A 45,137-nucleotide genomic window follows, 5' to 3' on the forward strand; every position below is an offset into this window, starting at 1 on the left:
TATTCGCTGGACGGCGAGGCCTGCCGGGGGATCAGCGGGGCGCCGTACGGCTCCGCGAGCCGGTCACCGGATCCGCCATCCGCCCCATAGCCGTCTTCCGGCCCGGTCTCGTATCCGCTTCCCGCCGCCGTCCCGGACCCGCTTTCCGAGCCCGTCCCGTATCCGTCCTGCGTGCCGGAGCCCGGGACTTTCGCGCCACCGCCTGAGCCCGCCGGCCCCGGTGCCGGGTCGGGGCCGGGCGAGGCCGCCGCGCGGCGGCAGGCCCCGGACGGCGGCGTCTCCTCGAAGAGGTCGGCCATCTGGTCGTACGGATCGCAGGGGTCATAGGGGTCGGGGACATCGTGCGGATCATCAGGGCCATGAGCATCGCGGGGGACGTGGCAGGCCCGGACGAGCGGCTCACCCGGAGCCGCGGCGATCCCGTAGGAGGCGGCGTACCCGGCCTCCTGGGTCAGCGACTCCACGGCCATGGCGTCGCGCACCGCCGCGAGCTCCTCCCTGCGGGCGGCGCGCCTGCGGGCCTTCACCGTCTGCCGCACCCGCTTCATCTGCGGGCCGTTGACGTACCGGAACAGGTCCAGGACGGCTATCCCCGCGCCCAGCAGCACGTACGCCATCCGTCCCGTGACCGTGTACTGCCCGTAGGCCAGGCCCGCCGCGCAGCAGACCACGCGGATGCGGTCGCCCACGTAGTCCAGCCACAGTCCGAACGGGGTTCCGGTGCCCTTCAGCCGCGCGATCTTGCCGTCCACGCAGTCGATCATGAAGCTCAGGTAGAACAGCCCCGCGCCGAGCACGAGGTGGTTGGCCGCGAAACAGGCCGCGGAGACCATGCCGAGGACCAGCGAGCAGCGCGTCAGCGCGTTCGGGGTGATCTCAGTGCGATTCGCTACGAACAGTGCCACCCGGCAGGCCACCGGGTCGACCATGAACACCGTCCACCATGAGTCTCTGCGTTTGCGCGTCGCGAGGACGTCATCGAGCGAATAGGACCTCATGGCTGCCAGCATGGTCACGTCGGGCCAGCGAAAACTCACCCTCTGTAACTAACATGAGATCTCTGGATGCTTTCTTGACCGCTATGCGCGACTGCCCCCGGCGCCTTGACCCGGCCGCGCGGGAAGCCGTATCGCGTCTCGCCCGCCGCCTTTCCCGGAGCGCGGCACTTCGCCCACCCCATACCGATATTGCACGGCTTATCCGGTTATTAGTGGGGCTGGTATATGGTGTCGCGGCGCCGAGATGAGGAGAAGAACGGTGGGACGAGCGGTTCAGAAGTGGATCCCGGTGGTCATCGCGGGCGCCGTGGCGCTGGCGGCCACGCCGAGCGCGACGGCGGCCACCGCGGGCCAGGCCACCGGCACCGCCGGGCGCGAGCACGCGGCACCCGCCGCGTCCATCCCCTCCGCCGCGCAGCGGTCCGCGTCCGCCGGGAAGGTGAACTGCGCGAAGGTGAAGTGCATCGCGCTGACCTTCGACGACGGCCCCGGCCCGTACACCGGCAAGCTGCTCGACCTGCTGCGCCGGCACCGGACGAAGGTCACGTTCTTCCTGATGGGCGAGCGGGTCGCCACGTCACCCTCCGTCGTCCGCAGGATGGCACGCGACGGACACGAGATCGGCGACCACACCTACGACCACCCGCACCTGCCCTCGCTCCCGGACGACGACATCCGGGACCAGCTGACCCGCACGCAGGACGTCATCCGCAAGGTCACCGGCAGGGAGCCCGGCCTCATGCGCCCGCCGTACGGCGACACCGACGAGCGGGTGAGCGGCATCGCGGCCGAGCTGGGCCTGTCGCAGATCGTGTGGAACGGCACCAGCCGCGACTGGGAGCTGCGCGACACCGCCGCCATCACCAAGAAGGTCCTCGGCCTGGCCAAGCGCGACCGCGTCGTCCTCATGCACGACATCTGGCCCCAGACGGTCAAGGCGATGCCGAAGATCTTGACGACGCTGGAGAAGAAGGGCTACCACGTCGTCCCGGTCACCTCCCTGCTCCGCGGCCGCTCCCTCGCCGCCGGCGAGATCTACCCGGTGGGCGGCTGGAACTGACCCTGCGCACCGGGCCGCGGCGGCGTCGCGAGACACGCGGCAACCAGGCCGGCGTCGCGGGTTCGACGGACACACGCTGCCGCGAGTGCCGGACAGGGCCGCGCGATGGACCGTTCTAGCCCGCGCCGCAAGGGGTCCCCAGCAGGGGGGCACTGGGGCACCCCTGCCTGCCGCCGAAGGCCGGTCCTCCCGCACTGACGGCTGCTAACGTTTCCCGCGTTGTCCTTACCCATGCCCGATGGAGGCTCCGCGGAGATGAGTGACGCGCACGAGAAGGCCGAGCTGTACGCGATGGACATCTCGGACGTGAGCTGGCTCAGCGCACCCGGCAGCACGTCCGACGACCGGATCGAGATCGCCTACCTTTCCGGTGGCGCCGTCGCGCTCCGCAACCCCGGAGACCCCAACGGCACCGTCCTGCGATTCACTCCGGCCGAGTGGAACGCCTTCGTCCTCGGCGTCCGCGACGGCGAGTTCGACGACTGACCGCGCCCCTGCCTCACCGGCCGCGCGGCGTGGATCGGTCCGATCCGGCCGCCGCCCGGCCCGGTCAGCGGGGGACCACGTTCACCACGGCCGCGTTGCCCTGGTCGTCGATCTTGAGTACCGCCGCCGCGCGGTTCGCCCTGAGCTCGCGCTCGACCTGCCGTGCCCGGTCCTCCGGGAGGAACAGGCTGTCGATGCCGCAGCTCAGCGTCCCGTAACCGCTCGTCCAGCAGGCGAGGTAGGGCGGTGCCGCCGGGCGGCGCGGCTCGATGGAGGCGCCCTTCCACAGTGCGCCGTCCCGGACGAGCGGCACGAAGACCTCCCCCGGCGGCAGGTCCTTCGCCGTGGGCAACCCTGGGTAGCCGAGCATGACGTACGCGCCCCGGAACGGGTCGACCGGGTCCACGGGCGCGGTGGCGAGCCGGTAGTCCGCGCCGCCGATGCGGGCCGACAGTTGCGGGCGCAGCACGATGGCGAGCAGCGCCAGTTGCACGAGCACCGCGGCCGCGACCAGAAGCAGGGCACGGCGGGCAGGTGACCGGCGGCCCCGTCCGGACGCCGCTGGGGTGGGCGGTTCGGTCATCTGCGCACCCCCAGGAGGCGGCGGCGTCCGTACTCGGCCAGCGCGCCGGTGACGATGAAGATCACGCCGAGGGCCAGGAACAGCGCGGCGCCCGACAGCAGTGGCTGGAACACCGCGAAACTCTGCGCCGTGACGAAGACCACCAGCGCGGCCGTGGCGATGGCGACCAGGGAGGAGACGTCCCGGCGGGCACCGGACGCGGCGAACCAGCTCGCCGCGAGGATGTAGATCAAGGTGCCGGTCAGCGCCCGGGCCGTCTGTGCGCCGGTGAGCCCGGCCTCGGGGCCATGGAGATCACCGGGCGACCACGAGACCAGGCCGGCCGTGGCGATGATCAGAACGAGCGCCACGAGCACCTCGCGGCGGGCGCCCGGGTCACCGAGCGACAGCGCGGCGCCGGCGGCCACGATCGCGGCGGCGACGCCCGTCCAGATGGCGGGCGAGCCGGACAGGTCGGCGCGTCCGACGCCGGGGAAGGCCGCGACGAACAGCCCGCTCAGGGCGAGCAGGAATCCGGCGCACCGCCACACGGCGGCGAACCGTCCGGACCACCCCGCCCGCGCTATGGGCCCCCCACCCCACCAGGCCGTTCGCCCGCCCCCACCGCGCCCCGTCCCACCGGCCGCCGCACCGCCGGCCTCAGCAGCACCGCCTCCTCCCCCACCGGCCGCCGCGACGGCGACCCCGGCACCGTCTCCCGCCCCACCGGCCGTACCAGCGGTCGCCGCGTCTCCGGCGTCAGCGGTCGCCGGTCTGCCCTCGTGGACGATGGCCAGGCAGACCGCGGCAGCCGCGGCGGCGACCAGGGACAGCGCGACGCCGGCGGCGCCCGCCTGGTCGCCCGCCCACCAGCCGTACCAGAACGATCCGATCGCGAGCGCCGCGACCAGCGGCCCCGCGGCGCGGGTCGCGTACGCGTACGCCAGCGCGCCACCGGCCCAGACGCCCAGCAGGCCGGAGGAGTACGCCGGGACGTGCAGGCTCTGCGCCGCCTGGAAGATCACACCGCCGGCGGCCAGGACCGCGACCAGCCGGGCCGCCGACCTGGCCGCCGGCCCGGTGAGGATCTCACCGAGGACGACGGCGGCCAGCCACACCAGCGTGATCCCCGCGAACCGGGTCACCGGCGACAGCCGGTCCAGGTTGGCCGCGACGATCCAGATGAGCCCCACACCGAGGAAACCGCCGCCGAGCAGCAGGACGAGGCGTTCCAGGCCCAGCCGCCGTCCGGCCGCGTACCGGTCGGCGATCCGCCGTGCCGCGTCCGCGTCGAGCAGGTCCTCCGCCTGCCAGCGGACCAGCTCGCCGTGTAACCAGGCCAGTCGCCGGGCCGGAACCCGCACCTTCACCCGCGTCGGCTCCACCATGCCTAGCCCTTTCCCCCCCATCACCCGGCACCCCAGCGCACCGCCGGACCGGCACCCCGCCGGACCGGCACTCCGGAGGATCGGCACCCGCCCGACCGGTGGCCCTGGCGGACCGATGGCCGCGGCGCGCCGGCCACAGACCGGGTCGCGCGGCCGGTCTCGATCAGATCGAGCCGCCCTGATCGCCGCGGTCCCGCTCAGCATGCCGGGAAACCCGCACCGATGAAAAGGGCCTCGTGACTCCTCCGCTCCCTGAAGGGAGCGGCTTCTCGCTAAGCCGCTCCCGCAGCGTCGCGAAGGGCAAGCCCTGCCCTATGGCACCCTGTCCATCGCCGCGGTCGCCCACTCCCGGCATGCCCGTGCGCCGGGGTCGAGGTCAGGGCTTCACCGGGGCCGGGGAGGTCACTCCCACTCGATGGTGCCCGGCGGCTTGCTGGTGACGTCCAGGACGACGCGGTTGACCTCGCGGACCTCGTTGGTGATGCGGGTGGAGATGCGGGCCAGCACGTCGTACGGGACGCGGGACCAGTCGGCGGTCATGGCGTCCTCGCTGGTCACCGGGCGCAGCACGACGGGATGCCCGTAGGTGCGGCCGTCGCCCTGGACGCCGACCGAGCGGACGTCGGCGAGCAGCACGACCGGGCACTGCCAGATCTCACGGTCGAGACCGGCGCGCGACAGCTCTTCGCGGGCGATGGAGTCGGCCTCGCGCAGGATCGTCAGGCGATCGTGGGTGACCTCGCCGACGATGCGGATGCCGAGGCCGGGGCCGGGGAACGGCTGGCGCCAGACCATGGCGGACGGCAGCCCGAGCTCCTCGCCCGCGCGGCGGACCTCGTCCTTGAAGAGGGTGCGCAGCGGCTCGACCAGCGTGAACCGCAGATCGTCGGGCAGCCCGCCCACGTTGTGGTGGGACTTGATGTTCGCCGTCCCGGTGCCGCCGCCCGACTCGACCACGTCGGGGTAGAGCGTGCCCTGGACGAGGAAGTCGACCGGCCCGTCGGCCAGGATGGCGCGCTGCTCGTCCTCGAAGACCCGGATGAACTCCCGGCCGATGATCTTGCGCTTCTCCTCGGGGTCGGACACCCCGGACAGGGCCTTGAGGAAGCGCTCGGCGGCGTCCACCACCCGGAGCTTCACCCCGGTCGCGGCGACGAAGTCACGCTCGACCTGCTCGGCCTCGCCCTTGCGCAGCAGCCCGTGGTCGACGAACACACAGGTCAGCCGGTCACCGATGGCCCGCTGGACGATCGCGGCGGCCACGGCGGAGTCGACGCCGCCCGACAACCCGCAGATCGCCCGCCCCTCGGGCCCGACCTGCGCGCGGACGGCCTCGATCGCGTCCTCGACGATGTTGAGCATGGTCCAGGTCGGGCGGCAGCCCGCGGCGTCCAGGAAGTGCTTCATCACCGTCTGGCCGTGCTCGGAGTGCAGCACCTCGGGGTGGAACTGCACGCCGTACAGGCCGCGCGAGGGGTCCTCCATGGCGGCGACCGGCGTGTCGGGCGTCCAGGCCGTGACCTGGAAGCCGTCGGGGGCGGCGGCGACGCTGTCGCCGTGCGACATCCACACCGACTGGACGGCGGGCAGCCCGGCGAACAGCACGCCCTCGCTGCCCACGGTCAGCGGTGTGCCGCCGTACTCGGCGGTGCCGGTGCGCGCGACGTCACCGCCGAGGACCCTGGCCATCTCCTGGAAGCCGTAGCAGATGCCCAAGGTGGGCACTCCGGTCTCGAACAGACCCTCCGGGGCGGCCGGCGCGCCCTCGGCGTACACCGAGGCCGGGCCGCCGGACAGGATGATCGCCTTGGGGTTCTTGGCGAGCATCTCGCTCACCGGCATGGTCGAGGGCACGATCTCGGAGTACACATGGCACTCACGGACCCTGCGCGCGATCAGCTGCGCGTACTGTGCGCCGAAGTCGACGACCAGGACCGTGTCGAACTCAGACAACGGAAAGACCCCCAAGGAGAGAAGCGGCGGTGACCACAGTCTATCGATGCCGTCCTCCGCAGGTACGCCCCAGCCGCCCCGGCCTGTGGACGACACGCCCGGCCACCGGCCGGCCTGTGGACAACCGCTCCACGGACCCCGGACCGGTCGCCTTGGCCCGTTCCTGAACCGCGCCTCGCCGCGATGCGTCGTACGGGCATGAAGACTTCGATCGGCACGGCCGCGGCCGTCGCGCTCGCCACCGGGCTCCTGGCGGCGGCGTGCACGGGAGGCGGCCGAGCGGCTCTCCCGGCGGCGGCGCCGGTGCCGCTGGGCGAGATCAAGCTGGTCGCCTACAGCGGATGTGACGACCTGCTGAGCGGTCTGCGCGATGCGACGGCCAGGAACGTCACCCCCTGGGGACTGGACGGCACGATGCTGTTCACCGCGGTCGACCGGGCCGACGCGAGCGGCCGGGCCGCCGCCGACGCGAGCACCGCCGCACCGAGCCACTCCACGACCAACGTCCACGAGGCGGGCGTCGACGAGCCGGACCTGATCAAGACCGATGGCAGGCGCATCGTCACCTACGCCCGTGGCGTGCTGCGCGTGGTGGACGCGGAGACCAAGAAGGAGACCGGCAGCCTGCGACTCGTCCCGGCCGGACAGGGCTGGGCGGGCGCGGACCTGCTGATCCACGGCGACCGCGCGCTCGTGCTGGCCGCCCAGGGCGGGATGGTGCCGTTCGGCGGCCGGGCCGTACGGGCCTCGGCCATCACCGGGCCGCAGTACAAGCTCGTCGACCTGAAGGAGATGAAGCTCCTCGGCTCGCTGACCGTCGACGGGTCGCACGTGGACGCCCGCATGGTGGGCTCCACCGTCCGCATCGTGGTCCGGTCGCAGCCGCGGATCACCTTCCCGGTGCAGGGCCCGGAGCAGAAGGAGGACGAACTGCTGCGGCGCAACCGGGAGATCGTGCGGGCCGCCCCGGCCGACGCCTGGCTGCCCGCGTACGAGATCGCCGGGCCGGACGGCGAGGGCCGACAGCGCAAGGTGGCCTGCGAGCGGGTCAGCCATCCCCGCGACTACACCGGGACCTCGATGCTCACCGTGCACACCGTCGACCTCGCGGCCGGGCTGGACGGGGACGAGACGATCAGCGTCGCCGCCGACGGCGACACCGTGTACGCCACCCCCACCAGCCTGTACGTCACCAGCAACCCGCGCTGGTGGTTCCGGCGCGGCATGATCGACGACACGGTCCGGCCCAGGACGGACCCGGCGCCCGGCGCGGCCGAGGCGACCGTCGCGCCCAGGGACCCGGCGAGCACGCCGCCCGCCGAGAAGGTCGAGCCGACGGGCGACCCATCCATGCCCTCGCTACTGCCCAAGCCGACCGGGACGGTGACGCCGCCCGCGTCCTCCCCCGTCGCGACGCCGAGTGACGGCCCGGAGGCGAGCACGTCCCCCTCTCCTGACCCGACCACGTCCCAGGAGCCGCCCGAGCAGACCGAGATCCACCGGTTCGACATCAGCGGGCCGGGCGCCCCCGGCTACACCGCCTCCGGCGCGGTGCCCGGACGGCTGCTGAACCAGTACTCGCTGTCGGAGTACGAGGGGAACCTGCGGGTCGCCACGACCTCGTCCGGAACGGGCGGCTCGGACTCCGCCGGCGGTTCGAGCGGCGTCTACGTCCTGGACGCGGGCACGCTGGTCAAGAAGGGCGAGGTCACCGGCCTGGGCCGTGGCGAGCGGATCTACTCGGTGCGCTTCATCGGCCCGGTCGGCTACGTGGTGACCTTCCGCCAGGTGGACCCGCTGTACACCCTGGACCTGCGCGACCCGGCCGCCCCGAAGGTCACCGGCGAGCTGAAGATCACCGGGTTCTCGGCCTACCTGCATCCGGCCGGCGACGGGCGGCTGCTCGGCATCGGGCAGGAGGCGAGCGAGGAGGGCAGGACGCAGGGCACCCAGATCTCCCTGTTCGACGTGAGCGACCCGGGTAAGCCCGCGCGGCTGGCGCGGTACCACCAGAAGAACTCCGGCTCCGCGGCCGAGTGGGACCCGCACGCGTTCCTGTACTGGCCCGCGACCGGGCTCGCCGTGGTGCCGCTGAGCAGCTGGGGCGGCAGGACCGACGACTTCCAGACCTCCGCCCTGGTGCTGCGGGTGGGCACCGACTCGATCGGAACCCGCGGGACGATCACCCATCCGAAGGCGAAGGGCCGGGAGGGCTTCGCGCCGGACACCCCGACGATCCAGCGGTGCCTGGTCATCGGGGACACCCTGTGGACGCTGTCCGACGCGGGACTCAAGGCCAGCGACGCCACGACCTTGACCGACCAGGGCTGGATCCCGTTCGAGAAGTGACCAACCCGAGCCGGAGGCCCTGGGCAGCGATCACCCGGGTTCCGGCCACCGGGGGAACAGGCTTCCGGGCCGCACCGCGCAGTGCGGCCCGGAAGACGGGCCGCGCGGCCACGGCAGGCGGGAGCCGGGCCGCGCGGCCCCCACGAACCCGGCCCCATCACACCAGGGCGGGCGAATGACGGCCGAGACGAGGGGTCAGACGGGTTTGGTGTCGGGCTCGGCTACGGGGACGATGTCGGGGGCGCCCAGGCGGATCGCGTCGGCCTCCTGGTCGGTGTCCTGTTCCTGCGAGGCACGCTCGGCCTCAACGCGCTTGGCGTAGTACTCGACCTCGCGCTTGACCTGCTCGGTGTCCCAGCCCAGCGGCCCGGCCAGCAGTTCGGCGGCCTCCTGGGCGACGGCGGTGCCCCGGTGGAAGGTCTCGATCGAGATGCGCGTGCGGCGGGCGAGCACGTCGTTCAGGTGGCGCGCACCCTCGTGGGTGGCCGCGTACACCACCTCGGCCCGCAGGTAGTCGTCGGCGCCGGCCAGCGGGCGCCCCAGCGACGGGTCGGCCTCGATCAGCGCGAGCAGCTCGTCGATCATGGACCCGTGCCGCTGCAGCAGGTGCTCGATGCGCGCGACGTGCAGCCCCGAGGACCGCGCGAGCCGGTGGCGCTGGTTCCACAGCGCCTGGTAGCCGACGGCCCCCACCAGCGGGACCCGGTCGGTGCAGGACGGCGGCACCCGGTGGTCGAGGGCGTGCGCGACCGCGTCCACCGCGTCCTTGGCCATCACGCGGTACGTGGTGTACTTCCCGCCCGCGATCATCAGCAGGCCGGGGACCGGGTGGGTCACGACGTGCTCGCGCGACAGCTTGGAGGTCTCCTCCGACTCCCCGGCGAGCAGCGGGCGCAGGCCCGCGTACACCCCTTCGACGTCGTCGCGGGTCAGCGGCACCGACAGCACCTCGTTGACGTGGTCGAGCACGTAGTCGATGTCCTGGCGCGAGGCCGCCGGGTGGGCCTTGTCCAGCGACCAGTGGGTGTCGGTCGTGCCGACGATCCAGTGCCGTCCCCAGGGGATCACGAACAGCACCGACTTCTCGGTGCGCAGGATGATGCCGGTCAGCGAGTGGATGCGGTCGCGCGGAACGACCAGGTGGATGCCCTTGGACGCCCGCACGTGGATCTGGCCGCGCCCGCCCACCATCTCCTGGATCTCGTCGGTCCACACGCCGGTCGCGTTGACCACCTGCCGCGCCCGGATGTTCAGCTCGGCGCCGCCCTCCAGGTCGCGCACCCGCACCCCGGTGACCCGCTCCCCCTCGCGCAGGAAACCGATCACCGCGGTACGGGAGGCCACCTGCGCCCCGTAGGAGACGGCGGTGCGCAGCAGCGACGTGACGTACCGCGCGTCGTCCACCTGGGCGTCCCAATATTGCACCGCGCCGGTGAGCGAGGTCTTGCGCAGGGCCGGGGCCAGCCTGAGCGCGCGGCGCCGCGACAGGTGCCGGTGGCCGGGGATGCCGCGGTTCAGGCCGCTGGAGAAGCCCAGCGTGTCGTACAGGGTCAGGCCGGCGCCGACGTAGGGCCGCTCCCACACGTGGTGGGTCAGCGGGAACAGGAACGGCACGGGACGCACCAGGTGCGGGGCGATGCGCTGCAGGAGCAGCCCTCGTTCCTGCAGCGCCTCGCGCACGAGGTCGAAGTTCAGCTGCTCCAGGTAGCGCACGCCGCCGTGGATCAGCTTGGAGGAGCGGGAGGAGGTGCCGGAGGCGAAGTCGCGCGCCTCGACCAGGCCGACGGTGAGCCCGCGGGTCGCGGCGTCCAGCGCGACGCCCGCGCCGACCACGCCGCCGCCGACGACGAACACGTCCAGCTCGTGCCCGGGATCGGACATCCAGGCCAGCGCCGCCGCGCGTTCGGCCGGGCCCATGCGCGCCGAGTGCATCCCCCCGACGCCGAACGGCCCTGCGCTCGCATCCTTGACCGCCTCGGCCCGGCCCGCTGTCTGCGCTGTCATCTGCGACCCCCTGGGGTACGGCTCGTCGCGTCGTGTCCCATATCTACCCGTGAGTAGATACCAGCATGCGATCGCCGGACCGCACCGGGGTCGGCGTAACCGGCCCGGCGGCCCGGCTCACCGGTCCACCTGCCGCTCAGGGATCACTTCCGCCCCAACCGGTACCACGTAGATTTTTTCGCCGGTGCCCGCCCGCCAGGCCCGCTCGTCAAGTCCCTCACCCGTCATCGGCCTGCCTCCCCGATGACGGTCCGGGCGCCCGGTTCTCGGTTTCGGTGGCTCGCCGAGACCGGCGCCGTCGCTTCGAACGGCCGACTCAGGGCGTGCCGCACCGCCGTCAGACGCGCAGCACCTGCAGACCGGCGTTCATGAAGCCCTCGGCATCGGCGTCGGGGAGGCTCGCGTCGGTGATGAGCGTGTCGATGCGGTCGATGTCGCAGATCTTGGCGAACACCCGGCGGCCGATCTTCGAGGCGTCGGCGACGGCCACCACGCGGGCGGCCCGGCCGATCAGCAGGTTGTTGACGCTCGCCTCACCCTCGTGGTGCGCGGAGGCGCCCGCCGCGACGTCGATCCCGTCGACGCCGAGGAAGGCGATGTCCAGGGTGACCTGCTGCAGCACCCCGGAGGAGAGCGGGCCGATCAGCTCGTACGACTGGGGACGGGCCACCCCGCCGGTGAGGACGATCTTGATGTTCTGGCGGACGGTCAGCTCGGCGGCGATGTTGAGCGCGTTGGTGACCACGGTGATCCGCGCGCTCTGCGGGGTCCGCGCGGCGATGGTGCGCGCGACCTCCGAGGTGGTCGTCCCGCCGTTCATGCCGACCACGGCACCGGGCTGGACCAGGGCGGCCGCCGCCTGGGCGATGCGCTGCTTCTCCCCGGCGCGCCTGGCCGTCTTGTACCGCAGCGGCAGGTCGTAGCTGACGCTCTGGGCCACGGCGCCGCCGCGCGTGCGCATGAGCATCTGCTGCTGGGACAGCTCGTCGAAGTCACGCCGGATCGTCGCGGTGGACACCTGGAGGGTGCCGGCGGCCTCCTCGACCGTCAGGCGTCCGTGCCGGGCGAGCAGCTCCAGCAGGGCGTTCCAGCGTTCGTACCGGCTCATGGCCCCACAGCGTGGCACACCGGGCGGCCACAATCATCTCACTCGCCCGTCTTAACTGCGTGATCCTGCATGATCGTGCGATACAACGTGCAGAAGGGAGCAAAACCGAGGAGTGGCCCGTGACAACGCACACCGAGACCGAGATCGCCTCGCAGCCCGAGTGCTGGCGCCGGGGCATCGCGATGGCCGCCGGCGCTCCGCTCCCCCGGCCCGGCGAGCGGGTGGCGGTGGTCGGCTGCGGCACCTCCTGGTACATCGCCCAGGCGTACGCGGTGCTGCGTGAGCGGGCCGGGCACGGCGAGACCGACGCCTTCCCCGCCTCCGAGGCCCCGATCTTCGCCTCTTCCACCACCCGGGAGCCCGCTCACGGGCCCCTTCCCGCCGAGCCCACGGAGTCCGGCACCCGTACCGCGTCACCGGCCGCGCCCGCCGCCTCGTCCGGGCCGCCGCCGACCGACCGCCCGTCCCCAGTTCGGGGACGGGCCTATGACCGGGTGCTCGCGCTGACCAGGTCCGGGACGACCACCGAGGTCCTCACCCTGCTGCGCCACCTCGACGGCACCCCGGTCACCGTCATCACCGCCGACCCCGACGCGCCGGTCATCGGCCTCGCCGACGAGGCCGTCGTGCTGGACTTCGCCGACGAGCGGTCCGTCGTCCAGACGCGCTTCGCCACCACGCAGCTCGCCCTGCTCCGCGCCCACCTCGGCGAAGATCTCTCCCGGGCCCTGGACGACGCCGGCCGCGCGATCCGCGAGCCGGTCGAGGCGACCCTGCGGGCCGCCGAGCAGTTCACCTTCCTCGGCCGGGGGTGGACCTGCGGGCTCGCGCACGAGGCCGCGCTGAAGATGCGCGAGGCGTCCCGCGCCTGGACCGAGGCCTACCCCGCCATGGAGTACCGCCACGGCCCGATCAGCATCGCCGGTCCGAGGAGGGTCACGTGGATGCTGGGCGCCGCCCCGAAAGGGCTGGCCGCGGAGGTGCGCGCGACGGGCGGCGCCTTCGTCGGCGGGGACGACGACCCGATGGCCGAGCTGGTGCGCGTCCAGCGGGTCGCGGTCGCCCGGGCGCTGGCGCTCGGACTGGACCCCGACCGGCCGCTCCACCTGACCCGGTCTGTGATCCTGTCGGCATGAGCATCACACTCGCCGACGCCCGCGTCGTCACCCCCGCCGGCGTCCACGACGGCTGGATCACCATCGAGGACGGGCGCATCACCCATGTCGGCCGCGGCCAGGCCCCGCGCGGGGACGGGCACGGCCTGGGCGGGCGGTACGTCGTCCCCGGGTTCGTCGACATCCACACGCATGGCGGGGCCGGCGGGTCCTTCCCGTCCGGGGACCAGGAGGAGGCCCGGCGGGTCGCCGGCTTCCACGCCGCACACGGCACGACGACGATCGTGGCCAGCCTGGTCACCGCCGCACCACCCGACCTCGCGCGCGCCACGGCGGCACTGGCCGAGCTGTGCGACGACGGGGTGCTGGCCGGAATCCACTTCGAGGGGCCGTACATCGCCCGGTCGCGCTGCGGGGCCCACGACCCGGCGCTGCTGCGCGACCCGTCCCCCAGAGAGCTGGCCGAGCTGCTCAAGGCCGGGCACGGGCACGTCCGCATGGTCACCATAGCCCCCGAGCTGCCCGGCGGCCTGGACACGGTGCGGGCCGCGGTCTCCGAGGGCGTCATCGCGGCCCTCGGGCACAGCGACGCGAGCTATGAGCAGGCCATCGCGGGCATCGAGGCCGGCTGCACCGTGGCCACCCACCTGTTCAACGCCCTGCCGTCGCTGCACCACCGGGAGCCGGGCCCGGTGGCCGCGCTGCTGGAGGACGAGCGGGTGACCGTGGAGCTGATCAACGATGGCCTGCACGTGCACCCGGCGATGCTCCGGCTGGCGGCGCGCGCGGCCGGCACCGGACGCGCGGTGCTGATCACCGACGCGATGGCGGCCGCCGGCATGGGGGACGGCGCCTACCGGCTCGGCTCGATGGAGGTCGAGGTGTCCGGCGGCGCGGCCCGGCTGGTCGAGGGCGGCGCCATCGCCGGCAGCACGCTGACGATGGACCTCGCCTTCCGCCGCACCGTCCAGGAGGTCGGGCTGACGGTGGCCGAGGCCGCCGTGCTGGCCTCGCTCACCCCGGCCCGCGTGCTCGGCGTGGACGACCGCGTCGGGTCGATCGCCGTCGGCAAGGACGCCGACCTCGTCGTCCTCGACGACGACCTGACGGTGCACCGCGTGATGCGCCACGGCGCCTGGCTCAGCACCACCTGACGTTCCGCCGCGACCGACACGGTCCCGCGCGCGACACCACGCGGGACCGGGTGGCGGACGACAGGGTCAGGGGCTGTGCGGGGCGACGACGACCTCGACGCGCTGGAACTCCTTCAGGTCGGAGTAGCCCGCGGTGGCCATCGTGCGGCGCAGGGCGCCCATGAGGTTCATCGAGCCGTCGGCGACGGAGGACGGCCCGTGCAGGATCTGCTCCAGCGTGCCGATGGTGCCGACCTCGACGCGGGCGCCGCGCGGCAGCTCACCGTGGTGCGCCTCCGAGCCCCAGTGGTGGCCCCGGCCGGGAGCCTCGCTGGCGCGGGCCAAGGGCGAGCCGACCATGACGGCGTCGGAGCCGCAGGCGATGGCCTTGGCGATGTCACCGGAGCTGGTCATGCCACCGTCGGCGATCACGTGGACGTACCGGCCGCCCGACTCGTCGAGGTAGTCGCGGCGCGCGGCGGCGACGTCGCCGATCGCGGTGGCCATGGGCACCGCCACGCCGAGCACCGTGCGGGTGGTGTGCCCGGAGCCGCCGCCGAACCCGACGAGCACCCCGGCCGCGCCGGTGCGCATCAGGTGGAGGGCAGCGGTGTAGGTGGCACAGCCGCCGACGATCACCGGCACGTCGAGCTCGTAGATGAACTGCTTGAGGTTGAGCGGCTCGGCGCGGCCGGAGACGTGCTCGGCCGAGACGGTGGTGCCGCGGATGACGAAGATGTCGACCCCGGCGTCGATGACCGCCTTGTAGTGCTGGGCGGTGCGCTGCGGCGACAGCCGCGCGGCGGTGGTCACGCCCGCGGACCGGATCTCCTCGATGCGGCGGCCGATGAGCTCGTCGCTGATCGGCGCCGAGTAGATCTCCTGGAGCCGCCGGGTCGCGGCCTCGCCGCGCAGCTCGGCGACCTCCGACAGCAGCGGGGCGGGGTCCTCGTAGCGGGTCCACAGGCCTTCGAGGTCGAGGACGGCGAGCCCGCCGAGGTGCCCGATCTGGATGGCGGTCTGCGGCGAGACGACGCTGTCCATCGGGCTGACCACGATGGGCAGGTCGAAACGGTAGGCGTCGATCTGCCAGGCGATGGAAACCTCTTCGGGGTCACGGGTGCGCCGCGACGGCACGATGCCGATCTCGTCCAGCGCGTACGCGCGGCGCCCGCTCTTGCCACGCCCGATCTCTACCTGAGTCATGATCTCGCCGTTCCCGTCCTTCGAAGAAGCCGCTGTGCTCGTTGGTCAATACCCTGGCCCACCGCATTATCCGCAATCACCGGGCGCGGCCGGCCCCCCACCCCACGCCCGGAGCCTCCGCCCGGCCGGACGACGCCCTCGGCCGCCGGACCGATCGGGGGGCGCCGCCCCGGACGCGCCTCCCGGCGGTGCGGTGGCACGACGCCGCACGCCTCTGATGGGGCGCCGTGCGGAGCCACAGGGCCGGCTCAGCGGCCGTGGTAGTTGGGGGCCTCGACGGTCATCTGGATGTCGTGCGGGTGGCTCTCGGTGAGGCCGGCCGCGGTGATCGGCATCAGCATGGCCTTCTCGTGCAGGTCGGCGATGGTGCGCGCCCCGGTGTACCACATGCCCTGGCGCAGGCCGCCGACCAGCTGGTGGGCCACCGCCGCCACGGGGCCACGGTAGGGCACCTGGCCCTCGATGCCCTCGGGGATGAACTTGTCCTCGCTGGCGACGCTCTCCTGGGAGTAGCGGTCCTTGCTGTAGGAGCCGCCGCGCTCGCGGTTGCGGACGGCGCCCAGCGACCCCATGCCGCGGTAGGACTTGAACTGCTTGCCGTTGATGAAGATCAGCTCGCCCGGCGACTCTTCGCAGCCGGCGAGCAGGGAGCCCAGCATGACGGTGTTGGCGCCGGCGGCGAGGGCCTTGGCGATGTCGCCGGAGTACTGCAGGCCGCCGTCGCCGATCACCGGCACCCCGGCGGGCCCGCAGGCGAGCGACGCCTCGTGGATGGCGGTCACCTGCGGCGCGCCCACGCCGGCCACGACGCGGGTGGTGCAGATGGAGCCGGGGCCGACCCCGACCTTGACCGCGTCGGCGCCGGCGTCGATGAGCGCCTGGGCGCCGGCCCGGGTCGCGACGTTGCCGCCGACGACGTCCACCCGGCCGTTCGCCTTGATCTTGGCGACCATGTCGCACACGCCTCGGGAGTGACCGTGGGCGGTGTCCACGATGATCACGTCCACCCCGGCGTCGATGAGCGCCATCGCGCGCTGCTCGGCGTCACCGGCGACGCCCACGGCCGCGCCCACGACCAGCCGGCCGTCGGCGTCCTTGGTCGCGAGAGGATATTGCTCGCTCTTGGTGAAGTCTTTGACCGTGATGAGGCCGCGCAGCCGGCCGTCGGGGTCGACGAGGGGGAGCTTCTCCACCTTGTTCTGCCGCAGGAGGCGGAACGCCTCGTCGCGGGACACGCCGACCGGCGCGGTGACCAGCGGCATGGGGGTCATGACCTGGCGCACCGGGCGGCTGTGGTCGGTCTCGAACCGCATGTCGCGGTTGGTGACGATGCCGACCAGGACGCCGTGCTCGTCGGTGACCGGCAGGCCGGAGATGCGGTAGGTGGCGCACAGCCGCTCGACGTCGGCCAGGGTGTCCTCGGGCGAACAGGTCACGGGGTTGGTGACCATGCCGGCCTCGGAGCGCTTGACCAGGTCGGCCTGCTGGGCCTGCTCCTCGATCGACAGGTTGCGGTGCAGGATGCCGATGCCGCCCTGACGGGCCATCGCCACGGCCATGCGCGCCTCGGTGACGGTGTCCATGGCGGCGGAGACCAGGGGGATGCGCAAGGTGATCGAGCGCGACAGGAGCGTGGTGGTATCGGCCTCGCCCGGCTGCAGATCGGAATACGCGGGGACCAGCAGCACGTCGTCGAACGTGAGCCCGGTCTCGGTGAACTTGGCCATCTGCAATCCTCCTGCCATGGCGCTCTCAAGATGGGGAAAGGCGCCGGCCCCCTGCGGTCAGTTTAGTGGTCCGGTCATCACCGGTTCCGCGCTCCTGTGGACAACCGGGCCCACGGCCCGCCGCCCTGTGGACGACGTGCTGTGGACTCCGCCAGAACCCCGAGCCCTTCGGCCCCCCGCGGACACCGGCGCGAAACGACGGCCGCCCGAGCGGATCATCCGGACCGGGCCCTGGTGGCCGGTGACAGGCGTACCTGTGCGGTGATGTGCACAACGCGGCACCCGCCGCCGGGCTTCCCTGCGGCGGGAAAGCACTCGACGCGCCGCGACCGGGGACGATCGTGGACCGGTCCCGCTTCACGTGGCTCATGGGACTCAACTGCATATCAGTGACAGATGGGACGCGGGTGCATCCCCGCCACTTGCCCTCATCAGGGTAGGTGAGGGTCATAAGGTGGAATGCGTGCTGGAAGAAGTCCCCCGCGACCCCTTCGCGGAAGACCCCGACGACCCTGCCGCGGTGCTCGGCCACCTCGACGACTCCGAGCCGCTGACCATGGCCGAACGCGATGAAGCGCTCACCGACCTCGCCGATGTGGAGGTGTTCCGCTCGCTCCTGGAGCCCCAGGGAGTCCTCGGGCTCGTCCTCGACTGTCCCGAGTGCAGCGAACGCCACTACTTCGACTGGGATCTGCTGCGCGGCAACCTGCGGCAGATGATCGACCACGGCCGCCCGCAGATCCATGAGCCGGCCTTCGCCCCCGACCCGTCCGACTACGTGACGTGGGAGTACGCCCGGGGCTACGTGGACGGTGTGATCGACACCGAGGAGAGCCGCTGATCGACGTCGGCCGTGAGCGCCTGCAGCAGGCGCACCGCCGGGTCGTCGTGCTCATCGCCCACCGGCCGCCGGGCCGCGAGCGCGTCGATGAGCGCATCCGTCCTGAGCACGTCCGGGTCGGCGTCCGGCCCCCGTTTTCGGATCGAACGCGCGGGGTGGACCGCGGTCAAGCGATCGACTCCATGTCGGCCATCTGCCGGAGCCTGGCCAGCGCCCGATGCTGGGCGACACGAACCGCACCTGGTGACATACCCAGTACGTTACCGGTCTCCTCCGCCGACAGTCCCGACACCACCCGCAGGATGATCAGCTCTCGCTGGTTGTCCGGCAGGCGCGACAGCAGCGCGCGGGCGTGCTCGGCCTCGATGTAGCGCACCACGGTCTCCTCCGGGCCCGGCCCCTGGTCAGGGCCGTCCGGCAGGTCCTGCGTCGGCACGGCGGAGCGCACCGAACTGCGCAGCGCGTCCGCGACCTTGTGCGAGGCGATGCCGAACACAAATGAGGCGAACGGCCGCCCCATGTCGCGATAGCGCGGCAGCGCGGCCAGCACCGCGATGCACACTTCCTGGGCCACGTCGTCGGCTATGTGGTAGTGGCCGGACACCCGGCCCAGACGAGCACGGCAATAACGGACCACCATCGGGCGCAGTTGCCCGAGCAGTGATTCGATCGCGGTGCGATCCCCCTGTACGGCAAGGCTCGTCAGATCCCTGAGGTCGGACTCGTCCGATCTCGTCGCAAGCCGTACCCCAGTCTTGGCGTCGGCGACGCATCCCTCGGTCACGTTACGCATGATGCCCGCCACGATCCCGCATGTCGTCATGGTGAACGGATACGGATTGGTCACATTGACGCGACGATAACCGAGAGTAATCAAGCGAACACAGTAGTGTTTGCTTATTTCACTCCCGAACCGAATTCGCGGGATTTTCAGCAAGATGTCACACCAGTTCGCAGGGCGCGCGCAGCGGGGTGTCCGACGCGTCGCGGCACCGGTTGGTTTACCGTGGCGGTCAAATCCGGGACCCTTTGAAACGATTCGATGCGAAAAAAAGCACGGCCCCCGCCGCCTGGCGGGAGCCGTGCCGTCGCCGAATGCCCGGCGGGTGCTCGGTCAGTGGCCGTGACCGTGGCCGTGACCCTGGCCCGCGGCGGCCGGAGCCTCCTCCTCGGGCTTGTCGACCACGAGGGCCTCGGTCGTGAGCAGCATGCCGGCGATGGACGCGGCGTTCTGCACGGCCGAGCGGGTGACCTTGACCGGGTCGATGACGCCCTGGGCGATCAGGTCGCCGTACTCGCCGGTCGCGGCGTTGAGGCCGTGGCCGACCGGCAGCTCGCCCACCTTGGCCGTGACGACGTAGCCCTCAAGGCCGGCGTTCTCGGCGATCCAGCGGGCCGGCTCGACGAGCGCGCGGCGGACGATGGAGACACCGGTCGCCTCGTCGCCGGGCAGACCGAGGTCGTCGAGCTCCTTGGCGATGTGCACGAGCGCGGAGCCACCGCCGGAGACGATGCCCTCCTCGATCGCGGCGCGGGTCGCGGAGATGGCGTCCTCAAGGCGGTGCTTCTTCTCCTTGAGCTCCACCTCGGTGGCCGCGCCGACGCGCAGGATGCAGATGCCGCCCGACAGCTTGGCCAGACGCTCCTGGAGCTTCTCGCGGTCCCAGTCGGAGTCGGTCTGCTCGATCGCGTGCTGGATCTCGCGGACGCGGTCCTGGATGGCCTGCGGGTCGCCGGCACCGTCGACGATGGTCGCGGTGTCCTTGGTGACGACGATGCGGCGGGCGGTGCCGAGCACCTCGACGCCGGCGTTGTCGAGCTTGAGACCGATCTCCTCGGAGACCAGCTGGCCCCCGGTGAGGATCGCCATGTCCTGCAGCATCGCCTTGCGGCGGTCACCGAAGCCGGGCGCCTTGACCGCGACCGAGGTGAAGGTGCCGCGGATCTTGTTGGTGACCAGGACGGCCAGGGCCTCGCCCTCGACGTCCTCGGCGACCACGAACAGCGGCTTCTTGGTCTGGGCGACCTTCTCGAGCAGCGGCAGGAACTCCGCGATCGAGGAGACCTTGCCCTGGGTGAGCAGAACGTAGGCGTCCTCGAGGACCGCCTCCATGCGCTCGGGGTCGGTCACCATGTAGGGCGAAAGGTAACCCTTGTCGAACTGGAGACCCTCGGTGAACTCGAGCTCCAGGCCCATGGTGTTGGACTCTTCGACGGTGATGACACCGTCCTTGCCGACCTTGTCGAACGCCTCGGCGATCAGCTCGCCGATCTTGGCGTCCTGCGCGGAGATCGTCGCGACGTTCGCGATCTCCTTCTTGTCCTCGACGTGACGGGCGCTCTCGAGCAGGCGGTCGCTGACCGCGCGCGCGGCCAGGTCGATGCCGCGCTTGAGCGACAGCGGCGAGGCGCCGGCGGCGACGTTGCGCAGGCCCTCGCGGACCATCGCCTGGGCGAGCACGGTGGCGGTGGTGGTGCCGTCACCCGCGATGTCGTTGGTCTTGGTCGCCACTTCCTTGGCGAGCTGAGCGCCGAGGTTCTCGTACGGCTTCTCGAGCTCGACCTCACGGGCGATGGTGACGCCGTCGTTGGTGATGGTCGGCGCACCGAACTTCTTGTCGATGACGACGTTGCGGCCGCGCGGCCCGAGGGTCACCTTGACGGCGTCCGCGAGGGCGTTCACGCCACGCTCAAGAGCGCGCCGCGCGTCCTCCTCGAACTCCAAGATCTTGGGCATTTAAAGGTCCTCCCAGCATCAAGGCCCCGGGCCGCCGTGAAGCGCCCGGGGCTTGACACACTTTTCGTAAGGCTCCGTACAGGATGTCGCTTGCGCGTCCGGGGCTTTACTTCTCGATGATCGCGAGAACGTCGCGGGCGGAGAGCACGAGGTACTCCTCGCCGCCGTACTTGACCTCGGTACCGCCGTACTTGCTGTAGAGGACGACGTCCCCTTCCTTGACGTCGAGCGGGATGCGCTTCTCGCCGTCCTCGTCCCAGTTGCCGGGGCCCACCGCGAGGACCTTGCCCTCTTGCGGCTTCTCCTTGGCGGTGTCCGGGATGACCAGACCGGAAGCGGTCGTCTGCTCGGCCTCAAGCGGCTGGACCACGATGCGGTCGCCGAGCGGCTTAACGGGAACCTTGGTGGCGGTCGTCACGATCGGACCTCCCCTTCAGATTGTGGTGATGAGCTGAAGAGGCGACCAGCGGCCTGCCGTCGCGGGTGTCAGACCTGCCTCGTCGCATTTAATGGCTGGCACTCTCACTAGCCGAGTGCCAACACTGAACAGTATGCAAGGCCGCCGACACAGTCAACACGGACAGGCCGCCCCAGGTCAGTGCACCCATCGCGCGTCGCGCGACTCGCCCTGATTTGTCCGCCTATGCGGGTCGGATCGGCCCGGGTACCCGGCGCCGCGCGATAGCGTCGGGAGACGTGGACCTCGACGCCTTCCGCGCGCTGCTGACCCCGCACGGGCGAAAGGCCCTCGCCGAGGCCGTGGACGTCGTGGCCGGCGGCGCCGACCCGCTCGCGGCCGCCGGACGGCTGCGCAAGACCTACGACGCCTCGCTCACCGCCGCCGCGCTCACCCAGGCGCGACTGCGGGCGCGGGCCGTCGCGAAGTTCGGCGAGGACGCCGCGCGCATGTACTTCACCCCGGACGGGCTGGAGCAGGCGACCCGCACCGAGGTGGCCGCGCACCGCGCCCGCAGGTTCGCCGACGGCACACGGGTCGCCGACGCGTGCTGCGGCATCGGCGGCGACCTGGTCGCCCTGGCCCGGGCCGGTTGCGAGGTCGACGCGGTGGACCTCGACCCGCTCACCGCCGAGGTCGCGCGGGCGAACGCCGAGGCGCTCGGCCTGACCGGCCGCGTCACCGTACGCGCCGCCGACGCCGCCGACCTGGATCCGGGAGCCTACGACGCGCTGTTCGCCGACCCCGCCAGGCGCTCCACCGGCAGGCGGGTCTTCGACCCGATGGCCTACTCACCGCCGTGGCCGGCCGTCCTCGGCATGGTGGACCGGGCACGCGCCACCTGCCTGAAGGTCGCGCCGGGCATCCCGTACGAGTTCATCCCGCCGGGCGCCGAGACCGAGTGGGTCTCCTACAAGGGCGAGGTCAAGGAGGCCGTCCTGTGGACCGGCGCCCTGGCCCGCGGCGTGCACCCCGCCGGCGAGGGGGCGGCGCCGCGCAGGGCCACGCTGCTGCCGTCCGGGGACACCCTGACCGCCGATCCGGCCCTCGGCGACCCCGAGCACGGGCCGGTGGGGCGCTATCTGTACGAACCGGACGGCGCGGCGATCAGGGCGCACCTGGTCGCCGAGGTCGCCGCCCAGGTCGCGGGCCGGCTGATCGACCCGCGCATCGCCTACATCACCGCCGACGCGCCCGCCGCCACGCCGTGGGCGTCGAGGTACGAGGTCCTGGAAGTGCTGCCGTTCTCGGTGAAACGCCTGCGAGCGGCGCTGAGAGAGCGCCGGGTCGGCACCGTGACGCTCAAGAAACGGGGCTCCGCGCTCGATCTGGAGCAGCTGCGCCGCGATTTGCGGCTTTCCGGGGATAATTCGTGCGTGGTGGCACTTACCCGGATCGGCGCACGTCCTTTCGCACTCATCTGCGACCCATCCTGACCTGCGCCGATGCCGCAATAACCAGCAAATCCGGGCAATACAGCGACAATCACGATCTTTTAAAGTCGGCCCCGAAATTCTGCCGCCGAAGCACTACAGTTGGCCAGCGCGTGGGATTTCCGCCTGATCGATGGTCACCCGCCCTGATCTCCGCGCGAAACGACCGACCCCACCGCCGAGCGGCCGACCGCCCGCGAGTGAAGGAGCTTTCGGTGGACCACTCCAACCACACCCTCCTCCAGGCTGGCAGCCAGACCGCCATCTCCGACCGCATGCGCGAGCTGCTCGCCCGGGCGGCGCAGGATCACGTCTACGAGCAGCGCACCCAGGGCGCCGTCCTGGACGAGATCCGGCAACGCCTGGAAGGCATGGAGTGGCTGCTGCGCGAGGTCCGCGAGCGCGAGCTCGGCGGGTTGAGCGGCGTGCTGGACGGGGTCAGCGGCAGGCTCGGCGAGCTGGTCACCCGTCCCCCGGCCTGGGCCGAGGGCCTGGCCCAGCACGTCGAGATCGTCCGCGACCGGGTGGACGGGGTCGGCAACCGTGTCGCCGGGCTCGGCGACCGCATCGAGGCGGTCGGCGACCGCGTCAAACCCATCACCGAGCTGCCCAGCCTGTGGACCGACCTCGCCACCGTGCGCGAGGGGGTCGCCGAGGCCCTCAAACGCATCCAGGCGGTCCTGGACGGCGCCCAGGGCATGCCCGATCAGCTGGCCGAGCTCACCAGGCGCCTGGCCCAGCTCACCTCCAGCATGGAGGCCGCGGGCGGGCGCTTCACCCGGGTGGACAAGGCGCTGCTCGACCTCACCCAGCGCACCGAGCGGGTCGAGGGCGGCGTCCTGGACCTCAGCGAGAGTCTGGACGAGACGTTCTCGACGGTGCTCCAGCGCCTCACCGGCTCGGTCGAGCAGCTCGCCGGCAAGATCGACGGGCTCACCTCCCGCGTCACGGACGCCGAGAGCGCCATCGGCACCCGGCTCACAGGGGTCGAGGAACGCCTGGAAGGCGTCGACGGGCGCCTGGACGCCGTGGCCGACCGGCTGACCGGGTTCGACGGGCGGGTGGCCGGCGTGGAGGGCAGCCTGACCAGCATCGCGGCCCGCTTCGACGGCGTCGACGGCCGGCTGGACGACGTCACCGGGCGGCTCGACGAGGTCGTCTCGGCGCGGTTCGACGGGGTGGACAGCCACATCGGCGCGGTGGAGGGCCGGCTGGAGACGCTCGACGTGCGGCTGCAGAGCATCGACGGGCGCATCGAGACCGCCCAGGCGTGCATCAGCGGCCTCGACGGGCATGTCATGGGCGTCCAGCAGGGGCTCACCGACGCCGACGGCCGCCTCACCGCCCTCGACGGGCGCGTGACCGGCATGGACGCCGGGCTCGCGCAGGTGGCCGACCGGCTCGGCACGATGGACGGCACGCTCGCGCAGGTGGACATCCGGCTGGGGAAGCAGGACGAGCGGCTCGGCGCGATCGACGCGAACTTCGAGGACGTCAACGAGCGGCTCGACATGGTGGACGACCGGGTCGAGGCCGTCAACCAGCGGGTCGGGCAGCTTCCGGCCCTGCTGGAGGTCGGCGAGGTCCCCAAGCGCGTCGGGGAGCTGATCAACGCCCAGAGCGGCGACCAGGGCAGGCGCTTCGACGCACTCGACGACCGGCTCACCGAGACCGTCGCCGCCCTGCCGTCCCTGGCCGAGCTGGTGGAGCTCGTGCGCGCCCGCCCCGACCGCGACCAGCTGTCGCAGACCGTCGACCAGATCGTCCAGCCCACCCACAGCGACCTCACCCGCAGGCTCGGCGCCCTGGAAGAGACCATGCTCGCCCTCGCCGAGGCCCTCCTGCGCCCCACCCGCGCCGCCAAGGACTGAGCCGGGCCCGCCTGAGGGCGAGCCGGCACCGCTCGCGCGTCAGACGTTGACGGCGGTGATGGGCAGGGAGGAGTCGGCGGGGATCTCCAGAGACGAGGGGCTCACACCGGAGGAGACCAGCTCGGAGCCCAGGGCCGCGATCATCGCCCCGTTGTCGGTGCACAGGCCCGGCCGCGGCACGCGCAGCCGCACCCCCGCCGCGTCGCACCGCTCCTGCGCGAGCGCGCGCAGCCGGGAGTTGGCGGCGACACCACCCCCGATGAGCAGATCCTTGACGTCGTACCGCTCACAGGCCTGCAGCGCCTTGCGGGTCAGCACGTCCACCACGGCCTCCTGGAAGGACGCGGCGACGTCCGCCACCGGCACCGGCTCCCCCGCGCGCTCCTTGGCCTCCACCCAGCGCGCCACGGCCGTCTTGAGGCCGGAGAAGGAGAAGTCGAGCGTGCCGTCGTCGTACTTGCCCCGCGGGAACGCCACGGCCGACCCCGACCCGGCGCCGGCGGCCCGGTCGATGTGCGGCCCGCCGGGGAACGGCAGCCCGAGCACCCGGGCCACCTTGTCGAACGCCTCACCCGCCGCGTCGTCGACCGTCGAGCCCAGGGAGATCACGTCCCTGGCGACGTCCGGCACCAGCAGCAGCGAGGAATGGCCGCCCGAGACCAGCAACGCGATGGACGGCTTCGGCAGCGGGCCGTGTTCGAGCTGGTCGACCGCGACGTGCGCGGCCAGGTGGTTGACGCCGTACAGCGGCACGCCGAGCCCGAGCGCGTAGGCCTTCGCCGCGGCCACCCCGACCAGCAGCGCGCCCGCGAGGCCCGGGCCGGCCGTGACCGCCACGGCGTCGATGTCGGAGAAGCGCAGACCCGCCTGCTCCAGAGCCCGCTCGACCGTCGGGGTCATGGCCTCCAGATGGGCGCGCGAGGCCACCTCGGGCACCACGCCGCCGAACCGCGCGTGCTCCTCCACGCTGGAGGCGACCGCGTTGGCCAGCAGCGTCTGCCCGCGGACGATGCCGATGCCGGTCTCGTCGCAGGAGGTCTCGATGCCGAGGACCAGAGGTTCGTCAGCCATCAGCTTTCCACCCCGTCCATCTTCTTCATCATCATGATCGCGTCGGTCCCGTCGTCGTAGTACTCGCGGCGCAGCCCGATGCGCTCGAAGCCGAACCGCTCGTACATCGTCTGGGCTGGAGGGTTGTCCGCCCGGACCTCCAGGAACACCGCCGTCGCGCCGCGGCGCACGGCCTCCTCCAGCAGCGCGCGCAGCATCGCGCCGCCGATGCCGGACCGCTGACGGTGGGCGCTCACGGCGATCGTCTGCACGTCCGCCTGGTCGCCCGCGGCGGCCAGCCCGGCGTACCCGACGACCTCGTCGTCGAGCACCGCGACGATGTAGTGCCGGGTGCGCGGCTGGTCGGCCAGCTCGCCCCGCAGCATGCCCTCGCTCCAGGCGTCGAACGGGAACGTCGCGCGCTCGATCGCCACGACCGCCGGCAGGTCGGCCTCGGTCATCTGGCGCAGCGTCGCCGGTGTCATGTGGTGACCTTCTTCGGCGGCCCGGGCACCGTGGCGTCCGGCCGGCGCAGGTAGATCGGGCGCGGCGCCGTCAGCACCGGGTCGTCCGGCGTCACGCCCGCGGCGAGACGCTCGGCGGCCAGCGCGGCGAGCGCGCCCGCCGAGGGATACTCAGGAGCGCCCGGCACCAGCCGCTCCTCCCCCAGGACACCGGCGTACATCAGCGCGCCCGCGCCGACCAGCGGCAGCCCACCGGGCACGTCGCCCGGACGGTCCACCGCGGGCCCGGCCAGGCGGGTGCGCATGTCGGCGTAGTGCGCCCAGAAGACCTCCTTGCGGCGGGCGTCGGTCGCCACCAGGAAGGGCTCGGACAGACCGCTCGCATAGGCCAGCACGTCCAGCGTGCACACGGCGTAGGCCGGAGCGCCCGTCGTCGTGGCGAACGCCTGGGCGGTCATCAGCCCCACACGCAGGCCGGTGTACGGCCCGGGGCCCGCCCCGGCGACGATCGCCGTGACATCGCGCAGCGACGCGCCCGCCTGGCGCAGCACCTCGCGCACGGACGGAACCAGCAGCTCACCGTGGCGGCGGGCGTCGATCGTCGTGGACTCGGCGAGCACCCGCTCGCCGTCGTGCAACGCCGCCGTGACGGCCGGAGTCGCGGTATCGAAGGCCAAGACCAGCACGAACATCAAGCCTAGTGCGTATCCGATCGCACTCGTTCCCTGCCCATGGCGCTCGCCCCGCTCGCGCGGTGTTCGGGCGCGAGCAGGGGCAGAGGCGCGAGCACGGGCTGGGGCTGGGGCTGGAGGGCTCACAGGCTGTGAGCGGAGAGCTTGGTCAGGCGCGGGAGGCGTAGACGATGATGTTGTCCAGGTATTCGTGGGACCTGCGGTCGAAGGTGCCGCCGCAGGTGACGAGGCGCAGACCGTCCTCGACGTAGACGCGCTCGGCGGGAAAGTGGTCCTTGGCCACCTGCTCCACCGTGTCGACCTTGTAGGTGGCGGTCCTGCCATCACTGCGGAGGATCTTCACGACGGCGCCCTTCTTGACCTCGCGCAGCCGGTAGAAGACCGCGGGGGCCGTCTTGGTGTCCACATGACCGATGATCACCGAAGCGCCCTCCTCCCCCGGGACGACGCTCTCCTCGAACCACCCGGCCGTCGCGGGCTTCTCGAACGGCGGCAGCTCGACCTCGCCATCGGACTGGAGGCCGAGCTTCATCAGCGGCGCCTTGAGGTTCAGCGACGGGATGTCCAGCCGCTTGGGGACGGCCACGGTGGCCTTGCGGGGCGTGGAGTCGTCCTTGTCCCGGTTGTTGAGCGCGAACATGACCGTGCCGGCGAGGAAGCCGACCGCCACGACCTTGAGCCATTTGGGGGAATCAGCCATCGGGGGTGCGCGGGTGTTCCCGGTCAGCCGGCCTTGGACCTGCGGCGGGCCACGGCGATGCCTCCGGCGGCGACCGCGACGAGCCCGGCCGCGATCACGACCCCCGGGATGCCGGAAGGCTCCTCGGCGGGCCCGCCGGCCGCCGTGCCGCCGCCGCCCGCCCGGGGCGCGCGGGTGGGCACCACGCGGGTGCGGGTGGCGGTCGCGGTGGCCTTGGGCCGGGCGACCACAGTGAGGGTGGCCTTGCCGATGTCGTTGGTGCCCTCGCACTTGACCTCGACCTGGAAACGCCCCGGCTTGGCGTCCTCGTCCACGATCGCGAACCCGTGCACCTCCGGCGGCGGCGCGGCCGCGGTCACCGGAGTCGAGGACGCGGCCGGGGTGGCCGGTGCGGGCTGAGTGAGGGTGACCAGGCCGGTGAACGCGTCCGAGCGCGCGGTGGCGCGGTAGGCGGTGCCGCCCTGCGGGACGGGGCAGAAGGCGCGGACCCGGATGGAGCGGGTCGCCCCGTCCTGCACGCGCTCAGGAGTGAGCTGGACCCGGATGTCCTGCCTGCTCACCGTAGGGGTCGGGGTGGCCGACGGGGAGCTCTGCGCCTCCGCCGTGCAGGCGACGCCGCCCAAGAGTAAGAATGCTCCAGCAACCGCGACCTGCCCGAACCTGTGCACCGTCGCACTCCACTTCGCCTGCGATCCGACCCCGCCCGACGCACCCATGCCCAGACGTTCCCCCACCTGCATACCCAGAAAAATCAGGGCAATCCATTGGAACGATCTTCATTCCGATGATCCATAGCAAGATGGGCACCCGTCAAGGCACGCCAGATTACCGGTCTAGATCAGAAAAAGCCGGTCAAACGCCGGAGCCGGCCAGGCCGCTCCATCGCGCGCCGACGCCGCGCAGCCGTACCAGCCGCTCGTCACCCTCGCCGGCCCGCTCGATCGCGATCTCCAGCCGGTCGTCGGTCAGGCCCTCGACCAGGCCCTCGCCCCACTCGACCACCGTCACCGAGTCGTCCAGCGAAGCGTCCAGGTCGAGGTCGTCGACCTCCAGCGCACCGCCGAGGCGGTAGGCGTCGGCATGGACGAGCGCGGGACCGCCGGTCAGGGACGGGTGGACCCGGGCGATCACGAACGTCGGCGAGGTGATCGGGCCGCGGACCTTCAGCCCCTCGGCGATGCCCTGCACCAGGGTGGTCTTACCGGCGCCCAGCGGCCCGGAGAGCACCACGAGGTCTCCGGGGCGCAGCAGGCGGGCGATCTGCTCACCCAGCGCCCACATGTCCTCGGTCGTCGCCGCGCGCCTCATCAGTGGCCCTCCACCCTGTACCTGGTCAGAATCGTCCTTCGAACCCCGCCCGGCTCGCGAAACGCCGGGGAAGGCCCGGCGAACCGGGAAGTCCGGCAGAACGGCGGGGACGCGGCAGCGGCCGGACGCGCCGTCACGACGCCCCCTCCGTCGCCGCGGTGTCATTCTCCCCGCTCGCGGCCGTCCCGGTGGCCTTGTCGGCCTGCTCCGCCTTCCCGGGGCGCTCGATTTTGCCGGCCTTCTCGGCCCGGCGACCCGCCTTCGCGCTGCCGTCGACCTTCCCCGCGGCGTGTGTCTTCGCGGCGCCGTCGGCCTTTCCGGGGTGCGTCCTCGCGGTGCCGGTCGCCTTCGCCGTCCCCGCGGCCTTCGCCGAGCCGTTGCGCTCGGCCGGGCCGACGTCCTTCGGCCCGGCCGCGGGGGCCGCCTGCGGTGCGGACCCGACGGACGGCCCGGCCGCCGTGGTGGCCTCGGCCCGCTCGACCTCTTCGACCTCCTCGACCCGCGCGAGCAGGTCGTCGATCACCTGGTTGATGATCACCGGTTTCTCCAGCAGCACCAGGTGCGAGGTGTCGGGGACCTCGGTCAGCCGGGCGGAGGCCACGGTGGCCGTGATGGCCTTGCTGTGCTCGGGAGGGGTTAGCCAGTCCTTCTCACCCACGATGACCTCGACCGGTACCTTGCCCACCACGTCGAGGGCGGCCAGCTTGTCGTGGGACATCAGCGCCGGGTAGAAGTCGGCGATCACGTCGGTGGGCGTGGAGCGGATCATCGACTCGGCGAAGTCGACCACGGTCGGGCTGACCTTGGCGGGGTCGCCGAACGCCAGGTAACGCAGGGCGAGGAACGACACGTCGTTGCCGGCCTGCCTGCCACGGTCGATCAGCGCGGCGCGCCGGCCGAGCACCGACACCGCCGGCGGGGCCGCCCAGTGGACGAGCTTGGAGACCAGCGAGGGAAGGCCGAGCGTGATCTCGGCGAGCCGGCCGGCCGAGGTGGAGATGAGGGCGACGCCGCGCACCTTGTCACCGAAAAGCTCGGGATGGCTGTCGGCGAGGGCCATGACGGTCATGCCGCCCATGGAGTGCCCGACCAGGACGCACGGCCCGGGGACCAGCGCCTTGATGACCTCGGCCGCGTCGTCGCCCAGCCGGTCGATGGTGCAGTCGTCGGCCGAGGTGCGGGCCGAGCGCCCGTGACAGCGCTGGTCCCAGAAGACCAGGCGATAACGGTCGCGCAGGTCACGCCGCTGGTAGTGCCAGGAGTCGAGGTTCAGGGTGTACCCGTGGCAGAAGACGACGGTGAGCGGAGCGTCCTCCGGCCCGTCCACCTCGGCGTACAGCTCCGCGCCGTCGGAGGTGGTGACCGTGGTGCGGCGCCCGCGCAGCTCGCCGAAGGGCTCGCTGGCCTCCAGGTCCGGACGCAGACGGATGCGCCCGACGACGTACCGCTTGGCCAGAGCGGTCGCCGCGAGGCCCGCCGACGCCGTCCCGAAGACGGCTCCGGCGATCCCGACCCTGCGCCGTGTGGACATTCACGACCTCCTATCAGTGGTGAACGCGCGGCACGCGTGAACCAATCCTGGTCACGATCTCATGAGTGATCGTGCCGAGGGAATCGGCCCACTCCTGCGCGGTCGGCTCACCCTCCGTGCCCGGACCGAACAGGACGACCTCGTCGCCCACGCTCGCCGGGTCGTCGCCGAGGTCGATCACGAACTGGTCCATGCAGATGCGGCCGGCCACCGTGCGGCGCCGCCCGGCCGCCCACACCTGCGCACGGTTGGTGCCCGCGCGCATCACCCCGTCGGCATAGCCCAGGGGGACGAGCCCGAGCGTCGTCTCGCGGTCGGTGACGTACAGGTGGCCGTAGGACACTCCGGAGTCCCGCGGCACCCGCTTGACCATGGCCAGGCGGGCGGTGAGCGTCATGGCGGGCCGCAGCCCGAAGTCGCCCAGCTCGGGGATCGGGCTGAGCCCGTACACCGCGATGCCGGGACGCACCATGTCGTAGTGGGCCTGCGGGAGCGCCACCGTGGCGGCCGAGTTGGCGATGTGGCGCAGGACGCCGGGCCCGGTCACCCCGGCCTTCTCGGCGACGGCGAGGGCGTCCTCGAAGGCGGCGAGCTGGGCCTCGATCGCGGGATGCCCGGGGATGTCCGCGCAGGCGAGGTGGGACCACAGCCCGGCGATGCGGATGGCGCCCTCGGCCTGGGCCGCCAGTGCCCGTTCGAGCAGCGCGGGCCACTCGCCGGCGGTGGCGCCGCCGCGCGACATCCCGGTGTCGATCTTGAGATGCACGCCCGCCGGGCGGCCGGCCCGCCGGGCCGCGGCGGCGATGTCGTCCAGCAGCCAGGCCGCGGCGGCGGACAGCTCGACGTCCGCGGCCACGGCCTCCTCCAGCGGCTCGCCGGGAGTGATGATCCAGGTCAGGATGGGCGCCGTCACCCCCGCGGCGCGCAGGTCGAGGGCTTCGCGCAGCACCGCGGTGCCGAGCCGCGAGGCCCCGGCGGCCAGCGCGGCGCGCGCGACCGGGACCAGACCGTGGCCGTAGGCGTCGGCCTTGACCACGGCCATCAGCTCGGCCGTGGGAGCGTGCCTGCGCAGCAGGGTGATGTTGTGCGCGATCGCCGCGAGGTCCACCCGGGCCTGGCCGGGTGTCGCCGGGGAAGCGTCCGTCGGGAGACTCACTCTCTCAGTCTCGCAGGGGATCGGGCCGGTCAGGCACTCGCCATGAGAGCACGGACGGCCGCCGGGACGTGCAGGGCCACATCGAGGGCCGCGATCGGCGCCTGGCCCGCCCCCGGCTCGCCCGCCGCGAGACGGCCCGCCAGGCCGTGCAGATGCGCGGCGCACGAAGCGGCGTCATAGCAGCTCATGCCCCCGGCGAGGAAGGCTCCCGCGATGCCGGCGAGCACGTCGCCGGTGCCGCCGGTGGCCAGCCAGGGGGTGCCCGTGACGTTCACCCGTACCGGCCTGCCCTCCTCGGCGACCAAGGTGGTCGACCCCTTGAGCAGGACGGTCACGCCGAGCTCGCGGGCCGCGCGCCGGACGTGATGCAGGCGGCGGGCCTCGATCTCGGCGCGCGGGACGCCGAGCAGGCGGCCGAGCTCGCCGGCGTGCGGTGTGATCAGCGTGGGAGCCGGACGGCGCAGCAGCCCGGGGTCACGGGAGGCCAGGGTGAGCCCGTCGGCGTCGAGCAGCACCGGGACATCGGTGTCGAGGACCGAGCGGGCCGGCGCGTGGGCGTCGTCGCCGGTGCCCATGCCGGGCCCGAGCACCCACGCCTGCACCCGGCCGACCTCGCCGACCCCCTCGCCCGGCGCGAGGATCGTGGTCACGGCCTCCGGCCACCTGGCCCGCACCTGGGCGACCGGCTCGGCGGCGCTCGCGAACCGCACCAGCCCGGCCCCGGCCCGTACGGCGCCGCCCACCGACAGCACGGCGGCCCCGGTGAAGCGGTCGCTGCCCGCGACCACCCCGACCACGCCCCTGCGGTACTTGTCGGACTCCGCGCCGGGCCGGGGCAGCCGGTCGGCGACGTCCGGGCCGGTGAGCGCGGTGACGCCGGGGTCGGGCAGGTACGGCCCGAGGCCGATGTCCGCCGGGTGCAGGGTGCCGACGCGGCCGGCGCCGGGGTCGATCAGCAGGCCGGCCTTGACCGCGCCGAAGGTCACGGTCAGCTGGGCGCTCACCGCCTCGCCCGCGACCTCCCCGGTGCTCGCGTCCACTCCACTCGGCACGTCGACCGCGACCACCACGCCGGGCAGCCCTGCCGTCAGCCGGGCCAGCGTCGCGTACGGCTCGCGCAGCGGGCCGGTGCCGCCGATGCCCACCAGCCCGTCGAGGACGACGTCGGCGCGGCCGAGCAGGGCGGCGAGCGCCGGGTCGGCCGCGGCGGCCTCGTCCCGCGCGGGCACGGTGCGGCCTCCGGCGCGCAGCAACTCGGCCAGGCCGCCCTCGTGCGTCTTCCGGCCCGCCAGGACGGCGTGGACGCGGGCGCCGCGGCGGGCGAGGTCGGCCCCCGCGTACAGCGCGTCGCCGCCGTTGTCGCCGCTGCCCACCAGCAGGACGACGTGGGAGCCGTACACGCGGGGCATGACGTTCACACAGGCGACGGCGAGGGCCGTGGCCGCGCGTCGCATCAGGGTGCCCTCGGGCAGGCGGGCCATCAGCTCGCGCTCGGCCGCCCTGATCTCGTCGGAGGTGTACGCGGTCAGCATCTCACCGAATGTAGTCCGCCCCGATCACCCCCGCGAAGCGCACCCGCCGCGCGCCCGCCCCCGCGAAATCCCACCGGGCCGTCGGGCCGTCAGCCTTCGGCGATCACGTAGGCGATGGCGTAGCCGCCGTCGTGGCTCAGGGAGACGTGCCAGCGCCGCACGCCGAGCCGGTCGGCGACCTCGGCGACCCGGCCGCTCACCCCGAGGACCGGGCGGCCGTGCTCGGCGACGGTGACCTCGGCCTCCCGGTGGCCGAGCCCCGGCGGCGCGCCCAGCGCCTTGGCCACCGCCTCCTTCGCGGCGAAGCGGGCGGCCAGCGACGCGACCGGCAGCCCTTTCTCGGCGTCGGTGAAGACGCGGTCGAGCAGCGCCGGAGTGCGCTCCAGGGCGGCGCCCAGGCGCCCGATGTCCACGAGGTCCACCCCGATGCCCACGATCACGGCCCCATCTTGCCGCAGCCCGGCCCCCATCTCTCCCCGCCGCACCACCTTGGGAGGCGCCCGGCGGGGCGGGGCGGAGGAGATCGAACCGGGGGGCGTCAGTAGAGTTTGCGCCCATGGAGGCACCGAACCCCTACGTCGAGCTCACCCGCGAGCAGTGGCGAGGGCTGCGCAAGAACACGCCTCTCACGCTGACCGCGCAGGAGCTCGAGTCACTGCGGGGCGTCGACGACCCGATCGACCTGACCGAGGTCACCGACATCTACCTTCCGCTCACCCGCCTGCTGAACCTGCACTTCACCGGGGCCCGGCAGCGCAGCGCGGCCGTCAACACCTTCCTCGGCGACGACCACGAGCCGACGACGTACATCCTCGGCGTGGCGGGCAGCGTCGCGGTCGGCAAGTCGACCACGGCCCGGCTGCTGCACACCCTGCTCGCCCGCTGGCCCGAGCACTCGCGGGTCGACCTGATCACCACCGACGCGTTCCTGTACCCGAACAAGGTGCTGGAGGAGCGCGGCATCCCGCACCGCAAGGGCTTCCCCGAGAGCTACGACCGCCGGGCGCTGGTGAACTTCGTCGCCGACGTCAAGGCCGGGGTGCCGGAGGTCAGCGCCCCCGTCTACAGCCACCTGGAGTACGACATCGTCCCAGGTGCCGTGCAGACCGTGCGGCGGCCCGACATCCTGATCGTCGAGGGCCTCAACGTGCTGCAGCCGGCCCCGCCCACGGCGCTCGCGGTGAACGACTACTTCGACTTCTCCATCTACGTGGACGCCGAGGTGGCCGACATCCGCTCCTGGTACGTGGACCGGTTCCACAAGCTGCGCCGCACGGCCTTCTCCGACCCCAAGTCGTACTTCTCCTACCTCGCGGAGCTGTCGGAACAGGAGGCGACGGCGTTCGCCAAGGACGTGTGGCGGGACGTCAACGAGCGCAACCTGATCGAGAACATCGCCCCGACCCGCGGGCGCGCCGGCCTGATCCTGCACAAGGGGGCCGACCACTCGGTACGCCGCGTCCAGCTCCGCCGCGCCTGATCCCGCACGTACCACCCGGGCGGCGTACCTAGGCTTTGCTCGTGCTGCACTTGCGGGTGATCTCCCCGGCCGACCGGACCACCGACGTCCTCGGCCTGCTCGACGGCGCCGGCGGCGTCACGAACATCGTCGTACTGCCCGGCGCCGGGCACCGTCCCAAGGGCGACGTGGTCCTGTTCGACGCCGCGCGGGAGGCGACCAACGAGGTCATCGAGCGACTGAAGGAGTTGCGGCTGCCCGAGGACGGGTCGATCGCGGTCGAGCGGGTCGACCTGTCGCTGTCGGAGGCGGCCGACACCGCCGAAGCCGAGGCGCCGGGCGCTCCGGAGGACGCCGTGGTGTGGGAGGAGTTCGCCCGCCAGGTCGCGGGCGACTGCCGGATCACCTGGGCGTTCCTGGCGTTCCTCACGATCGCCACCCTGCTCGCGGCGATCGGCGTGCTCCTGCCGTCCATCATCCTGATCGTCGGCGCGATGGTCCTCGGCCCGGAGTTCGGCGCCGTGGCGGCGATCTCGTTCGGCCTGCTGCGCCGCGACCGCAGGCTCATCACCTCCGCCGTCCGGGCGCTGGCCTCGGGGTTCGCGGTGGCCATCGCCGTCACCTGCGTGTGCGCGCTGCTGTTCGCCGCGGTGGGCTGGATCGGCCCGCAGAGCCTCAACGGGCACGACGAGGTGGAGTTCATCGTCAAGCCCGACAAGTGGTCGCTGGTCGTCGCGCTGCTCGCCGGCGGCGCGGGGGTGCTGTCGGTCACCGCCGGCAAGTCCTCGGCCCTGGTCGGGGTGTTCATCTCGGTCACCACGGTGCCGGCCGCGGGGTACGCCGCGGTCGCGGTCGCGCTCGGCAGGTGGAGCGACGTGGGCGGGTCGGTGACCCAGCTCGCGGTCAACATCGTGGGCATGGTGATCGCGGGCACGGTGACGCTGCTGGTGCAGCACTACTTCTGGTCGCGGTACGGCCTGCGCATCGCCCGCGCTCCGCGATCTCCCCGCTCAGCGGGCGCCTGGCGCCCCTAGCCGTACCGGGTCATGGCGCCTTCGGCGGACGGCGCGCCTCGTCCCCATGGCCGGATGCGGCCCGTCCCGGGGAGGAGGCGGGGTTCCTCCGTGTGAGGGAGGCTCGGTGGCCTGAGCTTTGGATAGTGTCCTCAGCATGACCATCCTCGCCACCGAGGGGCTCACCAAGCGCTTTCCCCGGGTGACGGCGCTCGACCGGCTCACCGTCACCGCGGAGACGGGCGTCACCGGCCTCGTCGGCGCCAACGGCGCGGGCAAGTCGACGCTCATCAAGATCCTCCTCGGGCTGCTGGCCCCCACCGAGGGCCGCGCGACGGTCCTCGGCCTCGACCCCGCCTCGCAGGCGCTCGACATCCGCCGCGTCGTCGGATACATGCCCGAGCACGACTGCCTGCCGCCCGACATGTCGGCGACCGAGTTCACCGTGCACATGGCCCAGATGTCCGGCCTGCCGCGCAGCGCCGCCCGCGAGCGCGCCGCCGACACCCTGCGGCACGTCGGCCTGTACGAGGAGCGCTACCGGCCCATCGGCGGCTACTCCACGGGCATGCGGCAGCGGGTCAAGCTGGCCCAGGCCCTCGTCCACGACCCGCGGCTGCTGTTCCTGGACGAGCCCACCAACGGCCTCGATCCGCAGGGCCGCGACGACATGCTCGGGCTGATCCGGCGCATCGGCGGCGAGTTCGGCATCAGCGTCGTGGTCACCTCCCACCTGCTCGGCGAGCTCGAACGGGTCTGCGACCACGTCATCGTCATCGACGGCGGGCGGCTGCTGCGCTCCTCGGCCATCGGGGAGTTCACCCAGGCCACCCAGTCGATCATCGTCGAGGTGGAGGAGGGCGCCGACCGGCTGGCCGCGCGGCTGACCGAGGCGGGGCGGCGGGTCACCCCGCACGGCCGCACGCTCGCCGTCGAGGTCGAGACCGGCTCGCCCGCCGCCTTCGACCTCGTCCGGGACGCCGTGTGCGACCTCGACCTCAACCTGGTCCGGCTGGAGCAGGGCCGCCACCGCATCGAGGACGTCTTCCGGGAGGAGGCCGCCCATGTCTGAGGCCGTCCCCGCGCCCGCCCCGGCGCAGCCCATCGGGGTCATCCACGACATCGGCTACCGGCACTACGAGGGCGCGCGGCTCGGCCGCGGCCACGCCTTCGCCGCACTCACGCTGCACAGCCTGCGCGGCGTCTTCGGCCTGGGCCGCACCGCCCGCGCCAAGATCATGCCGTTCGTGCTGTTCGGGGTGATGATGCTGCCGGCCGCCGTCTCGATCGCCGCGATGGCGCTGATCCAGCGGCAGGCGATGACCTATCCGTCGTACGCCGTGGTGATGCAGCCGGTGCTCGCGGTGTTCCTCGCCGCGCAGTCCCCCTATCTGGTGGCCCCCGACCTGCGCTTCCGGGTGCTCCCGCTGTACCTTTCCCGGCCGATCGCCACGGCCGACTATGTGGCGGCCAAGCTCGCCGCCATGGCCGCCGCGCTGTTCCTGCTGATCGCGGTGCCGCTGACCACGCTGTACATCGGCGAGCTGCTGGTGGACCTGCCCGGCCCGCCGCACTCCGGGGAGTACTTCGCCGCGCTTGCGACCTCGGTCGTCTTCGCCGTGCTGCTGGCCTGCGCCGGAGTCGCGCTGGCGTCGTTCACCCCGCGGCGCGGGCTCGGTGTGGCCGCGGTCATCGCCGTGTACCTCCTGGCGTCGGCGATCTCCGGCGTGCTGGTCGGCGTGTTCGAGTCGATCAGCCGGGACGAGGCCGCCGCGTGGGCCTGGCTGATCAACCCGTTCTTCCTGGTGGACGCCGTACAGGTGTGGCTGTTCGGCACCCCGCCCAACAACGACGGCGGCTACCCGCCCGGAGTGGGCGGCCCGGTCGCCGCCGCCGGCGTGCTCGCGATCATCGCCCTGTCGGTGGCCGCGCTCCTGCTCCGCTACCGCAAGGCGGCCTCATCGTGAACATCGAGCTGACCCAGGTCTCCCGCTGGTACGGCAACGTCGTGGCCGTCAACGACGTCACGATGACCATCGGCCCCGGCGTCACCGGCCTGCTCGGCCCGAACGGCGCGGGCAAGTCCACCCTGCTGCACATGATGGCCGGGTTCCTGGCCCCCTCCACCGGCACCGCGACGCTGGAAGGGCGGCCCATCTGGCGCAACCACCAGATCTACCGGTCGATCGGCCTGGTGCCCGAGCGGGAGGCCGTCTACGGCTTCCTCACCGGCTGGCAGTTCGTCCTCTCCAGCGCCCGCCTGCACCGCCTGCCCTCCCCCGAGGACGCCGCCGCCAAGGCGCTCGCCATGGTCGAGATGGAGGGCGCGAAGGACCGCCGCATCGAGACCTACTCCAAGGGCATGCGCCAGCGGGTCAAGGTGGCCGCGGCGCTGGTGCACGAGCCGCAGGTGCTGCTGCTGGACGAGCCGTTCAACGGCATGGACCCCCGCCAGCGCCTGCACCTGATGGACCTCGTCACCGAGCTCGGCGCCGCGGGGCGCACCATCCTGTTCAGCTCGCACATCCTGGAGGAGGTCGAGCGGGTCGCCCAGCAGATCGAGGTGCTGGTCGCCGGCCGGCACGCCGCCTCCGGGGACTTCCGCGAGATCCGCCGCCGCATGACCGACCGGCCCCACCTGTTCCGCGTGCGCTCCAGCGACGACCGCCGGCTGGCCGCCGCGCTGATCGCCGACGCCTCCTCGGGGGCGGTGTCGCTGTCCGAGGCGGGCCTGGAGGTCCAGGCCGTGGACTTCCGCCGGTTCACCTGGCTGCTTCCCCGGGTCGCCCGCGACGCCGGGGTCACCGTCTGGCAGCTCTCCCCCGCGGACGAAGACCTGGAGAGCGTCTTCTCCTACCTGATCTCCCGGAGCACCCGATGACCGCCCCGTACCGCCCACGCCACCCCGCCCTCGCGGCCTCTCATGACGTCCTCAGGAGCCGGCGATGAACGCGGTCGTCGCCGGCATCACCTATCGCGCCGTGCTGGGACGCCGCCGGGTCCTGCTGCTGATCCTGCTCCCGCTCGTGCTGCTCGGCCTGGCCGTGCTGCTGCGCGCCGTGGGCAGCACCGACGAGCGCGCCGTGGTCACCCTCATGCAGGTCTACGCGATCGGCACCATGCTGCCGCTGCTCGGCCTGATCGCGGGCACCGGCACGATCGCCCCCGAGATCGACGACGGCACGATCATGCATCTGCTGTCCAAGCCGATCTCCCGCCCGGTGATCGCCGTCACCAAGTTCGCGGTGTCCGCCTCGCTGCTCGCGGTGTTCGCCGCCGTCCCGACGTTCGTCGCCGGCTACCTACTCCTGCGTGGCGAGGCCGGCATCGCGGCCGGTTTCGCGCTGGGCGCGCTGATCGGCGGCATCGCCTACTCGGCGGTGTTCCTGCTGCTCGGCGTCATCACGCGGCACGCGGTGACGATCGGCGTGGTCTACGCCGTCGTCTGGGAGAGCCTGGTCGGCGGCCTGGTGCCGGGGGCACGCAACTTCTCCATCCAGCAGTGGGCGCAGACCTTCGCGGGCCAGCTCACCTCCACCGACTTCTTCAAGCCCACGGTCACCATGGGCTTCGCCGTCCCCGCCGTCCTGATCGTCACCATCGGCGCCGTCGTCTGGGCCGGGCAGCGGCTGCGGGTGTTGTCCCTCACCGGCGACGAGTGATCGTGGCCGCGTAAGTTTCACGCAGCACGCCACGGCGACCTGCGCGGACCCCTCCCGGGTCCGCGCACCGCTACCGCGTCCCCGGCCGGAGGCCTACCGTGATCGCCGCTGGCATCCGTTCCCGGAGGCGCGTGATGATCTACCGGTTGCTCTCCCGCCCGCTGCGCGTCCTGCTGGTGCTGGCCTGTGCCGTGGCACTCGTCGCCACCGGCGCCGCCCGGCGGGCGTACGCGGTGCCCGACACCTCCGGGCCGGTGACCGGCAACTCCACCTACTTCGACGCGCTCGGCGCGCCGTACGGCGGGTGCGGTCTGCCCCAGACGGAACTGGACAGCCGGCATTTCGTCGCGCTGAACGTCTACAACACCCCCGGCGACTACGCCTACTACCCGCGGCCCATCCCGCCGTCGCAGGCGGCGCGCATCGGCCTGTGGGACAACGGACGCAACTGCGGGCGCTTCGTCCAGGTGACGGTCGGCGACTTCTGCACCGGAGTGAACGACGGGGCGGCCGGGCAGGCGTTCTGCCGGGGCGGCTCGTGGGTCTCGGACGCCTACAACGGCGCCACCCTCACCATGGTGGTCGCCGACAGCTGCGGGGACTCCAACGCGTGGTGCAGGGACGATCCCTACCACCTGGACCTGTCCAAGCACTCGCTCAACGAGTTCGTCAAGAACGGCTCCGCGGTGGGGAACCTGCTGCCGGACCACTTCAACAACCGGCGGATGACCTGGTCGTTCGTCCCCGCGCCCGACTACACCGGCGACATCCGCGTCGGGTTCCTGCAGGGGTCGCAGCGGTACTGGACGGCCATCGCGGTGTCGCACCTGGCCAACGGCATCCACGGGCTGGAGTACTTCGCGAACGGGACGTGGCAGCAGGCCGAGATGAACCGCGACATGGGGCAGTCGTTCCTCATCTCGCCGACCGCGCAGGCGGGGACCGACTACCGCATCCGGGTGCGCGACATCACCGACCAACTGATCAACGGCGGGCGGGAGTACGCGTTCTCGCTGCCGGCCTCCTGCGGGAACCAGTGCTCGGCGGCCTACACGGCGGCCACCTACACCACCAGCGGCGGCTCGTCCTCCCCCACGCCCACCCCGAGTGCCACACCGACCCCATCGCCCACCCCGAGCCCGACACCCACCCCCACCCCGACGCCGACTCCCACTCCCACTCCCACGCCTACCCCCACGCCGACGCCGAGCGGGCAGTGCCGGGTGGCGTACTCGGCCAACGACTGGGGCGGCGGCTTCAGCGGAAACATCACCATCACCAACACCGGACCCGCCATCAACGCGTGGACGCTGCGGTTCGTCTACCCGACCACGCAGATCAAGGTGTCCCAAGGCTGGTCGGCGAACTGGTCGCAGAGCGGCACCACGGTCACCGCCACCAACGTGTCGTGGAACGGGTCACTGGCCACGGGCGCCTCCACCGGGATCGGATTCAACGGCACCTACACCGGCACCCTCGCCCGCCCCACGACCTTCACCCTCAACAACACCCCCTGCACGATCACCTGAGCATCGGTCAGGCGCGGACGAGGACGATCACTTCGTTGGCGGGGAGGCGGCCCTCGAAGCGTTCCTGCAGGCCGGCCAGCCCGGCCAGCGCCTCGGCCAGCAGTTCGGCCGCCTCCGCCCCCGCCACTGCCTCGGCCACCCCGACGACCGATAACGGGGCCATCTCCTCGTCGCGGCCACCGGCCCGTCCCGCTTTGGGGGACAACAGGGCCGCGGCGGCGAGCAGGCGCAGGCGCGCGTGGGCGAAGTCGAGCATGTCGTAGGGAGCGCCCGCCGAGAGCACCGGAGCGATCAGGTCGTCGGCTTCGAGGGCCAGGCGATGGGCTACGGCGAGGTCGTCGGTTCGCGACGCCGCGGGACGGTAATGGCCGACCGGCTTCTGGCGGACATCCGACGGCCACGGAACCTTCGGGGCGGGATGAAGCATGCGGATGGCCCTGCGCAGGGCGACGAGCGGATTGCCGCGATGGCGCAGTGTGAAGGACAGCCCACCGGTGAACTCGGTGAGAACGCGATCGAAGTCGGCGAGGGCATCTTCGTCACGGTCCCGGCTCACCGGCTTACGCCAAAGGGTGAGCAGAGTACGCAGTGCGATCATGGTCCCCTCGGACCGGTCGTCGTCGAGCACGAGGGCCAGACCGAGCGCCCGCCGCAGCTCCGTTCCGCCGCTGGGGACCTCCTCGTCCTCGTACGATGCCAGAAGCTGCGACAGGACGGGACGCAGGTGGGCCAGCGGCTCCGCCGAGCCGGAGAGGCGGGCCAGGACTCCGGCAGGGCCGAACTCCAAGCCGATTCCGCTCGACATGGGGAGGAGCCGGTCGGCACCTCTACGGTCGGCGGCGGCACGGTTGACGGCGTGTGCCAGGCACGGCGCCAAAGCGCCCTCCCGTTCCAGCACCGCGTCCACCCGGCTCGATTCGAGGTGCCCGCTCATCTGCAGGTGTCGGCCGATCCGCCGAGGGAGGTCCAGCAGGTGCTGTGAGCCGGTGAAGTCCTCCACATCACCCAGGCGAACAGCCGGCTTCAGGCTGGTGACCTGTGCCGGCCCGGAACGCGCCGCTCTCTCCTGGGCGAGGTACGCGGCGATACCACGGTCGGCGGCGAGGTTCAGGCCGAGGGCCCGGCCCAGCCGCATGACCTCGGCCAGGGCCATGGCACGCCGCGCACGGGAGGCTCTGTCGGTACGCGTCACCCGAGGCTGCAACCGGTCGAGGTTCAGGTACAGCGCCAGGGTGAGGACGAGGAGGAAATCGCCGCGGTCGTGGTCGGGCCATGTCTCCGCGGCGCGCCTCAGCGCCTCGGAGAAGACAGGCGCCTGTGCCAAGATCTCGGCGGACAGCTCCGCGCCCAGTACCAGCCGTATGTAGTCGCCGCACAGGGCCGCGTCGTACGCAGGGTGCTGCAGAAGGTGCTCGATCCGGGGCGCATACGGTGAGGGGACCCCGGCCGGCTGATGAAGGACGATATTGATGCCGCCGGAGCCGGGGGCCAGCACCACGGAAAGATCGAAGTCGCTCACCCAGACGGTGCGGCCGGTCAGGCCGGCGACCAGGTGGACCGCGGGGTCGGCGATCTCTTCCTGGGTCGGCAGGCGGTAGGCGGTCTCGCCGTCGGAGAGGGCGTTGAGCCAGGTGACGAAGCGTTCGGCGTGCCCGGCCAGGATGCCCACCGCCGCCTCGTCACCGGCGGCGGACGGGGCTTCGTCCTGGCCTGCGTACCAGGTGTGCCCGTCGATGCCGGTGTCGCGGAGGAACATGTCGTACAGGTCGCGGGACACCGGGCGGGCGCAGACGGCGGTGTTCTCGTCGAGCCAGATGACCTCGCGCAGCGTGCGCTCGGCCATGACCCCGGCGAGCAGCCGGCGGCGGCCGGGGTCCTCCTCGGCGTCGCCGGACGCCAGCAGTGCCTCCAGCCGTTCCCGGACGTCCGGGTCCACCTGGAGTGCCTGCTCCGCGCAGTCGAACGCCAGCGCCAGGGCCCGCACGGTGCCCGAGGCCATGCACGCCTCGATGACCGGCGTCGCGTCGGCGTTGGCGGCCCACAGCAGTGTGGTCTCCCGCCACCAGGGGTCGTCCACGTGCCCGGGGAGCGGACCGGCGTCCTGCTGGCCGATCTGTGCGGCGGCGAGGTACTCCTGCAGGGTGAGGTGGGCGAACGCGTACACGCCCTGCTCGCGTTCGACGAGCAACCCGCTCTTGCGGGCCTCCTCCAGGAACACCTCGGGCGCGACCCTGCCGGGGACCTGGCGCAAAGCCCGCCTGATCGCTTTGGCCGCCTCTGCGGCGGGCAGGTCGCGTACCTTGGCGCGCATCATGGCCAGCGCCAGGTGCCGGACGACACGTTCCTTCTGTGGGCCGAGCAGGCCGGTGGCGTCGGCGAGGTTGCGGGCCTCCTGGCGGCGGTGCAGCAGTACGTCGCACATCTCGGCGTACAACGCGGCCCGGCTGCCGGGGAGCCGGCCGCGGTAACGGTGCACGTTGGCGATCATGGTGAGCAGCAGTGGGTTGGCCGCCAGGTCGTACAGCCCGGGCGTGGCCCGCAGCCGGGCGAGCAGGTCGTCGGCCTTCTCCTCGGCGATCTTCCTGATCCCCGGGCCGGTCGCGTCGGCGGCGCGGCACTCGATGGCGTAGTACCAGCCGTGCAGGTAGCGCGAGATCTGCTCGTGGGTGAACCGCCGCACCTGCAGCACCTCTGCGTTGGGCAGCGGGTTGGACAGGTAACCGTGCGGCCGGGAGGTGAGAACGTACTGGTTGCCCGGATGACGGGCGATCTGCCGGCCGATCCAGGCCACCACGCGGGCGCGGTCGCCCTCGTCGGCGACCTCGTCCAGCCCGTCCAGCAGGACGACGCAGCCACCGCGGTCCAGCCGCCGCTCCAGCCAGGCGGCGGACACCCGCCCGTCCAGCCAGCTCGCCGAGACGGCCACCGCGGCCAGCCCCGGCGGCTCGCCGACCAGCAGCGCGGCGGCGTGGTCGCGCAGGTACAGCAGGACGGGCAGTGGCCGGCGCCGGAGCCACCGGCGTCCGCACAGGTCGAGGGTGGTGTTGCGGACCAGCGTCGTCTTGCCCGACCCCGGGCCGCCGATGACCGCCAGCACCCGGCCACGATCGTCACCGCCGAGGAACGACTCCAGCGTCCGGCGCTCGCCCGGCACCGCGGCGGCCCGCACCGCGCCGACGTACGGCTCCCGCGCGGTGGCGTGCGACGGCCGGGGCACCAGGCTGACGTCGACGTAGACCTGTCGCATGCGCAGCACGTACTCGCTCTGCGTGGCGATGCCGAGGGTCTCCATGTACCCGACGCTCGCCCGCAACTGCCGCAGGTAGAGCCCGAGGCCGCCGTGCGGCGGCCGGTGCACCGGGCCGGGAGGCGCGGGTGGCTGCTCGGTGAGCAGCTCTCTGGACAGGTCCGCGAGCAGGGCCACGGCGAGCGCGGCGTACGCCCAGTTCCAGCTCAGCTCGCCGTCATCGAGCACCTGGTTCGTGGCGACCCCGGCGGCGACCAGGCCGGTCGCGCCGGCCAGCACCCGCAGGAGGACTTTGAGGCCTCTCACCCATCCCCTCCCGGCGTCTTCGGAACACCTCTGAGGGCACGCGCCGCGACTGCGGCCGGAACGTGCCCGTCGTCTCCACTGAACCCGGCCGAGGAGCGCGGCGGACATCCTTTGTCCGATCCGATACCGACAAGTCGTACGACAGCCGCCGTGTGCGCGTTCGCGGACGTCGCCCGTGCGACGGCGAGAGGGCGTTCACGGATCCTCCGGAGGTCGTTCGCGGCTCAGCGGCGGAACATGAGACGGACGCAGACGCCGATGGCGACGCACCCCACCGAGAAGACCAGCAGCAGGGCCGAGACCGTGAAACCGACCGCCCACAGACCCGAGTCGCCGTCCGGCCGCGGGTTCATCCCCTGCCAGAGCGCCAGCAGCGGCTGAGGGAGGGAGAAGGGAACCAGGAGGGCCAGGGCGGTGCGGACGGGCACCGCCGCGCCGAGGATCACTCCGGCCAGCAGGACCGCCGCGCACGTCCATGGGTAGAGCAGCGAGCGGAAGAAGTCGCCGTCGGTGCCGGTGGCCGCGAGCATCCAGGTCACGAGCACGCCGCAGGCGAGAGAAATGACCACCGTCAACCGCCGCCCGCGTCCTCGCCCCACGACGAGCAACCCTAGTTCACCTCCGGAGCGGAAAACGATTGGAGTCTCCACCTACTGGAGGGTGAAGTCTTGTCTCTTGTCAGGATCCCGCACAGCGGTCCATCCACGAGATGACTGAGGAGACCACAATCATGAGTGATCTGACGGAGCCGTCGGCACAGGAGCGGCAGCGCGTGATCGACGAGTTCGTCGACCAGGCGTTCGCGGGCGTCGACGCCGACGCGCCCGGGGCGGGCATCGCCCAGATGATGCGGCAACTGCCCGCCGATCTGCCGGACCGGCCGGAGGCGGAGCTGCGCGAGGCGTGGGCCGAGCTGACCGGCCTGATCTCCGACGAGGGGTTCCGGCGGCGGGTGCGGCAGATGGCCGTGGCCGGCGCCCAGGGCGGCGGGCAGGACCAGGAGTTCGACTCGGGGCGGGTGCTGGAGCACGCCGGCGCCGCCGTGGCGGCGGGCGTCGCC

At 72.4% G+C, this 45,137-nt stretch carries 39 protein-coding genes and 1 pseudogene (1 of these 40 running past the window's edge); 16 read left to right on the top strand and 24 right to left on the bottom strand.

What is annotated here, in order from left to right; all coding sequences use genetic code 11:
• Window positions 1-998, bottom strand: partial view of a CDP-alcohol phosphatidyltransferase family protein gene (locus IEY93_RS37975; protein WP_229691014.1) — the 5' portion only. The gene continues 607 nt to the left of window position 1, outside the view; only the first 998 of its 1,605 coding nucleotides appear in the window; it begins with the start codon at window positions 996-998; its stop codon lies beyond the left edge, outside the window.
• Between the two features lie 259 nt (window positions 999-1,257).
• On the opposite strand from IEY93_RS37975, the gene IEY93_RS09940 reads away from it, so the two are divergent.
• Both IEY93_RS09940 and IEY93_RS09945 read left to right on the top strand, forming a co-directional pair.
• Complete coding sequence (locus IEY93_RS09940) at window positions 1,258-2,058, top strand: polysaccharide deacetylase family protein (protein WP_203968548.1); 801 nt, start codon at window positions 1,258-1,260, stop codon at window positions 2,056-2,058.
• A gap of 255 nt (window positions 2,059-2,313) precedes the next feature.
• A complete protein-coding gene (locus IEY93_RS09945) occupies window positions 2,314-2,544 on the top strand; it encodes a DUF397 domain-containing protein (protein ID WP_189162703.1) in 231 nt (76 codons plus the stop codon).
• A 64-nt stretch (window positions 2,545-2,608) separates the two neighbouring features.
• Here the strand turns inward: IEY93_RS09945 and IEY93_RS09950 are convergent, their stop codons facing one another.
• The 3 genes from IEY93_RS09950 to guaA all read right to left on the bottom strand — a co-directional run bounded on the left by IEY93_RS09950 (window position 2,609) and on the right by guaA (window position 6,462).
• Complete coding sequence (locus IEY93_RS09950) at window positions 2,609-3,127, bottom strand: GDYXXLXY domain-containing protein (RefSeq protein WP_189162704.1); 519 nt, start codon at window positions 3,125-3,127, stop codon at window positions 2,609-2,611.
• Window positions 3,124-4,494 carry a DUF2157 domain-containing protein gene (locus IEY93_RS09955; RefSeq protein WP_189162705.1) on the bottom strand — a complete coding sequence of 457 codons (1,371 nt, stop codon included), beginning with the start codon at window positions 4,492-4,494 and terminating at the stop codon, window positions 3,124-3,126. Before IEY93_RS09955 ends, IEY93_RS09950 begins: the two co-directional genes overlap by 4 nt.
• 402 nt (window positions 4,495-4,896) lie before the next feature.
• Window positions 4,897-6,462: a glutamine-hydrolyzing GMP synthase gene (guaA, locus tag IEY93_RS09960; protein WP_372444495.1), complete on the bottom strand. Its 1,566-nt coding sequence runs from the start codon at window positions 6,460-6,462 to the stop codon at window positions 4,897-4,899.
• A 183-nt stretch (window positions 6,463-6,645) separates the two neighbouring features.
• Here guaA and IEY93_RS09965 point away from each other — a divergent pair, with 183 nt between their 5' ends.
• Entirely contained in the window at window positions 6,646-8,796 is a 2,151-nt protein-coding gene (locus IEY93_RS09965) for a beta-propeller domain-containing protein (protein WP_189162706.1), read from the top strand.
• A gap of 195 nt (window positions 8,797-8,991) precedes the next feature.
• On the opposite strand, the gene IEY93_RS09970 is transcribed toward IEY93_RS09965, so the two are convergent.
• Both IEY93_RS09970 and IEY93_RS09975 read right to left on the bottom strand, forming a co-directional pair.
• Window positions 8,992-10,728: a glycerol-3-phosphate dehydrogenase/oxidase gene (locus tag IEY93_RS09970; protein WP_189162790.1), complete on the bottom strand. Its 1,737-nt coding sequence runs from the start codon at window positions 10,726-10,728 to the stop codon at window positions 8,992-8,994.
• A 409-nt stretch (window positions 10,729-11,137) separates the two neighbouring features.
• Window positions 11,138-11,908, bottom strand: coding sequence for a DeoR/GlpR family DNA-binding transcription regulator (locus IEY93_RS09975; protein ID WP_189162707.1), 771 nt, complete (start codon window positions 11,906-11,908; stop codon window positions 11,138-11,140).
• 119 nt (window positions 11,909-12,027) lie between these two features.
• Here IEY93_RS09975 and IEY93_RS09980 point away from each other — a divergent pair, with 119 nt between their 5' ends.
• Together IEY93_RS09980 and nagA are read left to right on the top strand one after the other, a co-directional pair.
• Window positions 12,028-13,044, top strand: coding sequence for an SIS domain-containing protein (locus IEY93_RS09980; protein ID WP_229691015.1), 1,017 nt, complete (start codon window positions 12,028-12,030; stop codon window positions 13,042-13,044).
• The gene (gene nagA, locus IEY93_RS09985; protein ID WP_189162708.1) at window positions 13,041-14,177 is read left to right on the top strand and encodes an N-acetylglucosamine-6-phosphate deacetylase; all 1,137 of its coding nucleotides are present in this window, start codon (window positions 13,041-13,043) and stop codon (window positions 14,175-14,177) included. The genes IEY93_RS09980 and nagA overlap by 4 nt, the downstream gene beginning before the upstream one ends.
• A 66-nt stretch (window positions 14,178-14,243) precedes the next feature.
• Here the strand turns inward: nagA and IEY93_RS09990 are convergent, their stop codons facing one another.
• Window positions 14,244-15,362, bottom strand: coding sequence for a GuaB3 family IMP dehydrogenase-related protein (locus IEY93_RS09990; RefSeq protein WP_189162709.1), 1,119 nt, complete (start codon window positions 15,360-15,362; stop codon window positions 14,244-14,246).
• Window positions 15,363-15,610: 248 nt separating this feature from the next.
• Entirely contained in the window at window positions 15,611-17,089 is a 1,479-nt protein-coding gene (gene guaB / locus IEY93_RS09995; RefSeq protein ID WP_189162710.1) for an IMP dehydrogenase, read from the bottom strand.
• Window positions 17,090-17,552: 463 nt separating this feature from the next.
• Between guaB and IEY93_RS10000 the strand changes: the two genes are divergently transcribed.
• Window positions 17,553-17,930, top strand: a complete 378-nt coding sequence (locus IEY93_RS10000) for a DUF5319 domain-containing protein (protein WP_189162711.1) — start codon at window positions 17,553-17,555, stop codon at window positions 17,928-17,930.
• Here the strand turns inward: IEY93_RS10000 and IEY93_RS10005 are convergent.
• The 4 genes from IEY93_RS10005 to groES all read right to left on the bottom strand — a co-directional run bounded on the left by IEY93_RS10005 (window position 17,891) and on the right by groES (window position 21,085).
• Window positions 17,891-18,100 carry a hypothetical protein gene (locus tag IEY93_RS10005; protein WP_189162712.1) on the bottom strand — a complete coding sequence of 70 codons (210 nt, stop codon included), beginning with the start codon at window positions 18,098-18,100 and terminating at the stop codon, window positions 17,891-17,893. The two genes, IEY93_RS10000 and IEY93_RS10005, sit on opposite strands and share 40 nt — an antisense overlap.
• Window positions 18,097-18,723, bottom strand: coding sequence for a sigma-70 family RNA polymerase sigma factor (locus IEY93_RS10010; RefSeq protein ID WP_189162792.1), 627 nt, complete (start codon window positions 18,721-18,723; stop codon window positions 18,097-18,099). Before IEY93_RS10010 ends, IEY93_RS10005 begins: the two co-directional genes overlap by 4 nt.
• Window positions 18,724-19,044: 321 nt before the next feature.
• Window positions 19,045-20,667: a chaperonin GroEL gene (gene groL, locus IEY93_RS10015; protein ID WP_189162713.1), complete on the bottom strand. Its 1,623-nt coding sequence runs from the start codon at window positions 20,665-20,667 to the stop codon at window positions 19,045-19,047.
• A 106-nt stretch (window positions 20,668-20,773) separates the two neighbouring features.
• On the bottom strand, window positions 20,774-21,085 hold the full coding sequence (gene groES, locus IEY93_RS10020) for a co-chaperone GroES (RefSeq protein ID WP_055482820.1): 312 nt from the start codon (window positions 21,083-21,085) through the stop codon (window positions 20,774-20,776).
• A gap of 278 nt (window positions 21,086-21,363) precedes the next feature.
• Here groES and IEY93_RS10025 point away from each other — a divergent pair, with 278 nt between their 5' ends.
• Both IEY93_RS10025 and IEY93_RS10030 read left to right on the top strand, forming a co-directional pair.
• Entirely contained in the window at window positions 21,364-22,560 is a 1,197-nt protein-coding gene (locus IEY93_RS10025; protein ID WP_189162714.1) for a class I SAM-dependent methyltransferase, read from the top strand.
• Between the two features lie 212 nt (window positions 22,561-22,772).
• Window positions 22,773-24,428: a coiled-coil domain-containing protein gene (locus tag IEY93_RS10030; RefSeq protein ID WP_189162715.1), complete on the top strand. Its 1,656-nt coding sequence runs from the start codon at window positions 22,773-22,775 to the stop codon at window positions 24,426-24,428.
• A 39-nt stretch (window positions 24,429-24,467) separates the two neighbouring features.
• Here the strand turns inward: IEY93_RS10030 and tsaD are convergent, their stop codons facing one another.
• From tsaD to IEY93_RS10080, 10 genes are all read right to left on the bottom strand, one after another.
• Complete coding sequence (tsaD, locus tag IEY93_RS10035) at window positions 24,468-25,499, bottom strand: tRNA (adenosine(37)-N6)-threonylcarbamoyltransferase complex transferase subunit TsaD (RefSeq protein WP_189162716.1); 1,032 nt, start codon at window positions 25,497-25,499, stop codon at window positions 24,468-24,470.
• Window positions 25,499-25,963, bottom strand: coding sequence for a ribosomal protein S18-alanine N-acetyltransferase (rimI, locus tag IEY93_RS10040; protein WP_189162717.1), 465 nt, complete (start codon window positions 25,961-25,963; stop codon window positions 25,499-25,501). Before rimI ends, tsaD begins: the two co-directional genes overlap by 1 nt.
• Complete coding sequence (gene tsaB, locus IEY93_RS10045) at window positions 25,960-26,628, bottom strand: tRNA (adenosine(37)-N6)-threonylcarbamoyltransferase complex dimerization subunit type 1 TsaB (RefSeq protein ID WP_189162718.1); 669 nt, start codon at window positions 26,626-26,628, stop codon at window positions 25,960-25,962. Before tsaB ends, rimI begins: the two co-directional genes overlap by 4 nt.
• 154 nt (window positions 26,629-26,782) lie before the next feature.
• Complete coding sequence (locus IEY93_RS10050; protein WP_189162719.1) at window positions 26,783-27,334, bottom strand: class F sortase; 552 nt, start codon at window positions 27,332-27,334, stop codon at window positions 26,783-26,785.
• Window positions 27,335-27,357: 23 nt separating this feature from the next.
• Complete coding sequence (locus IEY93_RS10055) at window positions 27,358-27,957, bottom strand: hypothetical protein (RefSeq protein WP_189162720.1); 600 nt, start codon at window positions 27,955-27,957, stop codon at window positions 27,358-27,360.
• Between the two features lie 229 nt (window positions 27,958-28,186).
• The gene (gene tsaE, locus IEY93_RS10060) at window positions 28,187-28,642 is read right to left on the bottom strand and encodes a tRNA (adenosine(37)-N6)-threonylcarbamoyltransferase complex ATPase subunit type 1 TsaE (protein WP_189162721.1); all 456 of its coding nucleotides are present in this window, start codon (window positions 28,640-28,642) and stop codon (window positions 28,187-28,189) included.
• 133 nt (window positions 28,643-28,775) lie between these two features.
• Window positions 28,776-30,173, bottom strand: coding sequence for an alpha/beta fold hydrolase (locus IEY93_RS10065; RefSeq protein ID WP_189162722.1), 1,398 nt, complete (start codon window positions 30,171-30,173; stop codon window positions 28,776-28,778).
• 13 nt (window positions 30,174-30,186) lie between these two features.
• Complete coding sequence (gene alr, locus IEY93_RS10070) at window positions 30,187-31,329, bottom strand: alanine racemase (RefSeq protein WP_189162723.1); 1,143 nt, start codon at window positions 31,327-31,329, stop codon at window positions 30,187-30,189.
• Between the two features lie 29 nt (window positions 31,330-31,358).
• A complete protein-coding gene (locus IEY93_RS10075; protein ID WP_189162724.1) occupies window positions 31,359-32,861 on the bottom strand; it encodes an NAD(P)H-hydrate dehydratase in 1,503 nt (500 codons plus the stop codon).
• An 89-nt stretch (window positions 32,862-32,950) separates the two neighbouring features.
• On the bottom strand, window positions 32,951-33,301 hold the full coding sequence (locus IEY93_RS10080) for a holo-ACP synthase (protein WP_203968549.1): 351 nt from the start codon (window positions 33,299-33,301) through the stop codon (window positions 32,951-32,953).
• Between the two features lie 116 nt (window positions 33,302-33,417).
• On the opposite strand from IEY93_RS10080, the gene coaA reads away from it, so the two are divergent.
• The 7 genes from coaA to IEY93_RS10115 all read left to right on the top strand — a co-directional run bounded on the left by coaA (window position 33,418) and on the right by IEY93_RS10115 (window position 40,524).
• Window positions 33,418-34,341, top strand: coding sequence for a type I pantothenate kinase (gene coaA, locus IEY93_RS10085; RefSeq protein WP_189162725.1), 924 nt, complete (start codon window positions 33,418-33,420; stop codon window positions 34,339-34,341).
• Between the two features lie 41 nt (window positions 34,342-34,382).
• A complete protein-coding gene (locus IEY93_RS10090) occupies window positions 34,383-35,354 on the top strand; it encodes a DUF389 domain-containing protein (RefSeq protein WP_189162726.1) in 972 nt (323 codons plus the stop codon).
• A gap of 136 nt (window positions 35,355-35,490) precedes the next feature.
• The gene (locus tag IEY93_RS10095; protein WP_189162727.1) at window positions 35,491-36,405 is read left to right on the top strand and encodes an ABC transporter ATP-binding protein; all 915 of its coding nucleotides are present in this window, start codon (window positions 35,491-35,493) and stop codon (window positions 36,403-36,405) included.
• The gene (locus IEY93_RS10100) at window positions 36,398-37,300 is read left to right on the top strand and encodes an ABC transporter permease (RefSeq protein WP_189162728.1); all 903 of its coding nucleotides are present in this window, start codon (window positions 36,398-36,400) and stop codon (window positions 37,298-37,300) included. The genes IEY93_RS10095 and IEY93_RS10100 overlap by 8 nt, the downstream gene beginning before the upstream one ends.
• Window positions 37,297-38,214, top strand: a complete 918-nt coding sequence (locus IEY93_RS10105; protein WP_229691016.1) for an ABC transporter ATP-binding protein — start codon at window positions 37,297-37,299, stop codon at window positions 38,212-38,214. The genes IEY93_RS10100 and IEY93_RS10105 overlap by 4 nt, the downstream gene beginning before the upstream one ends.
• Window positions 38,215-38,278: 64 nt before the next feature.
• Entirely contained in the window at window positions 38,279-38,995 is a 717-nt protein-coding gene (locus IEY93_RS10110; protein WP_189162729.1) for an ABC transporter permease, read from the top strand.
• A gap of 134 nt (window positions 38,996-39,129) precedes the next feature.
• Window positions 39,130-40,524, top strand: coding sequence for a cellulose binding domain-containing protein (locus IEY93_RS10115; protein WP_189162730.1), 1,395 nt, complete (start codon window positions 39,130-39,132; stop codon window positions 40,522-40,524).
• A 7-nt stretch (window positions 40,525-40,531) separates the two neighbouring features.
• Here IEY93_RS10115 and IEY93_RS10120 read toward each other — a convergent pair whose 3' ends face one another.
• Both IEY93_RS10120 and IEY93_RS10125 read right to left on the bottom strand, forming a co-directional pair.
• A complete protein-coding gene (locus IEY93_RS10120) occupies window positions 40,532-44,077 on the bottom strand; it encodes an NACHT domain-containing protein (protein WP_189162731.1) in 3,546 nt (1,181 codons plus the stop codon).
• A 224-nt stretch (window positions 44,078-44,301) separates the two neighbouring features.
• Window positions 44,302-44,676, bottom strand: coding sequence for a hypothetical protein (locus IEY93_RS10125; RefSeq protein ID WP_189162732.1), 375 nt, complete (start codon window positions 44,674-44,676; stop codon window positions 44,302-44,304).
• A 131-nt stretch (window positions 44,677-44,807) separates the two neighbouring features.
• Here IEY93_RS10125 and IEY93_RS10130 point away from each other — a divergent pair.
• Window positions 44,808-45,137 (top strand): annotated as a pseudogene (locus tag IEY93_RS10130) (MerR family transcriptional regulator); the annotation flags it as partial.

Source organism: Sphaerisporangium melleum (assembly GCF_014646695.1).
Classification (GTDB): domain Bacteria; phylum Actinomycetota; class Actinomycetes; order Streptosporangiales; family Streptosporangiaceae; genus Sphaerisporangium; species Sphaerisporangium melleum.

Excerpts from the sequence above, each read along its gene's own strand:
- IEY93_RS09945 (WP_189162703.1), top strand. The coding sequence starts at position 2,314 with ATGAGTGACGCGCACGAGAAGGCCGAGCTGTACGCGATGGACATCTCG.
- IEY93_RS09950 (WP_189162704.1), bottom strand. The coding sequence starts at position 3,127 with ATGACCGAACCGCCCACCCCAGCGGCGTCCGGACGGGGCCGCCGGTCA.
- IEY93_RS09955 (WP_189162705.1), bottom strand. The coding sequence starts at position 4,494 with ATGGTGGAGCCGACGCGGGTGAAGGTGCGGGTTCCGGCCCGGCGACTG.
- IEY93_RS09965 (WP_189162706.1), top strand. The coding sequence starts at position 6,646 with ATGAAGACTTCGATCGGCACGGCCGCGGCCGTCGCGCTCGCCACCGGG.
- IEY93_RS09970 (WP_189162790.1), bottom strand. The coding sequence starts at position 10,728 with ATGCACTCGGCGCGCATGGGCCCGGCCGAACGCGCGGCGGCGCTGGCC.
- IEY93_RS09975 (WP_189162707.1), bottom strand. The coding sequence starts at position 11,908 with ATGAGCCGGTACGAACGCTGGAACGCCCTGCTGGAGCTGCTCGCCCGG.
- nagA (WP_189162708.1), top strand. The coding sequence starts at position 13,041 with ATGAGCATCACACTCGCCGACGCCCGCGTCGTCACCCCCGCCGGCGTC.
- IEY93_RS09990 (WP_189162709.1), bottom strand. The coding sequence starts at position 15,362 with ATGACTCAGGTAGAGATCGGGCGTGGCAAGAGCGGGCGCCGCGCGTAC.
- guaB (WP_189162710.1), bottom strand. The coding sequence starts at position 17,089 with ATGGCCAAGTTCACCGAGACCGGGCTCACGTTCGACGACGTGCTGCTG.
- IEY93_RS10010 (WP_189162792.1), bottom strand. The coding sequence starts at position 18,723 with ATGCGTAACGTGACCGAGGGATGCGTCGCCGACGCCAAGACTGGGGTA.
- groL (WP_189162713.1), bottom strand. The coding sequence starts at position 20,667 with ATGCCCAAGATCTTGGAGTTCGAGGAGGACGCGCGGCGCGCTCTTGAG.
- tsaD (WP_189162716.1), bottom strand. The coding sequence starts at position 25,499 with ATGGCTGACGAACCTCTGGTCCTCGGCATCGAGACCTCCTGCGACGAG.
- rimI (WP_189162717.1), bottom strand. The coding sequence starts at position 25,963 with ATGACACCGGCGACGCTGCGCCAGATGACCGAGGCCGACCTGCCGGCG.
- IEY93_RS10050 (WP_189162719.1), bottom strand. The coding sequence starts at position 27,334 with ATGGCTGATTCCCCCAAATGGCTCAAGGTCGTGGCGGTCGGCTTCCTC.
- tsaE (WP_189162721.1), bottom strand. The coding sequence starts at position 28,642 with ATGAGGCGCGCGGCGACGACCGAGGACATGTGGGCGCTGGGTGAGCAG.
- IEY93_RS10065 (WP_189162722.1), bottom strand. The coding sequence starts at position 30,173 with ATGTCCACACGGCGCAGGGTCGGGATCGCCGGAGCCGTCTTCGGGACG.
- IEY93_RS10075 (WP_189162724.1), bottom strand. The coding sequence starts at position 32,861 with ATGCTGACCGCGTACACCTCCGACGAGATCAGGGCGGCCGAGCGCGAG.
- coaA (WP_189162725.1), top strand. The coding sequence starts at position 33,418 with ATGGAGGCACCGAACCCCTACGTCGAGCTCACCCGCGAGCAGTGGCGA.
- IEY93_RS10095 (WP_189162727.1), top strand. The coding sequence starts at position 35,491 with ATGACCATCCTCGCCACCGAGGGGCTCACCAAGCGCTTTCCCCGGGTG.
- IEY93_RS10100 (WP_189162728.1), top strand. The coding sequence starts at position 36,398 with ATGTCTGAGGCCGTCCCCGCGCCCGCCCCGGCGCAGCCCATCGGGGTC.
- IEY93_RS10110 (WP_189162729.1), top strand. The coding sequence starts at position 38,279 with ATGAACGCGGTCGTCGCCGGCATCACCTATCGCGCCGTGCTGGGACGC.
- IEY93_RS10115 (WP_189162730.1), top strand. The coding sequence starts at position 39,130 with ATGATCTACCGGTTGCTCTCCCGCCCGCTGCGCGTCCTGCTGGTGCTG.